Below are 41,428 nucleotides of genomic sequence, written 5' to 3' on the forward strand. Positions count from 1 at the left end.
TGAGGTTGGTAAAATCCGTAGAATCTGCCACACTTCAAGAATATTCCACGAAATATGCGGTAACGAGGAGAAGCTAGATGTCAGAAACGAAGAGGATTCGGGTGGTCGAAACTCTCGATGAGGTCGACCACATCCTGGTCGCCGCACTACAAGCGGACTCGCGCACCACCAACAGCCGCCTGGCCGCGGCTGCCGGCATCGCCGAGTCCACCTGCGTGTCCCGAGTACGCTCGCTGGTCAGCCGTGGAATCATCACTCGATTCACGACGGTGGTCGATCCCAAGGCGATCGGTCTCGGCCTACAGGCCCTGATCAGCGTCAGTATTCGGGCCGGCGCCCGCACTCATATTCCAGCCTTTCGCGATTCCATTCGGGTCATGCCGCGGGTCGTGCAGTTGTTCTTTCTCGGCGGGTCAGAGGACTTCATCATTCACCTCTCGGCCCGCGACACCGACGACGTGCGCGATTTCGTACTCGACAACCTCTCGGCCAACCCCGCCGTCGCTTCAACCCGCACGAGCATGGTGTTCGAGCACTTCTACAACGGCGTAGCGCCCGAGTAGCCCCCTGAAATGACCCTCGCCGATACCCTCCTGCCCGCCCTCTTCGGCTTTGGCACCGGACTCGCCCTCATCATCGCGATCGGCGCCCAGAACGCGTACATTCTGCGGCTCGGAATCGAGGGCAAGAACCGCACGGTTCTCGCGTCGGTGCTGATCTGCTCGGCCTCCGACGCCGTGCTCATCTTCGCCGGAATCGTTGGAATCGGCGCCCTGATTCAGGCAGCCCCGGTCGTGTTGGTCGTCGTGCAGGTGCTCGGCGTTGGTTTTCTCCTGAGCTACGGCGTGTTCGCTGCCGTGCGTGCGTTTCGCCCCGGCGTGCTCGTCGCCGCGGCCACCACCCAGATCAGCACCAGGGCCGCCGTCGCAACAACCCTGGCGCTCACCTGGCTCAACCCGCACGTCTACCTCGACACCCTGATCTTTCTCGGCTCGGTGGCCAATCACCAGGGGGCGAACGAACGCTGGTGGTGGGGCGCTGGCGCGATCACGGCGAGCTTCGTCTGGTTCTTCGCCCTCGGTTTCGGGAGCCGGATGCTGCGGCCCCTGTTCGCCAAGCGCTCCTCCTGGCGGGTGCTTGATGGCTTCATCGCCGTGGTCATGATCGCCCTCGGCGTGCGGATGGCTGTCGGGGTCTAACGACTCAGTGACGGCACCTCGGGCAGGAACACGCCAAAACCGCGCCACATTTCGGTGTCGGATGCGATCTGCTCACACAAGCTCTCCACCAGATCGTCGGGCAGTGAGTAGTCGAGGCAATGTGGTGTCGGTTAGACGCTCAGCCGATGCTCGCCACGATCACGGCGATCTGCGCGACTGGCGGGTTGCCGCTCTGCAGCAGGTGCGCTGCGATGGCATCGTGCACGCGAGAGCAGACGTCGCCGGAGCGCTCGGTCGCACCGATACCGATCTTGGCCGTGATCCGCACCCCGTCGGCACGCTGCTCAATGAGCACCGTCGGCATTGTGTGCGCGCGCTGTGTCACCGCGCCGAGGGCAGCATTCACTGCCGTGGCTACGATCGGCCCGGCCGGGTACACCGCGCACACCCCCGACACCCGGCGCACCACTGCCGCGAGCTGGTCGGTCGCGGGCACTACGGCGGTCATCGGTTCTGCTCGTCAGGAACGGATGCTTTCGGTGCGACATACAAATCGCTCACCGTGATATCGATGGCCGCCACGACCAGTTCGGTGTAGCGACCCAGCGCGGAATGCATCGCTTGCCGCAATCGCTCGGCCAGCATCGGAATATTCTCGCCGGAGAATATAGTCGCGTCGACCACAATCGTGATCGGATTTGCGGGGACGCTGACGTCCCCGACGAGCACGCACCGCCCCACCAGAATGTTCTCCAGCCGGTCGCCGGCTTCCCGGAGAATGCCGCGCACGGCGCCCTCTGTAATAACCAGTCGTGCGGTCGGAGACGGGTGGGCCAGCGGAATCTCCCGGCCGGCGCGCGCCTCCAGGCTGATGTTGTCGAGAATGGACGCGATCCAGTTGTCATCCCGGAGTGATTCCCGTTTGAGATCTAGTTCAAGCAGCGAGGCCTGAACTCGGCGCAGTCGCTCGAGACCGCGCAGGGCGATCTCGCAGTCGGGCGAATCATCGATGCTCTTCTCGGCCGGAACCCGACCGCGGTCGAGATAGTCGCTGAGTTGCTCAAGGGTGTGGCCGTTCAGCCCGGCCTGTTCCCGCTCGGTGTCGTCAAGGTCGAACGCGACAAATCGCTGGTCGGCCGGCGTGAGTTCTGTCATCGCCAGTCCTCCATCTCGCGCAGCAGGGTTTTGCGGGCCCGGGCGAGGAGTCCGCGAACAGTGGATGCCGGCAGGTTCAGCTCGTCGGCAATCTCACCGTAGCTGTAGTCGGCGAGTTCGCGCAGGGTCCAACACCGCCGCTGTTCCTCCGGCAGGGCGGCAAGCACATGAGCGAGCGCCTCGGTCTGAGACAGGGTCTCGGCCAGAACGTGAGGTGCGTGACTCTCCGGCGCCGGGGCATCCGTGTCGTCGATGTTGACGTGCAGGCGGCGAGCGCGCAGTCGATCAATGCTCCGGCGGCCAACGATGCGCATCAGCCAACTCTTCACGGCACGACCATCCGCGAGCGTGCCGAGTTGCTGCCAGGCCGTGATGAACGACTCCTGCACCACGTCGTCGGTCTCGTCGTTCGAGCCGAGAATCCGGGTCGCGTACACGCGCATGAGCGGACCGTAACGTCGAACCAGCACCTCGAAGGCACGCAGGTCACCGTCCGCGGCCCGGTCGGCGAGCATCTGATCGGTAGCCGTATCCAGCGGCGAAGCGATCTGCTCACCCACCCTGCCGAGCATCATCCCTCCTCAGTCGAACGGTTCAGAAATATTTCTCATCTTCGCGTGACGAATATGCCACAGGTTTCGTCCTACAGGTAACAATCCGCTTTCGGCCTGAACAGATGGCCCAACCTGAAGGAGCTAGCTCATGGACCTCATCGACGCCAATGGCACCGGATCTGCAACCACGTCCCCGAACGACCGCCTACCCGTCGGCACTGCTCTGGCTGGCGAGCCGCTGACCGGCACCGGAAAGACCGTGATCAATGACGGCGTCGTGGCCAAGGTTGCCGGCATTGCCGCGCGCGAGGTCACCGGCGTGCACGCCCTCGGCGGCGGCGCGGCCCGCGCGCTCGGCGCCATTCGCGACGCCATGAACAACACCGACGTGAGCCAGGGCATTTCGGTCGAGGTCGGCGAAACGCAGGTTGCCGTCGACGTGACGATTGTCGCCGAGTACCCGGTGCAGCTGCAGCAGGTGGCCGACGACATCCGCTCGAGTGTCATTCAGGCCATTGAAGACCTGGTGGGACTCGAGGTTACCGAAGTCAACGTGACCATAGTCGACATTCACTTGCCCAGCGACGACCCCGCCGACGCTGAACCGAGCAAAGCCGCACTCCGGTGACGACCGCAACCCGCACCGGCATGCTGGTCGGCGCGATTCTATCGCTGACCTGGGTCATTCTGGGCTTCTGGGCGTTTCTGTTCGTTGCAGTGGCCATGCTGATCGGAGCGCTCGTTGGCCGCGTGATTGACGGCCGCCTCGACCTGAGCTCGCTGATCGGAGCGTTTCAGGGAAAGCGTTCCTCGTCGTGAGCGTCGCGACGGACTCCACCACTGGCTGGTTCCTGGGTGAAACCGCACCGGCAACGCCCGGCTTGCCCCGCGGTCGCACCCGTATCGCACCCCGGGCGTTGCGCCAGTTGGTCGGTATGGTCACGGCCGAGTCACTCAGTGTGCCGTCCGGCCAGGTTAGCGTGCAACTCCGCGACGACCATGGCATGCTGGCGCTCACGATCAACACCGCTATTCGCGTCGTTCCGCTCGCGCGCGTCACCCGCGAACCGGCCGTCATCGCACGCACGGGCGGCACCATTCTGGCCCGGTCGGCTCGGTCGCAGACCGAAATTCGTCACCGCGTCACAGAGCTGACCGGCGCTGTTGTCGGTCAGGTCACCGTGCGGCTGACCGGCATTGATGTACAGCAGGAACGACGAGTGCAATGACTGACGTGGCGATGACGGCGACGTACGGGCGCATCAGCCGACGCGAACTGCATTCCCCGCGGTCTACCGCGGCAATCGCGGTGGCCGTCGTGGCCATTCTGGTGTGCTGCTGGCTCGGTACCGAGATCGTGCTGCGATTGATCGACCAGCCTGCGCTGCTGGCAACTCCGGCCGATCTGGCGGCGGGCGTCGCATCCGCTTCGATGGTGCCGACACCAGTGCTCGGCGCTATCACGGCCGGATGCGCCCTGCTCGGTCTCGGTCTCGTCATCGTTGCGGTCACTCCCGGGCGTCGAGCGCGGCACCTCATCGATTCCGAGCGCATGGTGACCGTCGTCGATGACGAGGTGATCGCATCCGCTCTGGCCGGACGCGCTGCTCGCGTGAGCGGTATCGATCCCGACAGCACCAGGGTCAGCATCTCTCGTCGCCTCGCAACGGTGCATGTAGTGCCGACATCGGGGCAGCCGGTACAGCGCGACTCGGTGGACCAGGCCGTTCGCGCCCAGCTGGACGGTCTCAAGCTGCGACCAACGCTCCAGACTCGGGTCGTGGTTGCCGTCGGCGGAAGGGTCGGAGCGTGAACAACACCAATCGCGCACTCAACCGCGGCGTCGTTTTCGTGGCCGGCCTGGTGCTGCTAGCCGTGGCCGCTCTGCTCGGCCTGATCGCAACGCAGGTCACACTGCAGAATGGCTGGGCCTCGGTTACCGGCAGGATTGGCGCCACGGCCGACGGCTGGCTCCAGGCCACGCCGCTCGGCGCCACGCAGAATAGCTGGATCTGGATCGTCGTCCTCGCCGTCTTGCTGGCGGTCGTCGGCCTGCTGCTGCGCTTCATTGTGCGGCAGGGCAATGGGCATTCCGCGCACCTGATTAGCGAGCAGACCACAAACTGGGGTAATACCGAAGTCGATTCGGCTGTCGCCGAGCAAGCGCTGCAGAACGCGCTTGGGCAGCGCCCAGAATTTCTCTCGACCCGGGTATCGACCTACCGGGTGGCCCGCGAGGCCGTGCTCAAAGTTTCGGTGACCTGCCGACGCGGCACCTCCCCGACCGACGTTCTGCGCATCGTCGAACAGGCCCTGCTCGCCCTCGATGAGCTGCTCGGCCTGCGTCTGCCTGCCCTGCTGCAAATCAGCGGAGGCTTCCGAGTGCGCACCAGTCGCAGCACGCGCATTCGCTAGCCGGACTCCCCCACTTCTGTTCGGCGCTTCCGCACCGGACGTACCCGAGAGACACCTCACGAAAGAGAGAACACCATGAGTGCAGCAGACAAGATGAAGAACGCCGCGCAGGACCTCAAGGGCAAGGCTACCGAGGCAGTGGGCAAGGCCACCAACGACGACTCCAAGGTCGCCGAAGGACGCGCAGACCAGAGCAAGGCGAGCGCCAAGAAGGTCGGCGAAGACGTCAAGGACGTCTTCAAGAACTAGATCCACGTGGATGCGCGGTCGGCACGGTCGGTGACGGCCACCGTCGTCGACACAGCCGAACACTAGTTCGCAGCACGCAGCAGATGTTCACCGCCGGGATCGCGCTCGCCCTACCGAGAGTGATCCCGGCTCCATTCAATCTGATCAGGAGACTTTCATGGCAGACCCGGGCCGAGGCCAGGAAGAGCCAGAAGACCGCTCTGAAAGAGTTGCAGACCGTCCCCGACGGGCGGCGCATTCGCACAGCGCACGGTGTGCCGCGCCCCTAACCCGCCCGCGATTTGTTCCGGGCCAGGATCGTGAGCAGGATTCCGGCGGCCGGGCTGTGCGGGTGCCTCGTGCTGCCTCGCACGTGTGCGGACATCCATTGAGACCAACCGCTCTGCGCGGGAGGTACGCCGCTGCGCGGGAGCTACGGTCTGCCCGGAATTCCTGCGTCACGCGATACGCGGGAGGTACGCCAGTGCGCGGGAGTTATACCTCCCGCGCAGCGGCGCGGCTCCCGCGCGCCGCGAATCGCAGGGGCAGTGCCGGAAGCGTTCACGGGTAGTTCTTCAGATTAGACGGCGACTTCCACCGGCTCGTCGCTGACGACGTAGTTCTGAATTTCGATGAGCAGCAGGTCGCCGGCTTCCTGGTCGGTGAGGCCCTGAGCCAGAGCGAGTTCGGAGACGAGGATCTGACGCGCCTTTTCGAGCATCCGCTTCTCGCCGGCCGAGACGCCCTTGTCTTGGTCGCGACGCCACAGGTCGCGCACGACCTCGCTCACCCGGTAGACACTGCCGCTGGCCATTTTCTCCTGGTTGGCCTTGTAGCGACGCGACCAGTTGCCCGGCTCCTCGGTAAAGGCATTCTGCAGAATTTCGTACACGGCGCTCACGCCAGCGGCGTCGATGACGTCACGCACGCCGACGAGCTCAACGTTGTCGACCGGCAGCTGAATGGTCAGCGCGCTGGTGTGCACATTGAGTGTCATGAACTGCTTCTCGACGCCCTTGATGGTGCGGGTGGTGAGATCTGTGATGGTGACCGCGCCGTGGTGCGGGTAGACCAGTGTTTCGCCGATTTCAATCTTCATAAAATGCGCCTTCAGTTTTGTGTGGGTGATGCAACGCGTAACGGCGTTGCGCTTGAGGTGTGGTGATCGAGCAGCCAGCCGGGCAGCAGCGCCACGAGCTGTTCGACAAGTTCGTCGTCGGAGACGTCGAGGTGGCCGCGCATCCAGGAGCCGATCAGGGTGAGCGCGCCGCCGGCGACGTAGGTCGTGACCAGCTCGGCGTTCACGGTCTCGTCAAAGACGAGCACCGACTCGAGCATTCGGGTGGCGTAGGCCTCGATGATCTGGTCATGCGCTGTGCGGGTCAACGGCAGCTCGAGCACACTCGCGTACAGGGGAAAATTTTCGACCATGTGAGCAACGAGGCGGGCATACCCAAACCGTGCAGCGCTCTCGCCGGCCCTGACCGGTCGAAGGTCGAGACCGGCCGAGCCGATATCAGCGAACTGCGCCTGCAGCAGCTCCGCCGCCAGCACATCGAGACTGGCAAAGTGCGCATAGAACGAGCTGCGGCTGATTCCGGCCAGGCGCACGATTTCAGCCACCGAAACGGATGCCGATGGCTGGGCAATCAGCGCACGGATCGCCGTGAAGATGAGCTGCCTTGTGCGCTCGGCCCGCGGGTCATGCGTGAGCTTCGACTCAGAGAGAAGATCGGGGAGAACGTCGAACTGGACCTCGGCGATGAAACCGGGGTCAGTTAACGAAGTCATCCGATTAGTATAGCACTTTTCGGACAGGTGTCCGAGACAATCTGCGGGCACCCACGGCTGACTCGCGGAAAGCTACCTCCCGCGGCGCTCGTCGAGCAGCTGCGCGCAGCGGATGAAGCCGAGGTGTGAGTACGCCTGGGGGTGGTTGCCGAGGTGCTTCTCGGTGGCCGGGTCGAATTCCTCCGAAAGAAGCCCGGTCGGGCCGACCAGCGCGACCAGTTGATTGAACAGGGCCTCGGCCTCATCGAGCCGGCCGGTGAGTACGTAGGCCTCGATCAGCCAGGTCGTGCAAATGTGAAAGCCACCCTCGAGCCCGGGCAGGCCGTCGTCGTAGCGGTAGCGAAACACCGTCGGGCCAACCCGCAGCTCGCGCTCCACGGCGCTCACCGTCTTCTGAAAGCGCTCGTCGCGCACGTCGAGCAGGCCGGACAGTCCAATGTGCAGCACGGCCGCGTCGAGGTCGGGGCTGTCGTACGCCACGGTGTACGACTGCGCCTCCTCGCTCCATCCCTCGCGCAGTACCTCCTCGCGAATCGTCTCGGCCAACTCGGACCAGCCGGCCCCGACCGGGCGTCCGTGCCGAACGGCGGTGCGAATGGCCCGATCCACGGTCACCCAGCACATGGTCTTCGTGTAGGTGTGGTGCCGCGGCGAGCGCCGAGCCTCCCAGATTCCGTGGTCGGGCTCCTGCCAGCGACTCGTCACGGCCTCGACCATCTCGGTGAGCAGGTGCCACTGAAAGTCGGAGAGGGTTCCCTTTCGGGCGCTGAGGGTGTCGATGAGCTCGGCGACCGGCCCGAATACGTCGATCTGCACCTGGTTGTCTGCGGCATTTCCGATCCGCACCGGGCGCGATCCGGCATAGCCAGGCAACGATTCGAGGCTTGCCTCGGTCGACAGCGACGATCCAGTGACCGAATACAGCGGATGCAGCCACTGCGCGCCAGGACTGTCCGCCACGACCCCGGCCAGCCAGCCCAAAAACGCCTCGGCCTCGTCGGTCGATCCAAGGTCGACGAGCGCTTTGACGGTCATTGAGCCATCGCGCAGCCAGCAGTAGCGGTAGTCCCAGTTGCGGGTTCCGCCGATTCCCTCGGGCAGTGACGTCGTCGATGCCGCGAGCACCGCGCCGGTCGGTTCGTAGCACAGGGCGCGCAGCACGAGGGCCGAACGGCCGACGAGCGAGGGCTTGACGCTCGGCAAGGAGAGCGAATTCACCCAGGAACGCGAGTTGTTCATGACCGCACCGCGCCTGGCGGCCTCGCCGGCGGCATCCGCTTGATAGGGCTCTGTATCGCCGCAGCGCAGGTTGAGCATGACAGCGCCCTGGGACAGGTCGACGATGGCGGTGGCCGTTTCGTTGCGGCCGTCGCTAGTTATCGTGAATTCGACACCCGGCGCCGACAGCGCGATCGGGTCGGGGGTGCCAGTAATGGTGACCAGGCCGTCGTCCGTGTGCATGTTGAAGTAGGCGACGGCATAGTCGGGGCGGGGTGCGAACACGATGCGAGCCAGGCCGGTTCCGGTGAGCTTGCGCACCAGGTTCGTGATGCCCAGCGGCGACGGTTCGATGTAGTCAGTCACGGTCACGTCGGCCCAGCGGGTTTCGACGATCATGGTGTTGTCGACGTAGCGCTGACCGAGCACGCGGCTCTTTTTCACCGGTTCGATCGAGAAGTGTCCGGCCTCTTCGCTGCCGAGAATGCTCGCGAACAACGAGCCAGAATCGGGCAGCGGATGCGTCATCCAGCAGATGCGGGCCTCCGGAGTCACCAGGGCGGTCGATGTGCCGTCGCCGATCATGGAGTGACGTTCGATCGCGACGACGTGCTGGCCGAACAACCAGTCTTTCCGCAGCTCGAACAGCAGGGCGAGTAGCTGCGCGAGTTTTTCCGGGCCGCTGACCCGATGCGCGGCGACGGATTCGCCGTCGCCGATGCGGATTCCGAGGTCAGGGCCGTGCAGGGTATTCATCGCCATCTCGTCGCTCGCGCCGTCGCCGGCGAAGAAGGCGGCGCTGACGCCGAGGCGGGCGCGCAGGCGGTCGAGGGCCGCGCCGGAGTCCTGCTCTGCCGAGACGTTGTCATCGGCGTCTGCGTCGAAGAATTCGGAGTCGAACTCGGCGCCGTTGGAGCCGACCAGGTGAACCTCTCGGGGCAGCCGGGAATCAGCGGCCAGGTCGCGCAGGGTGCGCCCACTCATCACGGCCGTGTGGGTGTTGGGCAACGCGGCGAGCGCGCGCAGTGCGAGCGCCGATTCGGCGAGCAACTGAGAGGGCACATCCGAAGCCCCGTGATACGAGAGCGTACCTCCGTAGTTGCAGGCCACGAGCAGGGACGGCGTGCGGGCCAGCTGCTGCAGGTCCTGAACGATCTCACGCGACAACCCGGCGAGACTGCGCGGCAGGTTCTTGGACAGGTTCAGGCGTTGGGGCATGAGGGAGTTCCTAGCAACAGAGGGGCGGTGACCGCCCATCGCTGGCCAGACCTAGGCGACGTTATCATTGGTGCCGTGCCGTTTTGCCGCTGCCACACCTTCTGGCACGAGGTTGTCAGCGTCGTCAGCCACCGCGCGCTGGCTCGCGGCATTCGTTAGCGTTCGCGGCACGTGGTAGCGCTCGCGGCACGTGTTTGAGAGGTTCGCCCCGGTTTGAACGAGTGCCAACTTCTCAAACACGTGCCACGAGACTTCCCCGCGCTAGGCGAGCGGATGCCGGGGCTCACACAGCGCGGTATCCGCTCGGCGCAGCCAAGGAGCCCTCGGGTAACGAGCCCGTTGGGTTAGACGACCTCGCCCATGGGGAGGTTGCCCTTGCGGGCATCCAGCTTGCCGAAGTGGCTCTCGAGCAGGCTTTTCATCTTGTGCAGGGCGCCGGTCAGGGCCTCCTCAACGGCGCTGGCGTTCTCGGTGACGACGACGGGCGTGCCACCGGCCGGGCGGGCCTCGAGCGTGCACTTGATGTCCTCGGCGCTGCTGCGGCCGGCGCTGCCATCGGAGAGGTGAACCTCAACCCGGGTCAGGCGGTCGCCGTAGCGCGCGAGGGATTCTTCGACGATGGTTTCGAGGCCGCCGGCGACACGCTCTGTACCGTCGACGTTGCTGTCGGTATTAACAATGACCTGCATTATTGCTCCTTTGCTTGCGTGCACTTTCAGGCTACCGCTCCTGGATCTGAGGCGGCCGGTGACACGTTGAAGTTGTCGCGAAACACGTTTTCGGGATCGTAACGCCGTTTCAGTTTGCGCAGGCGGGCCAGTGTTGCCGGCGGAAAAGCATCATCCAGGCGTTCGGGGCGTTGATCTGTTTCACAGCTGAGGTAGACGCCGGCCAGGTGTTGGTACAGATCGTCCCAGGCTGCAGCGAGACGCGCCCGGTTGGTGCCGAGCGCGACCACGGAGAAATTCGCTTGCCGATGCGCGAACGGGGTGGCGTCATCCGCTCTACCGGCGACGGCGCCGCCCCTTGTGCGAATCGGAAAGAAGTACACGTCACCGCTCTGGATCAGCCGGGTGGCAGCGGCCGCGAATTCGGGCGTGAGGTGTTCGATCAGGCCCGAGCACGACACCGGTTCGCCCTGGCCACGGTGTGGACCAGGATCCGCGTTGCCCCCTACCTGGGCGGAGGACTGCAAACGCACCTCCTGACCGACCAAGGGGCGATGTTAGCGAGGGGTCGCAGCCGTTCGATGATTACGTCGGGATCACTCGAATTGACCACGGCCATGATCTGGGCGATCTGGGGTTCACCGCGCTGCGGGCGGCCCATCATCAGGAAGCTCGTGACGTCGCGCGGGGCCGCCTCGATGGCGGCGTCCCAGCCCTACACAAAGCTCGCGGTGTCGGTCGCGTCGAACGCGAGCTGCGCCCAGCCGATGTCGCCGACCTCGAACTCGAACTCGAACGAGATCGCGATGCCGACGTTGGCGCCGGCGCCCCGAAAACCGAGAAACGCTCGCGCATCGAGACCGAAACCAAACTGGCTCGCCGCGCGCGCATAGCCAAGACCAGCAACGAGAACAAACACGGGTCGAAGATTTTGCTGAATCAGCGGGCCTCCGATGCCCAGGTCTCGGCGGGCAAACTACGCACCGAGGTTGGCGAGAAGGTGCAGCCTGCCCAGTCCCTGCTCGACACAGCGGATGCCCGGGTGCGCGATGACGAACACATCCACGTTGACCGGCTAGAACCCCGACGTTCCGACTAGCCGCCGTATCGCCGAAGTGACCTGCGCCCGGCGAACCATCGTGGCGCAGGGTCTGGAGCGAATCGCGTTGGTCAGCCCGAACGGCGTCGGGTGGCGCTGGCCCGGCTGCTGCTGACGCCCCGTGATGACGCTCCCCGATGAACTCACCACAACGACGTCTGCCGAGGTGTCGCGTTGTCGGCACCGCACAGCGTCAAGTCGCTGGAACACAGCGCTCATGCTCGTCCTGGAGCCATAACCCGCAGCACGTGAATCCTTGCACTCGTGGTTCGGCGGTCATCTGGGCCAGCGCCAGCGTTACGAAGCGCGAACCCGCCTGCATTACTGGCCAGGAGAACACGTAGCCTTGTTCTCATGCAGACGAGGCCCGCCACGAGCACACGGGTCGTCGCCATCGACATCGCCCGCGGTCTCGCGATCATCGGTATGTTCGTGGCCCACGCCGTCCCGCGCGCGAACGACGCCGAATTGTTCGTCGACGGGCGTTCGTCCATACTGTTCGCGACCCTGGCCGGGGTGTCGCTGGGCATCATGACCGGGTCGCAGCATCCGCTTGGGCGCGGCCAGCGTTCTGATCGTGTCGTCGGCATTCTGGTGCGCGCACTGTTCTTGTTTCTGCTCGGCCTGGTGCTTTCCAGCCTGCACAGCGGTATCGCCATCATTCTGCACTTCTACGCCCTCATGTTCTTGGTGCTGATACCCCTGCTCTTTCTGCGCCGCTGGCTCCTCGGCCTGATCGGCATGGCGTTTTTCATTGGAGCGCCCCTGCTCGGTGCCGCCCAGGGCGAAGTGGATGTCGACCAGCCAGCGTTCGCCTATTTCATCGACTATTTCTTTCTCAATGGCACCTACCCAGTGCTCATCTGGATGCCGTTTCTCCTGGCTGGACTCATCATCGTGCGGTCCGATCTGAATCGGCCGAAAACCCAGGTGGCCACGACGGGGATCGGTGCGTCGGCTGCGGTGGCCGGCTACGGCGCGGCTGTCGTGCTCCCCGGGGCCAGCGCAGCGGCCCATTCCGGATCAATCGCCGAAGTGATCGGCTCCGGCGGGCTCGCCATTGCGCTCATCGGGGCGTTGCTCTGGCTCACGGCACGGCAGCGTGACGTGCCCGGCCGAATCGCGCGCGGCATCCTCTGGCCGGTCGCAGCGACCGGCTCAATGGCGCTGAGCGTCTACACGCTCCAGATTATGGTCCTGGCCATTGTGGTCGCCGGCGGCCGGGAGGTTGACTATCCCGGGTGGCCGCTGCTGATCTGGATGCTCGTCGTCACGCTACTCGGGGCCAGCCTGTGGCGGCATTTTCTGGGTAAGGGCCCACTCGAACGCCTGCTCGCGTCACTGACCCGGGCGCCGTGAGCACGCTGATACGCCGCGTCACGCCTATCGCCCGGTGTCGAGATGGGAGTTTCGGCCCATTTTCCATGGCACAGTCACACCTCGGTGAGCGGATGCTGCGGCGCGGCCGACCGATGGTGCACTCAGCGAATGCCACCCATGCGCTCGAGCGCCGCGCGCATAATCTGCGCCTCGGGCGTCGCGGCCACGTGGTGGTTGGTGTAGATGCCGACGAGCCACTGCAGCACCTCGTCTTCACTCATGGCGACGGCGTTCCAGTCCACACCGGGCTCGGCCGCGGTGCGTGGCTCCCCCGTTTCCGGATCGAGCCAGGCGCGCGCGATCGGCACATCGGGGTCGTCGTTGGTCATATTCCAGAGCAGGGCGATCGGGTGGTTGTCGCCGTCGATGTGGTCGTGGTCGACCCGACCGGATCCCAGCCACGGCAAGGTCAGCAGCTCACCAATGATGTCGACCTCAATGAGTTCGAGCTGGGTCGGTTCGGTCTCGGGTACATAGAGCGTGAAGCCCTGTTCAAACCACTCCGCGGCCTCGTAGATCGAGTCGAGAAGTTCGTCTTGTCCGTCGATTTCCTGCACCAAAACGAGCGCCCACTCCAGCAGAATCGTGGTTTGGTCCTCCGGCCACGGGCTTTCGTACGGGTCGGCGGTGCCGTGGTAGTGATAACTGGGGCCGGCCTCGTCGAGGAGTACGTGCAGCTGCCCGCTGTCGTAGTCGATCGACAGGTTGAGCGCCTCGCCCTCATCGTCGCGGTCGGCAAACAGATCGGGGTGCGCCAGCTCGGGTGGCAGGGTGATGGCCGCTGCGAGCCGAGGCCCCAGGTCGAGAACGACGCGAAATTGGACGGTCGGCAGGCGCAGGGTTTCGTCCTGCTCGAAGTGCTGGTCTGACATGGTTCGAGTTTATCGATGCGCGCGGGCGTTGCAGGCTCGCGCAGGCAAGCGGATGCTTCGCTCCGGCCGATCGCACGCCGGCGACAGCATGGCAGACTGCGCCGTCTGAATATCGAACTGCGGTAGCCCAAACTGACGCTGTCGACGCGGGCGTGGCTGATCGCGAACAACGGCGACGCTGTGCCGCCGAAGGTCGTCGCCAAGATCACGCGGGCCGGCGGCGAGGTTGCTACCGACAGCGAGAGCGCGCAATCCGGCATCTACCTCTCCGACGACCACGACTGGATCGAGACGGTCGCCAACGAGGAAGAGCCCAGGTGGGTGCCGTGAGCGCGTCGTACCCGAAACAGTAAGCTCGGCGCCATGAGCGCGCCCGATATGGGTAGGCGCTACGCCGGTTAGCGCAGCGGCCACCCAGACCAACACCGATACCAACGGATGCCGGCAGCCTTGCGGCGCCCAACCGGGCCACGGATTCCGTGACCACGTTCAACGCCGGCTGGTCGATGTCCACCGCTCGCGCACCAGGCTGCGCGGGTTCAGGGAAGAAGCGGCAGCTCCACGGTGAAGGTCGCACCGCATCCGACTCCTGCGCTCTCCGCACGGATGCTTCCACCGTGGGCCTCGGTAATGGATTTTGCGATCGCCAGACCAATTCCCGAACCACCGTGAGCGCGGTCGCGGCTGGCATCCACTCGATAGAAGCGCTCAAAGACATGCGAGAGATGGTCGGGAGGAATTCCATCACCCCGGTCGAATACCGAGATCGCTACCCTGGTGCCGGCGACCGCGGCGGAAATAGCGACTTCACCGCCGGACGGGGTGTGTCGAACCGCGTTGTCGAGAAGATTGGTCAGGACTTGACCGATCCGATCGCCGTCCCCATTGACGGCAGCAGCCGTGGCGCCGGCAGCGATAACCGCCGTCAAGGTCACATTCTGGGTGGCGTATTGCGCCGCCGCCTGGGCTACTGCATCAGCGAGAAGCTGCGCGACGGGCAGTCGTTGCCGGTGCATGGTCAGTCGACCCTCCTCGGCAGTGGTCACGATGGAGACGTCCTCGCTGAGCCGGGTCAGTCGAGTGACCTGGTCTCCCAGCATGGTGAGCGTTGCCGGGTTGGCTTGCTGCACACCGTCGGCGATGGCCTCGAGATAGGCCCCAATCGTGGTGATGGGCGTGCGCATTTCGTGCGCCAGGTCGCCGAGCATTCTCGTTCTGGTCGCTTCTATTCGGCCGAGATCGGTGGCCATCGAGTTGAACGCCGTGGTGAGGTCATCAAACTCCACTCCCAAACCCACAGCGGGGATTCGGGCCGTGTAATTCCCGTTGGCAACACTATTCGCGGCCGCGGTAACGGGCGCGAGGGACCGAGTGATCCGGTGCGAGACAAACAGGCTAACCCCGACGGAGGTGGCCAGGGCTGCGATCAAGGCCACGGCCAGCGAAAGCAGGGACGCCGTCCGGAAGGCCTCTTCGGCGTGAAGCGACAACTCTGGTCCGGCGCCCATCCCCGTCAGATGTGCGTGAAAAATGGCCGGGCCAATACCTGCGACGACGACCCAGGCGGTGGCGACCCCGACCAGAACAACGAACAGGATGGCGATGAGTAGGCGCGCGCTGAGATCCCGCAGGCCAGGAACCCGAACGCGTCTGCTGCTCACGCTCCGGCGCCCATCTGGTATCCCACCCCGCGTACCGTCCGAATGAAGACCGGTGAGGATGGGTCGTCACCGATTTTGCGTCGCAGGTGTCCGATATGCACATCCACGAGATGTGGATCACTCAGCCAGCCATCACCCCATACCTCCTCGATGAGTTGCTGCCGGGAGAAGACAATCCGAGATTTACCGGCCAATGTTGCCAAAACGTCAAACTCCGTCCGAGTGAGATCCACCGGTTCACCACTGCGGTGAATTTCCCGACCGGCGACGTCGATTCGGAGGGAGCCAAAGACCAGCGGCGCAGCGCCCCCGACGTCGACCTGTTCACTGGGCCGCGGACGACGCAGCATCGCGCGCACGCGCGCCACGAGCTCACGCGGGCTGAATGGCTTGGTCAGGTAGTCATCCGCACCGACAGAAAGCCCGACCAGCTTGTCAATTTCGTCGACGCGAGCGGTGAGCATGATGATGTAGCAGTCGGTGAACGTGCGAACGGTGCGGCAGACCTCGATCCCATCCATCGCCGGCAGCCCAACGTCCAAAACGATAATGGCCGGGGACCAGTCTCGCGCCTTCGTCACGGCCGACGGTCCGTCGACTGCCGTCTCGACGTCGAATCCATCTCGTTCCAGGTAGCCGGCGACCAGCTCGAGCAACGGCAACTCGTCATCTACCACCAGCACTCTGGGCCGCGGCTGGGCCGTGTACGGCCTGAAAGTAGGTGACGTCATGCTCTCATTGTCCCGCCACGTTACCCGCGTGCCGAACGGATGCGCGGCAGCAGCCGATCCCGGCGAGGAAACCACAGGAAAACTTCACAGTTTCTTCGACAGTTCTCTATTCGAGGCCAGAAGACTCCACAGAGGAGCGCCACCGGCGGGCCGCGAAAGGAAACAGATGATGGGAAATGATGCAGGCAAAATGGGTCACGGGACTGCTCGAATGACGAAGCGCACTCTCACCACCGTTGCGGTCGCAGTCGGCGTTGCCGCCGTTGTCGCGGCGACAGCAGTCGTGGCAGTTACCAGCGGTAATTCGAACGCGCAAGCATCCGCTCATAACGACATGGTCACCGGCACTATTTGGGTCGGGAACGAAGACGACGCCAGCCTCACGGCGATCGACGCCACCACCAACACGGTGGCTACGACCCTCACCGGCGTTGCTAGCCCGCACAACGTGCAGGCCGCACCGGGGGGCCGCTCCATCTGGGCGGTTAGCGGCACGTCGGCCATGGCTGTAGAAATCGATCTGCAAACGAACGAGGTTCACGGCACAGTTTCCACAGGAGTGATGCCCGCCCACGTCATCGTGACGCCCGACGAGACTCGCACATACACAACAAACAATGCCGACGACACCGTGTCAGCTTTCGACATCGCCACCATGACGACGATCGCCACAATCCCGGTCGGCGCGGGACCCCACGGGCTGCGGCCCAGCCCGGACGGCACCACGATTTACGTTGCAAACATTGCAGGAACCACCCTGAGCGTCATCGACACGGCGACCAACACGCAGGTTGACGAAATTGAGGTGGGGGAATCGCCAGCACAGGTCGCGTTCTCGCCCGACGGACAGTTCGTTTATGCCTCGCTGAACGGAGACGACGCTGTGGCGAAAGTCGATACCGCTACCCGCCAACTCGTTGCCACCATTCCCACTGGTGTTGGCCCGATTCAAACGTTCGCCAGTGCAGACGGTAAGTATGTTCTCGTCGCCAACCAAGGTACAGAAGAGCAACCCAGCACTACTGTTTCCATCGTCGACACCGCCACCTTTGCCGTTGTTCGCACGGTCGAGACCGGGGCCGGGGCGCACGGTATCGTCATTGACCCGACCAGCCGACATGCCTATGTCACCAATATGTTTGACGACACGGTCTCCGTACTCGATCTGACGACGTTGACGGTGGTGGCCACGATTCCCGTTGGGTCGACACCGAACGGGATCACATTCACCCCCCGAAAAACAGCGGCCACCCCGCCGGTCGATTTGGGCCTGGCCGATCACGATACGGGTATGCACGGCATGCAACACTGACGCCAGTTTCCCGCCCTCTCTCACTGCAGTATCATTTATGAGCACCCGAGGAGTCACTCTTGGCTAAATTCAGCCGGTCACAACGCCGCATTTTCGTATTATCCATGCCACTCGCCGGCCTTATTGCCCTCAGCGGATGCTCCGCCAGCGGCCCGGATTCCGCCGTGCCGACGGCAGACACCGCCCCGGTCGAGAGCGCCTTCGAGCACGTGCACGGCCTCGGCGCCGATCCCTTGACGGGAAATACCTACGCGGCCACCCACCACGGTGTCTGGCTCATCCCCACCAACGTTCTGCCAGACACCTATTTGACCGGAGCGCCCCGCGCCGACACGACCCAGCCGACGCAGATCGCCGGTCTGGGGCAAGACACGATGGGCTTTACCGTCGCAGCTCCCGGCCACCTGCTGGCATCCGGCCACCCCGATCCGACCGAGCCGAACGACCTGCGACTACCCAATCTGGGGCTGATCTCAAGTACCAATGAGGCGGCATCCTGGACGGCAGTGTCGCTGGAGGGCGAAACCGATTTTCACGATTTGGATGCCGTCCAGCTTGACGACGACACCCTGCGCGTCTACGGCTATAACGCCGGCACCGGGGCCATCACAGTCAGTGACGACTCCGGTCTTACCTGGTCCCCACGAGCGGTCCTCGCACTCCGCGACCTGAGCGCGGATCCAACCCGGCCCGATCGAATCTACGCCACGACAGCCGACGGCCTCCTGATGAGCACAGACGCCGGTCAAACGTTTACCCCATTGGCCGGCGCTCCGGCACTGCTCCTCATCGACACCGTCGAAACGGATGCCGGCAGCAGCCTGGTGGGAATGGATCCCAGCGGCGGAGTCTGGCGGTTGGACGCCGATACGTGGACCCAGACTGGAACGACCGGCCGCGCCCCCGAAGCGTTCACCGTCGTCGACGGCACCGCACCCTGGATCCTCGTCGCCGACGCCACCGGCATCGCTGCCAGCGACGACTACGGCAGCACCTGGACCGCGCTAGTAGCGCTGGCCGGAAGCGCCGCTAATGTCAGTGGGCATGAGCACTGACGGCACCGATGACTGAGCGTGCGCTCTCGGCAGGCCCGCCATAGCCTGGATGAAATCGCGCTCGCGCCTCGGGAGGCGGTCGAGGATCCGCTCGACGTGGGTCGTTGCTTCTGCGCGAGCCCTGTTCCAGCCGGCCAGCACCTGGGCGCGAGTGATGAGAGCGCTGAACAAGCGAGCGCCGGCATCCGCTCACGACGTGACTCTTCGATGAATGCCCCGCATTGCAAATAGGTCAGTCATCACTGTAACGTCAGTACATGCTGACTATTGCCTCGCGGGCGGACGTCATGAACCGGCTCGGCCGAGCCCTGGCCGATCCAACCCGGTCCCGCATCCTACTGAGCCTCCTCGACGCCCCCGGGTATCCCGGCCAGCTGGCGCAGAATCTCGGGCTCACGCGCTCGAATGTTTCCAACCATCTGAGCTGCCTGCGCGGTTGTGGCATCGTCGCGGCGACCCCGGAAGGCCGCGCAACGCGGTACGAGATCGCCGACCCACACCTAACCCGCGCCCTCGTCGCCCTGATCGACGTCGTCCTCGCGGTCGACGACGGCAACGAGTGCAGTGACGACGCCTGCGAAGTCCCCCTCTGTTGCGGAGCCGGCGGATGACCCGAACCTCAGCGCGCACCATCAGAGCGCTCGGTCTGCCGCGCAAACAGCTCTTGCAACGGCGAATCCGTTGGATCGTCGCGATCACGATTATCTACAACCTGATCGAGGCGGTCATTGCCCTCGCCGCCGGATCTGTCGCGTCGTCGGCAGCGCTGATCGGTTTCGGTCTCGATTCGATTGTCGAGGTGCTCTCGGCCGCCGCCGTCGCCTGGCAGTTCGCCGCGCCGAACCCGGAACAGCGCGAGAAGGTCGCTCTGCGAGTGATCGCTGTCTCCTTTTTCGCTCTGGCTGGGTATGTCACCGTCGACGCTGCGCTGTCGATCACGGGATTGCGCACGCCAGAACACAGCCCGGTCGGCATCGCGCTCGCGGCGGTAAGCCTGATGGTGATGCCATTGCTGAGTTGGTTTGAACGTCGCACCGGCCGCGAGCTGGGTTCGGCATCCGCTGTCGCCGACTCCAAACAAACCCTGCTCTGCGCCTACCTCTCGGCCGCACTACTCATCGGGCTGCTGCTGAACAGCCTGCTCGGGTGGGCGTGGGCCGATGCGGTCGCCGCACTGGTGATTGCCGGTTTCGCGTTGCGGGAAGGCGTTGAAGCGTGGAAAGGCGACACCTGCGCCACGCCGATTTCTGCGCTGACCGGCGAACGTACCCCCGAGCCCGGGAGCTGCTGCTAACGTCCTCGGCGAGCGTTCATCAGAGCGGATGCCGCACCTTCCGAAACCGGCATTCAGGAATGATCGCTGGCCGTGCGGTATCCTGCGAGGAAAGACAGTGGCAGCCCGTTCGTGGGCTGAAGACAGAAGCAGAAGGTGACATGACGTTAGATTGCGCGGTACGACGGGTCAATGCATCCGTCTCGCTGTCGCCTTTCGTCTCACTGCTGGCTCTTGCCGCGCTGCTCGCGATGACGTGCGTGCTGCTGCTCGCCCTCGTCGCCATGATTTTCCTGATTCGGCTTCCGGCCCTGCGTCGGCGCCTGCTCGACGCCAGCAGCGTCACTCTGGCGTCATGGCGCAGCGTTTCCTTGCCGATTCATCGCCCCAACCTCACCCTGCTGTCTATTAGTCGCGTTTAGACCGTGATGCGGTTTCGCGCCAGTAGCTGGTAGCTGGTAGCGGAACTTCGCCTCACCGTCATGACGAGCTTCTCGCTCGAGAGCGGCTCATTCAGCAGGGATTCTTCATTGGAGAACCGCGCTGGGCGACCATCTTCCTTTTTCTGAATCACCCGCAAGGACATATTTATGCATTGCCGTCAAATTTTCCGACTTCCGCGGGCAGCGTTCCGTGGATAACACCGGTCACGTCGCCACCGCCCCACAAATCTCCGGCGCACAGCCAGCACTGTCGCGTCGCGACATGCGCGCGTTGGAGACCAGGCTGCGCGCGCGCCGATCCGGCCCGGCTCAACCACCATCACGGGCAGCTTCCCGGCCCGTCTCACTGCGCCAGCGCACAGCAGCCGGTAGCGCAATGGCGATGATCGCTCTGTTCGCGATTAGTACGTCCCTGCCCACGCTTGCGGTCGCCAACCAAACACCCAGGGCCGCAGTGACTGCCGCAGTCGAGATAGACGATCTCCAAAGCGTCAGTGCCGCAGGCACAACAACCGTGCCCATTCAACGCGACGGGTTCAGCATCAGGGAGGCGCCAGACCCCGCGTCGTATACCGAAACCGCTAACAACGGCGAATGGGCCAGCCTGAGTCCGGGCCAGCTCAGCGACGAAGGCTGGGCGTTACCCGTTCTGGGCCGAATATCGAGCCCATTCGGTTCTCGTCCGAACAAGCCGGTTGACGGTGTGGGCGACTTTCACAACGGCACCGACATTGCCGCTCCCTGCGGCCGGCCCGTTTTCGCCGCGACGAGCGGACAAATTGTCGACTCCGGCTATCAGGGCTCGTATGGCAATTGGATTCTCATTGACCACGGCAACGGCATCGAGAGCGGGTACGCCCATAACAGTCAGCTCCTCGTCGACGCCGGGCAGCTGGTCGTGGCCGGCGAAATCATTGCCGTGGTCGGCTCGACGGGGGCGTCGAGCGGCTGCCACGTGCATTTTGAAACCCGCGTCGACGGTGACGGTGTCGATGCCGAACCATTCATGAGCGATAAAGGAGTCACTCTTGGCTAAATTCAGCCGGACGCAACGCCGCATTTTTGTACTATCCAGGCCACTCACCGGCCTTATTGCCCTCAGCGGATGCGCCGCCACCGGCATCACCGCCAGCGACGACTACGGCGACACCCGGAGATCCCTGGCAGGTTAACCCCTCACCACCTGCGTCAGATCCCGAACCGTGAGAAGCATTATTGATTAGATCAATATATTGCAATATCTTTATATATCTGCTTCGATAGAAGCATGGCAAGCGGCGCAGGTGTTGAGGAAGCGGCAGAGATTTTCAAGGCGCTGTCCTCGCCTGCGCGACTGGAGATACTGCATTTTCTTGCTCAATCTGACCTGACTGTCACCGCCCTCGTGGAGGCGACAGACCTGTCACAACCGCTCGTGTCGCAACATCTCAAGACACTGAGGTTGGCTCGGCTGGTAACCGCCAGCCGCACCGGGCGAGAGGTGACTTACGCAATTGCGGATCACCACATCGCCCACGTCGTCGAAGACGCGATCAAGCACGTCCTCGAAGAGGATCTCTAATACACACTCACTCGTTAGAAAAGAAGCAATTATGTCGACAACCGAAATCCACGCCGAGCACGCCCTATCCGAGCATGAGCACGGTGTCGACTGCGGACATCAGGCGATCCAGCACGATGACCACACCGACTACGTTCACGACACCCACCACCACGCCCTGCACGACGGTCACTATGACGAGCACGAGTCGAAGGCAGAGCACACGGTCGAAGACCACGCTCACGGTGCTGACTGTGGCCACGAATCCGTTAGCCACGACGACCACACTGATTTCGTGCACGACGGCCACAGGCACGCTGAGCACGCGGGTCACTACGACGAGCACTAAGTAGCGCCCGCCCGAGACTCTCGAGTCTTAAGGCAAACGGGGAGGTCAGTCCACCGCGGACCGGCCTCCCCGTTGTCATATGCCCGACTACCCAACATCGTCTCGACGTCGCGATCATCCTGCAAGCCGCATTCGTCGACGAAAGTCACTGCGCCGAGTCGTACGAGCAGACCGCCGCGATCGGCGCACCGGTGGGAGCTAGATCGTTCGCCACGGTGCATGCCACCCGTGCGTCAACGCTCGGGGCTACGGGTCCGGATAGGTTTGCCGGTCCCGAGGACGGCGCTGTATAGCGCGGCTGGGATGTCGTCTGCCGGTGCGTGGATGCGCACCGGGCCGCCGGATGCTATCCAGCCCAGGAGGGCATCCAGAGCGACCGGTTGATCGAGGCCACCCAGCCACACGGACGGACCCGTCATGCCGGTGCTTCCATCGCGGCGGGCCACCGCAGCGACAGCCCCGCGGGCGCAGGCTCCCAGACATTCGGTGGAAACCAGGATCGCACCTCGGCTGGCTGCGATTGTTGACCGCAACCGGTCGGCACCGTTTTGGCCATCAGCCAGGCGGTGGAGCGCGTTACAGCGGTAGCCAGCGCACAGGGCCACGAGCGGACCGCTGGCTTCCTGGTCGGTCAGGGTTGTCACTTTTGTGTGTTTCATTGCGGGCACCGATTCTGTCGTGTCGGAGTGGATATGACGTGGTGGAGTCTCAGTCAACGTCAAGGTCCCAGGCCGGAAAGGGGTCGGCCAGGGATTTCCATTCGCTAGGATCGCCGATGAATTCACGGTTGGTCAGCAGGCAGGCGTCGAGGTTCGCGGTGAGCTTGATCCCGTCGAGGTTCTTGCCAAAGAAGGCGATCTCCTGGCCCCAAGGAGACTCGGGGTCGTGGCTGCCCATACTGGTCGGTTCGAAGCCGATGGTCGGGCCTGCGCTATTCCACGAACCCACAACGTGGGGCCGGGATGCGAGACGGAACAGGCCGCGCGAGCGCAGGATCTCCCCCGATTTGGCCGCCTTGTCGCTGAGAAATTTCGCGAGCCGGCCCGGGTGAAACGGTCGAGGATCACGGTAAACGACGCATCCAAGCCCGATACCGCTCGAAGTTAGCAGCCCCTCACCGTTGAGCTGACGAATCCAACCGGGGCTTTGCTGCAGCCAAGCCAACATGTTCTCTCGGGGAGGGAACCATGGTTTTACCGAGGTACGCCCATGGCGAGCGAAAACGACATGACTAGAGGGGTTGAGCAGCCGCACGAAGTCACGCAGGTCAGCACAGTCGGCCGCCGTGGCCAGGTCGGTCTTGTTGATCACCACAACGCTCGCCCACTCGATCTGCTCAACCAAAGCATCGGCAATCGTCCGGTCGTGCTCACCATGCGTGACACAGGAGACGGGAGGAATCGGCGCAAGAGCATCGCTACGGATGCCCGCCCAAAACGTGGACGCGTCCAGCACGCTCACAAAATTGCCGATGCGGAGGACTTCAGCATCGGGCCGCAGCGCCCGGTCGCCACCCGCAGCGATAACCGACATCGCCACCTCGATCGGAACTATGGACGGATGAATCTCCAACATCACCTCTGTCCGGGTAATGCCGGCAATGGCATTGGAAACGGCGCTGCGATCTGAGCCAGCGAGACGGATGCTGGTTGTCCCGCTGGCCCGCGCGATGGACGATTTACCGGCACCGGCAAGTCCGCTAACGAGGTTCACTGTGAGAGAGGGAGACGTGATCATGACTGCTACTCTAATTGATATTCGTTCTCAACAAGAAAGATGTGACCATGAAAGTTCGAAATTCACTCAAAGCGCTCAAGAAGCTCCCCGGCGCACAGATCGTGCACAGACGGGGACGCGTTTTCGTGATCAACAAGAAGAACCCGCGGCTGAAGGCTCGGCAGGGTTAGCCTGCCCTCCAGCGCTTGGCCTGCCCTTCGCGTGGCCATCCCGGCACGCGGAAGCTCGACTCAAAGCTGGTCGTTTTCGCCGGAGCGGTTTACGGCTGCTTGACCGGTCCATATGCGCACGACAACATTGCGTCGAACGGTCAGCCGTCAGGACAGTAGCTGAGCTTCGATCCACCGGTCCGCCTTGAGCGAGTGGCGTCGCTGAATTCTGCACGTTGTTGTGGTGGGCGCGGCGAAGCTGTCGGCTTTGCTGTCAATGGTGTTCTGTGAACTTCGGTGCCGGGTGGACAGCCGCGTTCGCGGCTGTCCACCCGGCTTCCCATGGCCAGCTGGCCGGCTGGCCGGCAGATGCAGGATGATTTTCCGAGCTGAGGAGAAGATTCAGGCCGGGATGTTGATGAGTTTGCGGCGGATGGTGCCGCTGCGAGCCTTGCCCCGATCGGCGTCGGCATAGGTTCCGACGAAAAGTTTCTTCGTGCCGCCGTGCCGCAGCAGCGCCATATTATCAATCGAGTCGGTACCGGCGAGAATGAGCGCGCGACGAGTGGGAAGTATCGTGATGCTTGACGTGCCCCGTAGGTCATCGCGCATGCCGGAATAACCCTCCCACACGAGAAAGAAACAATCGGTGGGTGTCGCGGTGTGCGGTCGGAGAAGCCGGGCGAGCGTCGCGGCCACGGCGGGTTCGATGGTTCCGATTATGGGATTTGCCTCCCGCTCTCTTTCGTTGAGGTCGGTCCACTTCATCGCTGCGTCCACCTCGATCCGCTCCGCGACACAGGTCCTCCATGCGAAAAGTTGACCGTCACCGTCGGGCACAGGATTCATGACACGCGCTTACGAAACGTGCCCACGAGGCAGATAATCGTTCACGATCATCAATTCACCATGGGGAGCTGACAGCCCAGTGATGACTTTCGGAACGCGATCAAGCGAAAGCAGGGCCATCTATCTGCGCACCCTACCGAATATTAGAAGCCAGTTCCATAGCGATCTGACGCGACGCGCCTCCCCGGCCGGATCCCTGCGCAAACAGTACTCGACAGCTTCCGCCACGACGTCATCAATCCTAAAACAGACCAATTTATCGCAGGGACCCGCACTCGTTGACCCAGGCTAAATTCGCGAAAGAGCTCGAGCGAGACGACTATCCCGTAGTCGGCTCGGCGGATTTAATCGGTCGTCGCACCGATGGGCTTTTCTGACTCTGACAATATTTATTGCATAACTTGAGCGGGCGTGCTGCCACTGAGTGCTTACGGTGAAATGCGTCGTTCTCCCGCTAACGGGCGCGGGTGCAGGCCACAGACCCTGCACCGAACGCTAACGCCAACTACGATTTGATCGTGGAACTTTTGAGGCTTGCGGCGTCTTCCAACGACAGCTCGGAGTCGGCAAAGGCTTGGTCATCCGCAAAAGACTTCATGCGCGCGATACGATAGATGATTAGGCCGTAGAGGCATTTGGCGAGAATATCAGCCACGGAATAACCGATCTGCAGGCCTACCCAAGCGTCGGATCCGTCGATGCCGATGCCGGGCAGTAGGTACGCGATCGGATAGACACCCCAGGTGGCCAGCAGCAGCAGTCGCAGTAGGCTGATGGTTTTGCGCACCGTGGCGGGCTGCCGTTTCAGCGATCGAGTCAGCTCAACGAAGAGCACATAGAGGATGTACGCGAACGGAATCGAGGACAGCAAGCCGAAGATGCCGCGGGTCAGGTTGTCCGAAGCCATCTCTCCGGGGTAACCGAGGGCGATCATGAGGGCGGCGGCGGGAATCAGCCGAGTGAGCAGGCTGCTTTGCACTTTACGCGCCAGGGCCAGAACAGCCACGAGCTCGAGCAGCAATAGCGGCACAGTGAGGAGCCAATCGACGTACCGGTAGCCCTCATTGAAGGATGCTCCGGCAACTTGGGCATAGTTGCCGCGGCCACCGATGGCGTCAGTGACGAACGCCTCGGTAAAGGAGTTGAAGATGCGGAAGTAGTGGTACGCCGCAATGCCACAGACGATGGCAGCGACGGTCATCGCCTGGCGGTAGCGCGGCAGCACTCGCGGCAGACAGACGACCAGAAAAATAGACGTAAACAGCTGCGAAGCGATCACGAAAGAAAACACGTTGTAGATGGTGTCGTATTGGATTTGGGTTAGGGAGTCAGGTATCAAGATGTCCTCTACTGTCCACGAGCATTCGACGAAATTACGAAGATCAAACCGAAAAACAAAATAGCTAACTTCGTTACCTAAAGCAACCTACTTCGACCAACCAGATTTTTTCAACTAATTCCAGAGGGAGTCCTAGAAATACTGGTCAACTTCGAGTTGCGTGTGTCTTAAATGCACTAACCTCACGCAGATCCTGCACAGCACGCCTCCCCCAATCATTGGATTCGGGGTGGAGCAAAAGTGCACGATGGAACAACCGGTAGCACGACGATCACACAGAAGAACATGCAGAAAAGCATCGCGATCGCGAGTTCGCAATTGCGCAGATCCGACCTACTGAACCGCCGTTCCCATCAAACGAGAGATCTGCTAGGCAATACCTGCGCATACTCCACGGTGTTGAGTGTCTCAAATACACCACTAAGCACTTCACGCTGCGCACCACCCCAAGCAGCCGGACTGCGGTGTAGGGCGACCGGACCATCAAGATCCGTGAGTTGGCCTACCGGGAGCATCAGGCCTGCACATCCCCGCGCCATCCACCCTCGTCGGTTCCCTGAGCCTCAATGAACTCCTTGAAGTTCGCGAGGTCTTTCTTGATGGCGTGATTGTCTACGCCGAGTGCGGCACCGGCTTTCTCAAGTAGCCCTGTAGCCTCCCAATCAAGCTGAACCGTCACACGCGTCTCGTTCCTGGCCAACTTGTGAAATGTGACAACTCCCGCGTGGTTGACCTCGCCGCCAGTACTGTTCCAGGCAACACGCTCGTCGGGGTGCTGCTCAGTTATTCGCGCCTCAAACGTGCGTTCCACGCCGCCGACCTTGACGTTCCACTCGGTCAGTGTGTCGGTCACCTGCGTGATGGATTTAACAAAACTCAGGAACTTTGGAAACTCCTCGAATTTTGTCCACTGGTTGTAAGCGACGGTGATGGGCACGTTGACGTCGACGGTCTCGATGGCGTTAGGCATAAAGATCTCCTTGGAGCAAATTAAGCGGATGGACGAGTTCCTGCAATCGCCGATCACATTACTAAAAGCTGGCACAACGTCAACCCCGAAGATAAAACTCACGAGAGCGTGAAGGTACCTACGCACGGAACCTCAAGAGCATGCATAAACACTCCCTGACGATAACGCCAGTGACAGACATCCAGAAGAGCCCTCAGCTTAGGGCTGCAGGGTGTCTACCGGGGTGAAAATGGTCTGCACTCTCGCAGTTGGCGGCTGCTCTGGATTTCTGTCATTCAGTCTTCGAAGTCCTGAACGCCACTCATTAGTGCGGTTGAGTGCCGGGATCGTGCCAGAGGGCGCCAGTCGTTTGATGGCTTGGCGCTCGGGATTTAGCGAATATCGTAACATCTGATCATTTGTGGGCTGTTTCCTCGAGTCTATGACGAAGGTTTGGGCGGGATCACGATTGCGTAATTCGCGGGTTCCGCTTGCGTGCTCCGCATTCGCGCGTGTTCTCGTCCCGCAGCTCAAGCTGGTCATATCCTCATTTCATGGCTCCTCGTGAAAGCGTGGCACATCCTTCAGACTTCCACAGGTGAGCTTCGGTTACCGTGCCTTCTGGGGTGCTGCCGAATTGACATGAATCCGCAGGTGAGCATCGACTGATCGTGTTACAGAATCAATTTATCCACTGGATTCGAGATGACGAATTTGACCGTTTTAGGTGACTTCCCATTTTCCCCGTGATCGAAAACCTCTATTGAATCCGACGCTGGACAAAACGCCACTCCTGACCACCAACGTCGCGGCTGGAAAAACATGGTTTTTCCAAGGCCCCCGGACGAGAGTGCAATTGTGCGTGAATTAGTCATGCACTCTAATGAAGGAGTGGATGACCGTGAAAACCAGCCCATCTGCGGCGGGTCCTGGAAACAGGATTTCTTCCGTAAGGCGCGCGACCGTGTTTGGAGTCTCAGCAGCAGTGCTGATTGCACCCTTCATCATCGCCGTACCGGCCGCTTCGGCGGCTGTCCCGACCTTTCCCAACAACATCGTCGTCTTCCCTGACCGCGACTTCATCACCATCGAGGGCTACCAAGAACACATTGGCGAGATCGCAACCGTAGAGGTGACGCGCCCCGGGGTGGGTGTGATTGGCTCAGCGAAATCGGTTGTGGGCGCGGGCGATATCGCGCTCGAGATCAACCACCCGGGCGGGGTCTGCTGGGGCGCCGGCACGACACTGAACGTTACCCCCGACATCCGGTCCGGAGACCTCGTGTCGATGAAGTTCGGTGCAACTGCAGCCGGTGACACAACAGCCCAAAACGTATACGTGACAGCAACGCCGGTGCTCGCCGCCGACGGCGTCACCGTCACCATCAACGGTTTTATTGGCGATAGCGCAAATAAAGCTCAGATCGAGCAGCGAATCGTCGAACCGGCGTTCAAGGACACCGCTATCGGCCGACGTGACGTGCGCGCTGTGCCTGGACCGCTCACAGCCAACGTGGGCTACAGCTCATCGCTTGAGTTCGGGATTGCGGGCCTTAACACTTTCACGGCCACCTACGTTTTCGACAGCCAGGATGCTGCCGACATTGCCGCTGCCGCCGGAAGCGGTGTGCGCGCGATGTCCTGGGAGTTCGAGGATGCCGACGCTAACCGCCAAGGACTCACCATCGCCGAGTTTGGCGAATTGGGCGGTCCTGGAATGGGCGGATGCCCGAACGGTCCGTTGCAATCAGGACCCGCCGGAGCGACCAATGTGATCGCCGCCACGGTGGCAGATTCACTCAAGATCACGTGGACGCCAGCACAAGCGATCCCCGGCACCCCGGCGATCACCGGCTACCGCGTTCACGCGGTAGCACAAACGATCGTGAACGGAGAGCGTGCAGAATTTGGCAAGCGCATCGACTCCCCCGCGGCGAAGACCACCACGATCTCGGGACTTAATCCAGCCGAGACGTATGACGTTTTCCTCGTCTCGGTAAGCAGCGCGGGCGAGACCTTTCCCGCCGTGCATGCCATCCCGGTCACCGACATCGTCGCGCCCCTCGCTACGGCCTCCCCCCAAAGCGGGTCGTTCCGCACTGCCCAAGACCTCACCCTGAGCAGCAATGAGGCGGCAGCGGAGATTTACTACACAACCGATGGGTCGGATGTTTTCCTATCCGGCGGCACTTTGTCTCCGGTCGCTGTGCTCTACACACAGCCCGTCAACATTGCCGCAACGACTACTGTGAACTTTGCCGCGGTCGACCCATCCGGCAACATCTCGACGCAGGGCCAGGTGGTGTTGACCATCACAAATGATCCTCTCCCCTCCACGCCAACCTTCACCTCGCCACCGCTGGCCGGCACGGGAAGCGTGACGCTGAACTGGGCTGCCGCAAACCCCGGGGCACCGGAACTCACTGTTACAGGCTATTCCGTGCAGGCGTACACCGCTGATGGAGCTGTGGCGGGCCCCCCGCGCGCTACCGCGGGAGACGTGACAACACTCGTCTTCGACGGTCTGGCTCCAGATACGACCTATCAGTTCACGGTGACTGCGAGCAATGCAAACGGCGCCAGCGCCGAATCGGCGAAGTCCGATCCGGTGCAAGCACTCGGCGCTCTCGTCGCTAATGCGGGAGCCGATCAGGCGATCACTCGGGCAGTCACCGCGACCACGGTGGTGCTCGACGGCAGCCGCTCGACCAGCGCGGAAACGACCTACCTGTGGGAGCAGGTGCTAACTGGCCCAACGGATCCCGACCGCGTCACCCTCTCAGTGCCAACGACGGTCAATCCATCGTTCTCTTTGCCGCTCTTCGCGACACCGATGACGAACAATCCGTTGACCTTCCGGCTCACTGTCACTTCTGGTTCTGCCGTGCGCACCGATGAGGTACGAATCACGCCGATCGCCAGCCAGATCAGTGTCACCCAGGCGAGATGGAAGTCGCGCGACTTTAGAATCGTCGGTATCAGTTCGTCGGTCGGCGGCACCGTGACGATCCATCGTGACGGACCGACTGGTCCTGTCATCGGACGCGCGCCGATCACGGCAGCGGCGGCGCCGCAGACCGGTGGAGTGTTTACCTACAGAATCAGGACCACGATCAGCAACCCCGGCTCGATCTGGATCGATTCCACCCTGGGCGGCGTCGTGGGGCCAGTGACCGTAACCGCTGGGTAACGGCTACGAGATGACAGAGTAACGGGCTCTCACAGCGTCAGCGGTGAGAGCCCGTTTCTTGCGCCGTCTGGCCCCAGGCTGGTTAGACAGAAGCCACGCCAAGACACAACTTCGCGGGATCGGAGCGTTCGGCTCAGATCACACATGTTTTTGCCGGCGGCGCGACCTAGTTCGCGAGAGTTGTCGCGGACAAAACCGCCAATTCCGTTCGTTGCACTGACCCGTTCCACGTCGTGAAATGGGCCACTGAAGCCCTCAACAACTGAGTCGGCTGGGCCCGCCGGTGCCGCATTCCCTCGGTCGTGAAACTGCAGAAAGCATCGTCAAGCTCTGCGCCGCGATCCTGGCGTCCATCGAGCACAGCCTCTCCAACGACCGCGTCGAATCCATGAACACCCAGATCCGCTTCATGGCCCGCATTGCCTTCGGCTTCACATCACCAGGCGCCTTCATCGCCCTTGCCATGCTCAGCCGCGGCGGCCACAATCCAATACTCTGCGGACGCAACTAATTCACGGAAGAGTCAGGAGAACCGTCTTTAAGCTGCCGCAGGCTTGACTGGTTGACCGCTCAGCGCGGCCAGAGGACCATGCCAGCCAAATCGGCAATCGGAATGAAGCCGTAATCCCTGGAGTCAATCGAACGTGCGCGATTGTCTCCGAGCACGAAAAGATGACCGGCGGGCACTGCAACACGGTGGAAGAACGTGCCGTCGGTCTGGCGAGAGTCCACATACTGCTCAACAATGAGTGCGCCGTCAACATAAAGTGCGCCATCCCGAATAGCGACAGTTTGTCCTGCTGCACCAGCCACACGTTTCAACGTGCGCTTGCCGTCCTCAGGACTGCGAAAGACCACCATTTGGCCCACGGCTGGGCCGTCGAACGACGGTGTCGCAGAATGAACGAAAACGATACTGCCCTGCATCACTGTGGGTTCCATGCTGTCGGAAACCACCGTCATCGGCGCCGCCACCCACACGCGAAGCGCGACCAGGACAATAGCACCCACCATAATCATCGAGGTGATTCTGATGGGTGCCGTGGTCGCTATGCCTGGGTGTCCCATGCCGGAGGTGCCGCCGAAATCGGGTCGTTGGAGTCGACGTCGGTTGCGGCTAGCCCGACGCTAAACTGCACCATCATGTCGTGGTCCTCGTGCGGAAGGTTGTGGCAGTGAACCATGTACTTGCCTCGGTGCGGGCCGAACTTCATGAGCAGTCTTACAGTTTCGCCCTCTCCCACGTAGACGACGTCCTTTGGCCCCATCTCGGCTGGAAACGGCGCTCTACCATTGCGACCGAGGATCTGAAAGTCCACGAGGTGAATATGAATGGGGTGAAACCATCCTCCAGATTTATTCTCGAACTCCCAGATTTCCGTCGCGCCAAGCGCGGGGTTGGCGATCACCTTGGTGAAGCCACTCGCAATGACTTCCTGCCAAGAACCGTCATCGATGGTCCACAGGTTGGTCAAATCGTTGCGCTTCACCCGAAAATGCCGCGTCTTGGTTGATTGCGCGGCAGTGAGGCTCATGACTTCGCTGCCAACAAGGGTTGTCGGAATGGTGTTCCAAGTCGGATCCATGGTGTTTACCGGGGCGCCGACCACGTCGAACGCCATGATCTTACCGGTGAAGTCGTAGTCGACGTTGTTCTTGTTGGAAAGGTTCCGAAGCTCGATCCGTTGACCGGTCTGATACTTGCGAAAGTCGATGAGTATTTCGTACCTCTCTGCGCCCGCATGTCGGTAATTAGCGACGCTACGGGACCGCGGCATGAGCCCGCCGTCTGTACCAACAATTACAAGGGGACCTCCCGTGCTGAGCGTGGGCCTCAGGGAACGCGAAATACTAGCGTTAAGAATTCGAAACCGGTAAACGCGTTTCTGTACCTTCATCACCGGCCACGGCTTGCCATTGACTAGAATGACGTCGCCCCACAGACCCGAGTGATCGTTGTCGTCGTACCCGAGCGAGCCATCTACTGCGAACATGGCGTCAGATATGGTGAGTGGCACGTCAAAAGGACCCTGAGGCAGAAGAGCCCGCTCCAGGGGATCGTGCAAGTGATACTGCCCGGCAAGGCCCGAGTAGGCATTCTGCGCCGTGGAATGCACCCCGTGATCGTGATACCAGAGCGTGCGTGCGGGCTGGAAGTTGGGGTACCGGTAGTCCTTGTAAAAACCTGGATGCGTGATGTCACTCGCATACCCGTCGTACTGCGGCAACGACGCCGAGCCGTGCAAATGCGTCGACGTTGACAGGGCATGGCCATCGAGCGGATGGGTGGCCGGCAGCTTGTTGCGCACTCGCAGCACCACCTTCGTACCTTGGTCGACGCTGAGGGTTGGCCCGGGGAAAATTCCGTTGTAGCCAAGGATCGGCGTTTTCAGGCGCGGCAAGATCGATGCACTCGCGGCGATTTCGGACACAGAGTAATAGTTCACTGGCGCGCCGTCGAGCGGGTCGATTTCGACCCGGGTGGGGCGAAGGATGGGTGGCTGCACGAGAGGCGTTTTGAACGGCCTCGGCATCTCGCTAAAGGGAAGACGGCTGATAGATTTCGCGTTCAGTGTTTCGAGCGGTAACGAGAGGGCGCCTGCAACACCCGCTGCACCGATTCCACCGAGTAGCAACACTTGACGGCGTGTCATTGTCATTGGTTCTCCTTGGACATTCGGGTATATCTAAAGATCTCTTAAGGTCCTTGGAGAAACCCTGCTGTCGGCAGGTGTGGTTCACGCCGTTTCATTGACCCGGCGCAGAAACGAGAAGAGCACCTGTTTTGCCGCTCGCACCGCGGCCCGCGCGTATGAGCCTTCCGGCGCCTCATGTGTTCGCACGTTCCCGCCCGCAATGCTTAACAATCTCTCGTTCAGCACTAGAAGCGCGGTTACCGCATCCGAGAGGTCACTGTAACTGTTCGCCGTAGCCATGAGCATCCGCGAGTGAGCCTCCCGCAGGGTCGCGCTAGGTGCACACCCGAGCTCACGGTCGAGCATCGACCGGTAGCGCGCGAATTCCCTAAGTCCCTCGGCGAGCTGGCCATCTTTCTCGAATCCTAGGATCACCGCAGTCCACGCAGTCTCATTCAACGGGTCATCGCGCAGGGCCTGATTCGCCCAGAAAATTGACTCATCAATCCTGCCGATGGTGGCAGCCAATGCGGACGCGTACACGCGGGCGTTTGTCACGACAGCGGCGTGCCTGCGGCGCTCCTCCTCAGCCCACACCGGAGTCAATTCGTCGGTGAGAAGGGGCACGGTGGCGAGCGCGAGTGCGTCCATCAGGAGCGGGTATGCGGCGTCTGCGCCCACTCGCTGCGCTTCGCGCACCAGCGAGTCAAATCGGGCCAGGTCAAGATCAACTGTCGAACTGTCGATCAGATATCCACCCGTCGTCGTGCGCAGCGGCCCGAATCTCCCGTTCCCCGGCTGCAAGTGCTGTCTCAAGACACTGACGTAACTTTCAACAGACGCCACAGCTTTCTGTGGGGGAGAATCTCTCCACAGAAGATCGATGAGGCTGCTTTTCGAGACGGGGCGGCCAAAGTTGAGGAGCAGAATCTCGAGGATTTGCCGAGGCTTAGACCCTCCTAAATCTTGGGCATGAAGCACAGTGTTTCCTCGGTGTATTGTGAGGGCGCCAATTATCTTCACGGACATTTTGAAGTCGTTGTCTTGCCGGGGACGAGTAAAAGTCATGGGATTCCTCGGTTCGCATTGAATCTTTTGATCTCCTCATCGTGCTACGCCGACAGACAGGGGGGCATCCCCTGCGTTTAGTGTGCGGCATCCCCAAAATTGAGCGTCATCCCCGGACGGTAGCGACCGTGACAGTGAAAACGAGAACGAGAACGAGAACGAGGCTTCGTGCGTCCAGTCCGTGAATTGGGTGGCGAGTTCAGCCGGTGTGGTGACCAGTTCCGAGGGCAAATCGGGCCGCATCAGTTCCGAGAATGAGGTCAATTGCTTGGTTGGGAATTTCGAACACCTGCGTCGTGGTGATCACCTCGCCCTGTGCAATAAGTGCCGATTCAGGATCCGCCCAGAGCAAACGCGATTTGACGGAGCCCCACCCGGTGATCGTGAAGTCATTGGCGCTGTACTCAAGCCCCTCCGCTTCGAGTGCGGTCAGTTCGAGGATGATGCGTACCCGGTGAGTCCCATCCGCCGCCGACTCGGTGAGGACGGTGGCGGGTTCTTCAGGCAGCCAGCCGTCACTCTCGAGCGGTATCACACCGTTGATCCGGGCGATTCCGCCAGACACCGTTCCGGAAGCGCCGAGCAGCGTCCCCTCAGCCTGTACCTCCGGAACTGCGATCACGATGACTGCAGCGGTAAGAAACAGTGCGCCAAGACCGATCAGGGGGACCTGCAGTCTGCGCCGTCGTCGAGGACCAAAAACGGTGGGCTCACGTGTGGTGACAGGTGCAGTGGGGGAAAGGAAGACGCTCATGACCAAATTTTGGACTGCAACTCTTGGGAAAACCTTGACGAAAGCGAGGCGCGTACAGTTCGATTCCAGGTTGTAGCATCAGCCATAAACCGCCACCGTGTTGAGTCGTGCAACGGATACGTCGCATTCGACGGAGGTAAAGGCATGGCGGGCATTGGCGGTCAGGGCGGCCGGGCGCGCACGGCCCAGCTTGGTCTGGCCTGGCGGCACTCGACCCACCGGTTGCGCGCCCGGAGATGACGCTGAGCCTTCTCGTGACGAGATCCGGAGGCACAGCGTCGTCACCGCAAAATACCAAGAAGCACCACGGAATGTGGGGGCAAGATCCCCGTGCGGTTACCCTTCGCCGCAGGCGTAGGTCACGTCACGATGGCCGAGGCATAGGAGTGAATCGTAAAGAAGACCATCAAACTGGTACTCGGCGTGATGTGACCCTAGGCCGTACGGCTGCGACCATTATTGACCCGTTCACAGCAGAGCGGGATGGTTTCACCATGAATGTATTACTGATTGGATACGCGCGCGTTTCTACAGATGAACAAGATCTCACCGCCCAACAAAACGCCTGGGAACGACTGGGCGTTAGATCGTCACTGATCTACATCGAACATGGACTGACCGGAATAAACCGCGCCCGGTCCGGGCTTCGCGAAACGCCGGCCGCCTGCCTGCTGGAGATACCCTCGTTGTTGCCAAACTCGACGAGCTCGCACGCTCACTGAGAGATACGAAAGACATCATTGACGAGCTCACGGCCAAAGACGTCAAGCTGAGTATCGGCGGGGCGGTGCATGATCCGAACGATCCGGTCGGGCGCCTCCTCTTCAACGTACTGGCCATGGTCACCGAGTTCGAGTCGGATCTGATTCGTACCAGAACGCGGGAAGGAATGCAGGCGGCCAAGGTGAAAGGACGTCTTCGCAGTAAGCAGCCCAAACTGCCAATGGCGCAGCAGAAACACTTGATCAAAGTACACAATGCTGGCCTTCATTCCAGCGCGGAACTGGCGGAGCTTTTCAACGATGCGCGGTCGACGGTTTATCGAACTATTCAACGCCAGTTCGAATCGGGCCCTTGAGAGAGGTTCTCGATCGAAATCCCGTTGCCGAATTCACTGGTCCGGCAACGGGAACCCCTTGCGGATTAGTCCACAACCCGAAACCGTTCAAGCACGACGAGCGTGTTGTCGTCCACAGTAAAATTTGGGTCCAGCAAGAAAGCTCGCAGGGACGCAACCCTGGCGTGAACCAACCTGAGGCAGGGGCTCGCCTTCAATTTGATATTCCGCGACCGTCGAGGTCGTCGAGGTCTTAGTTCGATTGCAGATCGCCGAGACCAACTTGTCGCGGAGCGCCCCGGGGAATCCAAACTCCGCGATGGGAAGCGAGTCTATGTCGGTCATCATCTAAGTCTCTCCCATCACCCTTAAGCACGCCGCAAGGGTCGGCGCGGTATGGCGATTCCCAACGCAGCGGGAGCCCGCAAGGCGAACCCGTTGCAGGCGCTGAAAGGCGCTGGCGACCGTCAGGGAAGATAGCTCGAGAGGGCTCGAAGGTGCTCCAGCATTGTGTTTCTGCCAACGGTCGTGAGCGACAGCCACGTGACGGCCTTGGAGTTCTTGGTTGTCTTCGAGATCACCAGGTAGCCGTGATCCTGCAGAATCCGCAAATTCTTGCTGAGTGCTGAATCAGTCACTTCAAGGTCGTCGCGCACCAGAGAGAACGCAACCTCATCGGCCGCCAGAAGAATCGCACAGATCCGAAACCGCTTTGGGCTGAGAAGCAGATCGTCAAATTGCGGTGAGGTCATCAGACGGTCTCGGCCCGGAGCTTTCGATCGGCCAGGGGCACAAGAATGAGCGTGGCGAGAAGGATAAGCCCACCCGCAATGATCATCGCGTAGTCGACTTCAAGGAACTGCTGTGCAGATACGGCGGCGCCCAAGACGACCGCAAAAAACAGATAGTACCCACCGATGTAGCGCGCACTGGGGGAATCGATTTTGCTGCTCACGACCACTTGGCTGCGGCGACGACGCCACATCATTGCGACCGACTGGCTCAGCAGCAGGCCGGCGAACCCCACGTTCATCCCCATCACCCCGAACGAAGATACCGCGACGCAGAGCCCCACGATGATGGCATTCAGCACGTAAAACCAGGTAGGTAGAACGACCCGAGTAGAGACAAGTCTCCGCGCGTCAGTGACAACCTGCAGAGAATTTTCGCTGTCCATGTCAGGACTCCTAGTCCGATCGTTAGCCAAAAGATGAGGAGCATCTCCTGGCTATACCTACTTGCCAACTAGTCAAGTCGATACTTGCCAAATGCGCAAGTACCCCGGCGCGAGACAGTACCCGTTACTGATGCAGCTGAATGCGCCCTGCACCAATAAATGGAGATTTATCCGTTCTGAGTGAACATAGAGCCCCCGCCGTGTGCAGCTAACCGCTCAGCGCCCACCGCGGAAGTGTTGTTCTCAGAGCGATAACTCTCTGATCGAAGACACTAGAAGTCACGCCCTCGGCCATAAAGCACCACTAGTTCGGGTTGTGTTGCATTATCGACAGCGACCCGTGACCGGGTGCTACGACACACTTCGCGGCGTACAGCGGCACTCCGCCGTGCTCCGCAGTCTGAGTAAAGATGAGGACCGCCGTCGACGGCTTCACGTTCAGCAGTTTCGCCCGCGTGGGGCCAGCATCGGTTGCGACGATCTGGCACACGCCGTTTGTGAAGACATGGCCGTTGGCCTGCATGGATGCGAAAAGTGTCCGTGGTTCGGCAGCGATCTCCAAGAGTTCAGCTGCGATTCGCGCGCTCACATCACTGAGGTTGCGCCCAGCAGGGAGATGCTCTTGGACAGTCGCAACGGGAAGACCGTTTTGCAGCAAGACGCACTCGCGAATCCAAGCGTTAGCAGTTTGGTCAAGCGCGAGCCGGTTGGACACGAAGTCTGTTACCTTCTCCAGCTCGAAGCGCAACGGCTGCACCGTCATTGTCGCGGTCGGGTCCGCTAGGACAACCTCAAATGGCCGCATCTGCTCCAGCCCGCCGTGCGGAATGGAGTCCGTGACGAATCGTCCAACTCCGCGTCGGGTGACTAGCAACCCGTCTTCTTCAAGGAGCATCAGCGCCTCACGTACGGGCGTGCGGCTGACGCCAAGCATTGCCGAGAGCTCTGTTTCTCTCGGCAGCATCTCGCCGAGCCGGAATGCGCCAGAGCGGATCCCCTCAGCGAGCCGCGTATAAACGGCGACCCGAATCGGTTGGCCGACGGCAAGATGAAGTTGCTGTTGCAGGAGCGGGTGGGGTTCGAAACGGGTCGTCACTCGACCTCCTTGTTGTCCCGACAGTAGCATATGTGACATCATACTCAAGAGGTATAACCTCATACTGAAGTGCAGACAAAGGAGTCCACGTGAGTTCAACGCGCGTTAAGTCCGAATCATCGCCAACGGCAAAAGAGCCGTTCCCCGCTATGTCCACGATCAGCACGCCGCATATTGATCCGAAAGGGGTGGACATTGCCGAGACAATCCTCCTTCCCGGAGATCCACTGCGAGCGAAATTCATCGCCGAGACCTATTTCGACGACATCCGGTGCTTCAACGAGGTTCGTAACATGTTGGGCTTTACGGGCACTTACCGGGGGCGTCCTGTCTCCGTAATGGGCACGGGTATGGGTATTCCTTCCATCTCGCTCTACAGCTATGAGCTGATCCATTTCTTCGGGGTTAAGAACCTGATCCGTGTGGGCAGCTGCGGCGCCATGCAGGAGAACCTAAACCTCTACGATGTGGTCATCGCCCAGGGCGCGTCGACCGACTCTAACTATCTGCACCAGTTCGAGCTGCCGGGCCTATGGGCGCCGCTGTCGTCGTACCGGCTACTCGAGCAGGCCAAGCGGATCGCCGACAATCGCGGCCAACGTACCCACGTCGGCAACGTGCTCTCATCCGATCTGTTCTACGGTGCAGATCCCGATGCCGTAGGCAAGTGGATGAAGATGGGCATCCTTGCCGTAGAGATGGAGTCGGCAGGGTTGTTCGCCAACGCCGCGGCCGCGGGCGTCGATGCGCTTGGCATCTTCACCGTCAGCGACCATCTCATCACTAACGCCAAAACCACGCCTACGGAACGGCAAACCGCTTTCACTGCGATGATCGAGATCGCCTTGGAATTGGTCTGATGGGCACGGCGACCAACGCTACGGATCCGTTCCAGGCTTTCAAACCCACCCGGGCTGTACCCATCCTGCTGTCCCTCTTCATCTTCTCGCTGGTGCTGGACAATGGCTTCAAGTTCATGTCGCCGGCGTTAGCGAAAGATCTCAGCCTGCCGGTCGACACCGTCAGCCTGCAAGCCACCCTGGCCGGCATTTTAATTGGTATCGGTGCCGTCGTTTACGCTGCGCTAGCCGACTCGATCAGCATCCGAAAACTCATCATCTTCGCGATCATCGTGATGACGGCAGGTTCCATCGTCGGGTTCATCTTCCAGACCAACTTTTGGCTGATCTTGGTCGGCCGTCTGATTCAGACCGCCGGCTTGGCGGCCGCCGAGACCCTCTACGTAATCTATGTCACCAAACATTTCAGGGGCGACGAGCAGAAGAAGTACCTAGGCTTCAGCACCGCGGCCTTCCAATTGTCGCTGCTGATCGGCACCGTCGGCAGCGGCTTCATCGCCACCTACATCGGCTGGGCAGCCTTCTTTTTAATCACGTTACTCTCCCTGCTAGCCATCCCAGTCGTGCTCCGTACAGTTCCCGCAGAGACGACAAACGACAGCCACGTGGACGCGTTCGGACTTTTCCTGATCGCGGTGTTCGCTACCGGCACCATCTTGTTCATGCAGAACTTCAACTGGTGGTACTTGCTTCCGGTCGTAGCGGGACTGATCCTCTTCGTCTGGCACATCCGAACCCACGACAACGCCGTGATCACTATCGCGTTCTTCGCCAACGCCCAATACTCGCTGATGCTCATCGTGGTGTTCGTCATCTACTCGGTCCAACTGGGCTACACCTTCATGTTCCCGTTCCTGATCTCCGACATTTACGGCTATAACCTCGGCGAGGTTTCCCTGTTACTGATCCCCGGTTACATCGCCGCTGTGATAGTCGGCACGGCCACCGGCAAGATTGCCAAGTTCCTCACATCCAAGCAAGCCATCACCATCGCGTTGATCGGGATCATCGTCTCGATGCTGCTCCCGGCATTCTTGGTGGATACGTGGATCGGGATCTTCGTGATCTCGATGATCCTGTTCGGGATGGGCTTCGCGTTGATGTACGGCCCCCTCGTCTCGACCGCCATTATGCGGGTGCCGGTCAAGAATTCGGGTATCGCCATCGGCTTCTACAACCTCACCATCAACATCGCCGTGCCAATCGGCATCGCCTACACTGCAACACTGATGAAGCTCAAGCCCAACCTGCTAGATGGCATCACCGGCGCCGACCAAGCATCCTCCTACGGATCAGTGTTGTTAATTCTCGCAGCGGTCGCTGCCCTCAGTCTGGTGCTCTACCAAGTCTCCGTCGTGATCCTGGAACGCCAGAACACCCAGAAGCACAGCACCTCAAGATAATGAAGAGATCAATTCCGCTCGCCGTCGTGCCGAGCCAACCTCAGGCCGCGAGCCAGGGTTTCCGTTCAACGTGCTTCGAAAGCGCCGGTCGTTTGCAGGTCGTTCGTTAGCCAGCTCAGTATGAGGTCGCGCCCGAGTTGAATTTCGATGGCGTCGAGAATTTCGCTTGACTGCGTTCGAGGGAGTTATGGGGCAAAGAGGAGTACGGCGAACATGCCGAACAGGACGAGGTGGACAGCTCCGTGGAGGGCCGTGGTGCGCGGTGAGAAGTAGGTGATGATGCTCGTTGCTAGTGTCACTGCGATCAGTACCATGTTTGCGCTTGATTCCCCAAGAATGACTTCTTGACCTGTCGCTAGTCCGATGATCAGTATTGTCGGGATGGTGAGCCCGACCGTGGACACGAACGCCCCGAGTCCGAGGTTGAGGGTGCGTTGGCCCTCGTCGGCCAGCGCCGCCCGCACTGCGGTCATCGCCTCTGGCGTGAAGACGATGATCGCGATGATCACCCCGCCCAGCGCGACGGGAGCACCCGTGGCCGCGATACCAGCGTCGACCAAGATTCCAAGGTCGTGGGAGAGCAGCACGATCGGCAGGACGGTACCGACCAGCAGGAGCACCCGCCGAAACAGCTCGCCTCTGCCCACGCCGACGCCGACGCCAGCGGTCGCAGGAGAGTCAGTGCAGGTTTTTGGACTATCGACGGTAGTGACGCTTCCCAAGATCGCCTGGACTTGGCTGGGCTGCGTGAACAACGCCCGACTCTTCCCCGTCTGCAGGTAGATGAAGAACCCGTAGAGTGCCGCTGCCAGTACCGAGACGGCAATGGCCTGCGCGGGCACCAGACTCCCGTTGGAAGTGGACTCTGTAAAGTTTGGCAGCACGAGCGTGCACAGCGACAATACGACGATCATCGCAACATAGACCGAGGCGCCTTCCCTGTTGTAGCGTTGCGGTCCGTGCTTCATACCGCCGAGGAGGAGGGACACACCCATGACGCCGTTGATGATGATCATCATGACGGCGAACACCGAGTCGCGTG

The 41,428-nt window shown here is 61.6% G+C and carries 50 protein-coding genes and 2 pseudogenes; 25 read left to right on the forward strand and 27 right to left on the reverse strand.

Features of this window, described 5'->3' with window-relative positions:
- The first annotated feature begins 77 nt into the window (after nt 1–77).
- Both CXY75_RS16445 and CXY75_RS16450 read left to right on the forward strand, forming a co-directional pair.
- Nucleotides 78–563: an Lrp/AsnC family transcriptional regulator gene (locus tag CXY75_RS16445; protein ID WP_104083859.1), complete on the forward strand. Its 486-nt coding sequence runs from the start codon at nt 78–80 to the stop codon at nt 561–563.
- Between the two features lie 9 nt (nt 564–572).
- A complete protein-coding gene (locus tag CXY75_RS16450; protein WP_104083860.1) occupies nt 573–1,199 on the forward strand; it encodes a LysE/ArgO family amino acid transporter in 627 nt (208 codons plus the stop codon).
- A gap of 139 nt (nt 1,200–1,338) precedes the next feature.
- Here the strand turns inward: CXY75_RS16450 and CXY75_RS16455 are convergent, their stop codons facing one another.
- Genes CXY75_RS16455 through CXY75_RS16465 form a run of 3 tightly spaced genes read right to left on the reverse strand, consistent with a single transcriptional unit; the run spans nt 1,339 to nt 2,887 of the window.
- Nucleotides 1,339–1,668, reverse strand: coding sequence for a hypothetical protein (locus CXY75_RS16455; protein ID WP_104083861.1), 330 nt, complete (start codon nt 1,666–1,668; stop codon nt 1,339–1,341).
- Nucleotides 1,665–2,315, reverse strand: coding sequence for a hypothetical protein (locus tag CXY75_RS16460; protein ID WP_104083862.1), 651 nt, complete (start codon nt 2,313–2,315; stop codon nt 1,665–1,667). The genes CXY75_RS16455 and CXY75_RS16460 overlap by 4 nt, the downstream gene beginning before the upstream one ends.
- Nucleotides 2,312–2,887, reverse strand: a complete 576-nt coding sequence (locus CXY75_RS16465) for an RNA polymerase sigma factor (protein WP_369826743.1) — start codon at nt 2,885–2,887, stop codon at nt 2,312–2,314. Before CXY75_RS16465 ends, CXY75_RS16460 begins: the two co-directional genes overlap by 4 nt.
- A gap of 130 nt (nt 2,888–3,017) precedes the next feature.
- Here CXY75_RS16465 and CXY75_RS16470 point away from each other — a divergent pair, with 130 nt between their 5' ends.
- From CXY75_RS16470 to CXY75_RS16495, 6 genes are all read left to right on the forward strand, one after another.
- Entirely contained in the window at nt 3,018–3,497 is a 480-nt protein-coding gene (locus tag CXY75_RS16470; protein ID WP_104083864.1) for an Asp23/Gls24 family envelope stress response protein, read from the forward strand.
- Nucleotides 3,494–3,688: a DUF2273 domain-containing protein gene (locus tag CXY75_RS16475; protein ID WP_233201968.1), complete on the forward strand. Its 195-nt coding sequence runs from the start codon at nt 3,494–3,496 to the stop codon at nt 3,686–3,688. Before CXY75_RS16470 ends, CXY75_RS16475 begins: the two co-directional genes overlap by 4 nt.
- Entirely contained in the window at nt 3,685–4,098 is a 414-nt protein-coding gene (locus CXY75_RS16480; RefSeq protein ID WP_104083865.1) for a hypothetical protein, read from the forward strand. The genes CXY75_RS16475 and CXY75_RS16480 overlap by 4 nt, the downstream gene beginning before the upstream one ends.
- Nucleotides 4,095–4,682, forward strand: a complete 588-nt coding sequence (locus CXY75_RS16485) for a DUF6286 domain-containing protein (protein WP_104083866.1) — start codon at nt 4,095–4,097, stop codon at nt 4,680–4,682. Before CXY75_RS16480 ends, CXY75_RS16485 begins: the two co-directional genes overlap by 4 nt.
- Entirely contained in the window at nt 4,679–5,284 is a 606-nt protein-coding gene (locus CXY75_RS16490) for a hypothetical protein (protein WP_104083867.1), read from the forward strand. Before CXY75_RS16485 ends, CXY75_RS16490 begins: the two co-directional genes overlap by 4 nt.
- A gap of 75 nt (nt 5,285–5,359) precedes the next feature.
- On the forward strand, nt 5,360–5,533 hold the full coding sequence (locus CXY75_RS16495) for a CsbD family protein (RefSeq protein ID WP_104083868.1): 174 nt from the start codon (nt 5,360–5,362) through the stop codon (nt 5,531–5,533).
- Between the two features lie 559 nt (nt 5,534–6,092).
- Here CXY75_RS16495 and CXY75_RS16505 read toward each other — a convergent pair.
- From CXY75_RS16505 to CXY75_RS20130, 6 genes are all read right to left on the reverse strand, one after another.
- A complete protein-coding gene (locus CXY75_RS16505) occupies nt 6,093–6,611 on the reverse strand; it encodes a CarD family transcriptional regulator (RefSeq protein ID WP_104083870.1) in 519 nt (172 codons plus the stop codon).
- Nucleotides 6,612–6,622: 11 nt separating this feature from the next.
- On the reverse strand, nt 6,623–7,303 hold the full coding sequence (locus CXY75_RS16510) for a TetR/AcrR family transcriptional regulator (protein WP_104083871.1): 681 nt from the start codon (nt 7,301–7,303) through the stop codon (nt 6,623–6,625).
- 72 nt (nt 7,304–7,375) lie between these two features.
- Nucleotides 7,376–9,739: a trehalase-like domain-containing protein gene (locus tag CXY75_RS16515; RefSeq protein ID WP_233201969.1), complete on the reverse strand. Its 2,364-nt coding sequence runs from the start codon at nt 9,737–9,739 to the stop codon at nt 7,376–7,378.
- 344 nt (nt 9,740–10,083) lie between these two features.
- The gene (locus CXY75_RS16525; protein WP_104083874.1) at nt 10,084–10,428 is read right to left on the reverse strand and encodes an HPF/RaiA family ribosome-associated protein; all 345 of its coding nucleotides are present in this window, start codon (nt 10,426–10,428) and stop codon (nt 10,084–10,086) included.
- A 26-nt stretch (nt 10,429–10,454) separates the two neighbouring features.
- Nucleotides 10,455–10,955: a BBE domain-containing protein gene (locus tag CXY75_RS20125; protein ID WP_199182484.1), complete on the reverse strand. Its 501-nt coding sequence runs from the start codon at nt 10,953–10,955 to the stop codon at nt 10,455–10,457.
- Nucleotides 10,956–11,122: 167 nt separating this feature from the next.
- Complete coding sequence (locus CXY75_RS20130; RefSeq protein ID WP_199182485.1) at nt 11,123–11,326, reverse strand: hypothetical protein; 204 nt, start codon at nt 11,324–11,326, stop codon at nt 11,123–11,125.
- Between the two features lie 12 nt (nt 11,327–11,338).
- Here CXY75_RS20130 and CXY75_RS19880 point away from each other — a divergent pair, with 12 nt between their 5' ends.
- Both CXY75_RS19880 and CXY75_RS16535 read left to right on the forward strand, forming a co-directional pair.
- Entirely contained in the window at nt 11,339–11,506 is a 168-nt protein-coding gene (locus CXY75_RS19880; protein ID WP_158251236.1) for a hypothetical protein, read from the forward strand.
- A 354-nt stretch (nt 11,507–11,860) separates the two neighbouring features.
- On the forward strand, nt 11,861–12,865 hold the full coding sequence (locus CXY75_RS16535; RefSeq protein WP_104083875.1) for a DUF418 domain-containing protein: 1,005 nt from the start codon (nt 11,861–11,863) through the stop codon (nt 12,863–12,865).
- A gap of 122 nt (nt 12,866–12,987) precedes the next feature.
- On the opposite strand, the gene CXY75_RS16540 is transcribed toward CXY75_RS16535, so the two are convergent.
- A complete protein-coding gene (locus tag CXY75_RS16540) occupies nt 12,988–13,758 on the reverse strand; it encodes a hypothetical protein (protein WP_104083876.1) in 771 nt (256 codons plus the stop codon).
- 180 nt (nt 13,759–13,938) lie between these two features.
- Between CXY75_RS16540 and CXY75_RS16545 the strand changes: the two genes are divergently transcribed.
- Nucleotides 13,939–14,088: a hypothetical protein gene (locus CXY75_RS16545; RefSeq protein WP_233201970.1), complete on the forward strand. Its 150-nt coding sequence runs from the start codon at nt 13,939–13,941 to the stop codon at nt 14,086–14,088.
- Between the two features lie 209 nt (nt 14,089–14,297).
- On the opposite strand, the gene CXY75_RS16550 is transcribed toward CXY75_RS16545, so the two are convergent.
- Both CXY75_RS16550 and CXY75_RS16555 read right to left on the reverse strand, forming a co-directional pair.
- Entirely contained in the window at nt 14,298–15,419 is a 1,122-nt protein-coding gene (locus tag CXY75_RS16550) for a cell wall metabolism sensor histidine kinase WalK (RefSeq protein ID WP_104083877.1), read from the reverse strand.
- Complete coding sequence (locus CXY75_RS16555; RefSeq protein ID WP_104083935.1) at nt 15,416–16,150, reverse strand: response regulator transcription factor; 735 nt, start codon at nt 16,148–16,150, stop codon at nt 15,416–15,418. The genes CXY75_RS16550 and CXY75_RS16555 overlap by 4 nt, the downstream gene beginning before the upstream one ends.
- A 211-nt stretch (nt 16,151–16,361) precedes the next feature.
- On the opposite strand from CXY75_RS16555, the gene CXY75_RS16560 reads away from it, so the two are divergent.
- From CXY75_RS16560 to CXY75_RS16585, 5 genes are all read left to right on the forward strand, one after another.
- On the forward strand, nt 16,362–17,462 hold the full coding sequence (locus tag CXY75_RS16560; protein ID WP_233201971.1) for a beta-propeller fold lactonase family protein: 1,101 nt from the start codon (nt 16,362–16,364) through the stop codon (nt 17,460–17,462).
- A gap of 59 nt (nt 17,463–17,521) precedes the next feature.
- On the forward strand, nt 17,522–18,517 hold the full coding sequence (locus CXY75_RS16565; RefSeq protein ID WP_146069512.1) for a F510_1955 family glycosylhydrolase: 996 nt from the start codon (nt 17,522–17,524) through the stop codon (nt 18,515–18,517).
- Nucleotides 18,518–18,774: 257 nt separating this feature from the next.
- The gene (locus CXY75_RS16575) at nt 18,775–19,128 is read left to right on the forward strand and encodes a helix-turn-helix transcriptional regulator (RefSeq protein WP_104083879.1); all 354 of its coding nucleotides are present in this window, start codon (nt 18,775–18,777) and stop codon (nt 19,126–19,128) included.
- Nucleotides 19,125–19,811, forward strand: a complete 687-nt coding sequence (locus tag CXY75_RS16580) for a cation transporter (RefSeq protein WP_104083880.1) — start codon at nt 19,125–19,127, stop codon at nt 19,809–19,811. Before CXY75_RS16575 ends, CXY75_RS16580 begins: the two co-directional genes overlap by 4 nt.
- 140 nt (nt 19,812–19,951) lie before the next feature.
- Nucleotides 19,952–20,212: a hypothetical protein gene (locus CXY75_RS16585; RefSeq protein ID WP_104083881.1), complete on the forward strand. Its 261-nt coding sequence runs from the start codon at nt 19,952–19,954 to the stop codon at nt 20,210–20,212.
- Here the strand turns inward: CXY75_RS16585 and CXY75_RS19885 are convergent.
- Entirely contained in the window at nt 20,209–20,364 is a 156-nt protein-coding gene (locus CXY75_RS19885; RefSeq protein ID WP_158251237.1) for a hypothetical protein, read from the reverse strand. The two genes, CXY75_RS16585 and CXY75_RS19885, sit on opposite strands and share 4 nt — an antisense overlap.
- Before the next feature lie 383 nt (nt 20,365–20,747).
- Here CXY75_RS19885 and CXY75_RS19890 point away from each other — a divergent pair, with 383 nt between their 5' ends.
- The 3 genes from CXY75_RS19890 to CXY75_RS16595 all read left to right on the forward strand — a co-directional run bounded on the left by CXY75_RS19890 (nt 20,748) and on the right by CXY75_RS16595 (nt 21,794).
- Nucleotides 20,748–21,269: a M23 family metallopeptidase gene (locus tag CXY75_RS19890; protein ID WP_158251238.1), complete on the forward strand. Its 522-nt coding sequence runs from the start codon at nt 20,748–20,750 to the stop codon at nt 21,267–21,269.
- Entirely contained in the window at nt 21,262–21,405 is a 144-nt protein-coding gene (locus CXY75_RS19895) for a hypothetical protein (RefSeq protein WP_158251239.1), read from the forward strand. Before CXY75_RS19890 ends, CXY75_RS19895 begins: the two co-directional genes overlap by 8 nt.
- 95 nt (nt 21,406–21,500) lie before the next feature.
- Entirely contained in the window at nt 21,501–21,794 is a 294-nt protein-coding gene (locus CXY75_RS16595) for a helix-turn-helix transcriptional regulator (RefSeq protein WP_104083883.1), read from the forward strand.
- 64 nt (nt 21,795–21,858) lie between these two features.
- Here the strand turns inward: CXY75_RS16595 and CXY75_RS19900 are convergent, their stop codons facing one another.
- The 3 genes from CXY75_RS19900 to CXY75_RS16610 all read right to left on the reverse strand — a co-directional run bounded on the left by CXY75_RS19900 (nt 21,859) and on the right by CXY75_RS16610 (nt 23,859).
- Nucleotides 21,859–22,107 carry a hypothetical protein gene (locus tag CXY75_RS19900; protein ID WP_158251240.1) on the reverse strand — a complete coding sequence of 83 codons (249 nt, stop codon included), beginning with the start codon at nt 22,105–22,107 and terminating at the stop codon, nt 21,859–21,861.
- A gap of 248 nt (nt 22,108–22,355) precedes the next feature.
- Nucleotides 22,356–22,781 (reverse strand): hypothetical protein, encoded by a 426-nt coding sequence (locus tag CXY75_RS16605; RefSeq protein ID WP_146069513.1) that lies wholly within the window; start codon nt 22,779–22,781, stop codon nt 22,356–22,358.
- 49 nt (nt 22,782–22,830) lie between these two features.
- Nucleotides 22,831–23,859 carry a GTP-binding protein gene (locus CXY75_RS16610; RefSeq protein ID WP_104083886.1) on the reverse strand — a complete coding sequence of 343 codons (1,029 nt, stop codon included), beginning with the start codon at nt 23,857–23,859 and terminating at the stop codon, nt 22,831–22,833.
- Nucleotides 23,860–23,906: 47 nt separating this feature from the next.
- Here CXY75_RS16610 and ykgO point away from each other — a divergent pair, with 47 nt between their 5' ends.
- Nucleotides 23,907–24,029: a type B 50S ribosomal protein L36 gene (gene ykgO, locus CXY75_RS16615; protein WP_088455075.1), complete on the forward strand. Its 123-nt coding sequence runs from the start codon at nt 23,907–23,909 to the stop codon at nt 24,027–24,029.
- Nucleotides 24,030–24,410: 381 nt separating this feature from the next.
- Here the strand turns inward: ykgO and CXY75_RS21125 are convergent, their stop codons facing one another.
- The 3 genes from CXY75_RS21125 to CXY75_RS16630 all read right to left on the reverse strand — a co-directional run bounded on the left by CXY75_RS21125 (nt 24,411) and on the right by CXY75_RS16630 (nt 27,166).
- Nucleotides 24,411–24,857, reverse strand: coding sequence for a hypothetical protein (locus CXY75_RS21125; protein ID WP_146069514.1), 447 nt, complete (start codon nt 24,855–24,857; stop codon nt 24,411–24,413).
- A 505-nt stretch (nt 24,858–25,362) separates the two neighbouring features.
- Nucleotides 25,363–26,148, reverse strand: coding sequence for a bacteriorhodopsin (locus CXY75_RS16625; RefSeq protein WP_233201972.1), 786 nt, complete (start codon nt 26,146–26,148; stop codon nt 25,363–25,365).
- Between the two features lie 562 nt (nt 26,149–26,710).
- Nucleotides 26,711–27,166 carry an SRPBCC family protein gene (locus CXY75_RS16630; protein WP_104083889.1) on the reverse strand — a complete coding sequence of 152 codons (456 nt, stop codon included), beginning with the start codon at nt 27,164–27,166 and terminating at the stop codon, nt 26,711–26,713.
- 964 nt (nt 27,167–28,130) lie between these two features.
- On the opposite strand from CXY75_RS16630, the gene CXY75_RS16635 reads away from it, so the two are divergent.
- Nucleotides 28,131–30,335, forward strand: a complete 2,205-nt coding sequence (locus tag CXY75_RS16635; RefSeq protein WP_233201973.1) for a fibronectin type III domain-containing protein — start codon at nt 28,131–28,133, stop codon at nt 30,333–30,335.
- A 266-nt stretch (nt 30,336–30,601) separates the two neighbouring features.
- Nucleotides 30,602–30,846, forward strand: a pseudogene (locus tag CXY75_RS21130) (transposase); the annotation flags it as partial.
- 59 nt (nt 30,847–30,905) lie between these two features.
- Here the strand turns inward: CXY75_RS21130 and lepB are convergent.
- From lepB to CXY75_RS16660, 4 genes are all read right to left on the reverse strand, one after another.
- Nucleotides 30,906–31,355 carry a signal peptidase I gene (lepB, locus tag CXY75_RS16645; RefSeq protein ID WP_233201974.1) on the reverse strand — a complete coding sequence of 150 codons (450 nt, stop codon included), beginning with the start codon at nt 31,353–31,355 and terminating at the stop codon, nt 30,906–30,908.
- Between the two features lie 29 nt (nt 31,356–31,384).
- Nucleotides 31,385–32,995: a multicopper oxidase family protein gene (locus tag CXY75_RS16650; RefSeq protein WP_104083892.1), complete on the reverse strand. Its 1,611-nt coding sequence runs from the start codon at nt 32,993–32,995 to the stop codon at nt 31,385–31,387.
- 78 nt (nt 32,996–33,073) lie between these two features.
- On the reverse strand, nt 33,074–34,039 hold the full coding sequence (locus tag CXY75_RS16655; RefSeq protein ID WP_104083893.1) for a BTAD domain-containing putative transcriptional regulator: 966 nt from the start codon (nt 34,037–34,039) through the stop codon (nt 33,074–33,076).
- A 199-nt stretch (nt 34,040–34,238) separates the two neighbouring features.
- A complete protein-coding gene (locus CXY75_RS16660) occupies nt 34,239–34,793 on the reverse strand; it encodes a hypothetical protein (RefSeq protein ID WP_104083894.1) in 555 nt (184 codons plus the stop codon).
- Between the two features lie 494 nt (nt 34,794–35,287).
- Between CXY75_RS16660 and CXY75_RS16665 the strand changes: the two are divergent.
- Nucleotides 35,288–35,871 (forward strand): annotated as a pseudogene (locus tag CXY75_RS16665) (recombinase family protein).
- 446 nt (nt 35,872–36,317) lie between these two features.
- Here CXY75_RS16665 and CXY75_RS16675 read toward each other — a convergent pair.
- The 3 genes from CXY75_RS16675 to CXY75_RS16685 all read right to left on the reverse strand — a co-directional run bounded on the left by CXY75_RS16675 (nt 36,318) and on the right by CXY75_RS16685 (nt 38,123).
- Complete coding sequence (locus CXY75_RS16675; protein WP_104083895.1) at nt 36,318–36,602, reverse strand: transcriptional regulator; 285 nt, start codon at nt 36,600–36,602, stop codon at nt 36,318–36,320.
- Nucleotides 36,602–37,027: a hypothetical protein gene (locus CXY75_RS16680; protein ID WP_104083896.1), complete on the reverse strand. Its 426-nt coding sequence runs from the start codon at nt 37,025–37,027 to the stop codon at nt 36,602–36,604. Before CXY75_RS16680 ends, CXY75_RS16675 begins: the two co-directional genes overlap by 1 nt.
- Nucleotides 37,028–37,331: 304 nt before the next feature.
- Nucleotides 37,332–38,123: a GntR family transcriptional regulator gene (locus tag CXY75_RS16685; protein ID WP_158251244.1), complete on the reverse strand. Its 792-nt coding sequence runs from the start codon at nt 38,121–38,123 to the stop codon at nt 37,332–37,334.
- Nucleotides 38,124–38,212: 89 nt separating this feature from the next.
- On the opposite strand from CXY75_RS16685, the gene deoD reads away from it, so the two are divergent.
- Both deoD and CXY75_RS16695 read left to right on the forward strand, forming a co-directional pair.
- Nucleotides 38,213–38,983: a purine-nucleoside phosphorylase gene (gene deoD, locus CXY75_RS16690; RefSeq protein ID WP_369826742.1), complete on the forward strand. Its 771-nt coding sequence runs from the start codon at nt 38,213–38,215 to the stop codon at nt 38,981–38,983.
- Nucleotides 38,983–40,386, forward strand: coding sequence for an MFS transporter (locus CXY75_RS16695; RefSeq protein ID WP_104083899.1), 1,404 nt, complete (start codon nt 38,983–38,985; stop codon nt 40,384–40,386). Before deoD ends, CXY75_RS16695 begins: the two co-directional genes overlap by 1 nt.
- A 185-nt stretch (nt 40,387–40,571) precedes the next feature.
- Here CXY75_RS16695 and CXY75_RS16700 read toward each other — a convergent pair.
- The coding region (locus CXY75_RS16700; RefSeq protein ID WP_146069516.1) for a calcium:proton antiporter at nt 40,572–41,428 on the reverse strand (857 nt) is incomplete at its 5' end.

This window comes from Cryobacterium sp. Y11 (assembly GCF_002929535.1).
Lineage (GTDB): Bacteria > Actinomycetota > Actinomycetes > Actinomycetales > Microbacteriaceae > Cryobacterium.

What these genes read in the sequence shown, in the direction of transcription:
- CXY75_RS16650 (WP_104083892.1), bottom strand. Translation starts at nt 32,995, where the DNA reads ATGACAATGACACGCCGTCAAGTGTTGCTACTCGGTGGAATCGGTGCA.
- CXY75_RS16470 (WP_104083864.1), top strand. Translation starts at nt 3,018, where the DNA reads ATGGACCTCATCGACGCCAATGGCACCGGATCTGCAACCACGTCCCCG.
- CXY75_RS16450 (WP_104083860.1), top strand. Translation starts at nt 573, where the DNA reads ATGACCCTCGCCGATACCCTCCTGCCCGCCCTCTTCGGCTTTGGCACC.
- CXY75_RS16445 (WP_104083859.1), top strand. Translation starts at nt 78, where the DNA reads ATGTCAGAAACGAAGAGGATTCGGGTGGTCGAAACTCTCGATGAGGTC.
- CXY75_RS16675 (WP_104083895.1), bottom strand. Translation starts at nt 36,602, where the DNA reads ATGACCTCACCGCAATTTGACGATCTGCTTCTCAGCCCAAAGCGGTTT.
- CXY75_RS16525 (WP_104083874.1), bottom strand. Translation starts at nt 10,428, where the DNA reads ATGCAGGTCATTGTTAATACCGACAGCAACGTCGACGGTACAGAGCGT.
- CXY75_RS16505 (WP_104083870.1), bottom strand. Translation starts at nt 6,611, where the DNA reads ATGAAGATTGAAATCGGCGAAACACTGGTCTACCCGCACCACGGCGCG.
- CXY75_RS16585 (WP_104083881.1), top strand. Translation starts at nt 19,952, where the DNA reads ATGACGTTAGATTGCGCGGTACGACGGGTCAATGCATCCGTCTCGCTG.
- CXY75_RS16540 (WP_104083876.1), bottom strand. Translation starts at nt 13,758, where the DNA reads ATGTCAGACCAGCACTTCGAGCAGGACGAAACCCTGCGCCTGCCGACC.
- CXY75_RS16630 (WP_104083889.1), bottom strand. Translation starts at nt 27,166, where the DNA reads ATGCCTAACGCCATCGAGACCGTCGACGTCAACGTGCCCATCACCGTC.
- CXY75_RS16555 (WP_104083935.1), bottom strand. Translation starts at nt 16,150, where the DNA reads ATGACGTCACCTACTTTCAGGCCGTACACGGCCCAGCCGCGGCCCAGA.
- CXY75_RS16655 (WP_104083893.1), bottom strand. Translation starts at nt 34,039, where the DNA reads ATGACTTTTACTCGTCCCCGGCAAGACAACGACTTCAAAATGTCCGTG.
- lepB (WP_233201974.1), bottom strand. Translation starts at nt 31,355, where the DNA reads ATGATTATGGTGGGTGCTATTGTCCTGGTCGCGCTTCGCGTGTGGGTG.
- CXY75_RS16595 (WP_104083883.1), top strand. Translation starts at nt 21,501, where the DNA reads ATGGCAAGCGGCGCAGGTGTTGAGGAAGCGGCAGAGATTTTCAAGGCG.
- ykgO (WP_088455075.1), top strand. Translation starts at nt 23,907, where the DNA reads ATGAAAGTTCGAAATTCACTCAAAGCGCTCAAGAAGCTCCCCGGCGCA.
- CXY75_RS16495 (WP_104083868.1), top strand. Translation starts at nt 5,360, where the DNA reads ATGAGTGCAGCAGACAAGATGAAGAACGCCGCGCAGGACCTCAAGGGC.
- CXY75_RS16605 (WP_146069513.1), bottom strand. Translation starts at nt 22,781, where the DNA reads ATGAAACACACAAAAGTGACAACCCTGACCGACCAGGAAGCCAGCGGT.
- CXY75_RS16485 (WP_104083866.1), top strand. Translation starts at nt 4,095, where the DNA reads ATGACTGACGTGGCGATGACGGCGACGTACGGGCGCATCAGCCGACGC.
- CXY75_RS16695 (WP_104083899.1), top strand. Translation starts at nt 38,983, where the DNA reads ATGGGCACGGCGACCAACGCTACGGATCCGTTCCAGGCTTTCAAACCC.
- CXY75_RS16680 (WP_104083896.1), bottom strand. Translation starts at nt 37,027, where the DNA reads ATGGACAGCGAAAATTCTCTGCAGGTTGTCACTGACGCGCGGAGACTT.
- CXY75_RS16535 (WP_104083875.1), top strand. Translation starts at nt 11,861, where the DNA reads ATGCAGACGAGGCCCGCCACGAGCACACGGGTCGTCGCCATCGACATC.
- CXY75_RS21125 (WP_146069514.1), bottom strand. Translation starts at nt 24,857, where the DNA reads ATGAATCCTGTGCCCGACGGTGACGGTCAACTTTTCGCATGGAGGACC.
- CXY75_RS16575 (WP_104083879.1), top strand. Translation starts at nt 18,775, where the DNA reads ATGCTGACTATTGCCTCGCGGGCGGACGTCATGAACCGGCTCGGCCGA.
- CXY75_RS16510 (WP_104083871.1), bottom strand. Translation starts at nt 7,303, where the DNA reads ATGACTTCGTTAACTGACCCCGGTTTCATCGCCGAGGTCCAGTTCGAC.
- CXY75_RS16610 (WP_104083886.1), bottom strand. Translation starts at nt 23,859, where the DNA reads ATGATCACGTCTCCCTCTCTCACAGTGAACCTCGTTAGCGGACTTGCC.
- CXY75_RS16580 (WP_104083880.1), top strand. Translation starts at nt 19,125, where the DNA reads ATGACCCGAACCTCAGCGCGCACCATCAGAGCGCTCGGTCTGCCGCGC.
- CXY75_RS16460 (WP_104083862.1), bottom strand. Translation starts at nt 2,315, where the DNA reads ATGACAGAACTCACGCCGGCCGACCAGCGATTTGTCGCGTTCGACCTT.
- CXY75_RS16515 (WP_233201969.1), bottom strand. Translation starts at nt 9,739, where the DNA reads ATGCCCCAACGCCTGAACCTGTCCAAGAACCTGCCGCGCAGTCTCGCC.
- CXY75_RS16660 (WP_104083894.1), bottom strand. Translation starts at nt 34,793, where the DNA reads ATGAGCGTCTTCCTTTCCCCCACTGCACCTGTCACCACACGTGAGCCC.
- CXY75_RS16455 (WP_104083861.1), bottom strand. Translation starts at nt 1,668, where the DNA reads ATGACCGCCGTAGTGCCCGCGACCGACCAGCTCGCGGCAGTGGTGCGC.
- CXY75_RS16465 (WP_369826743.1), bottom strand. Translation starts at nt 2,887, where the DNA reads ATGCTCGGCAGGGTGGGTGAGCAGATCGCTTCGCCGCTGGATACGGCT.
- CXY75_RS16560 (WP_233201971.1), top strand. Translation starts at nt 16,362, where the DNA reads ATGACGAAGCGCACTCTCACCACCGTTGCGGTCGCAGTCGGCGTTGCC.